The 57671-nt window shown below is 63.9% G+C and carries 46 protein-coding genes (2 of these 46 running past the window's edge); 16 read left to right on the top strand and 30 right to left on the bottom strand.

All coding sequences use genetic code 11. The annotated features are described in order from the left end of the window. The 4 genes in view from ACGHX3_RS09930 to ACGHX3_RS09915 are tightly spaced (each overlapping or abutting the next) and all read right to left on the bottom strand, a layout consistent with a single transcriptional unit that may run on beyond the window. Positions 1-774 carry the 5' portion of a response regulator gene (locus ACGHX3_RS09930; protein WP_394694839.1) on the bottom strand. Its footprint begins 342 nt before the window's first position, so only the first 774 of its 1116 coding nucleotides appear in the window; it begins with the start codon at positions 772-774; the stop codon falls past the left edge of the window. After that, positions 771-1361 carry a chemotaxis protein CheB gene (locus tag ACGHX3_RS09925; RefSeq protein ID WP_185896167.1) on the bottom strand — a complete coding sequence of 197 codons (591 nt, stop codon included), beginning with the start codon at positions 1359-1361 and terminating at the stop codon, positions 771-773. Before ACGHX3_RS09925 ends, ACGHX3_RS09930 begins: the two co-directional genes overlap by 4 nt. Further along, positions 1358-2182 (bottom strand): CheR family methyltransferase, encoded by an 825-nt coding sequence (locus ACGHX3_RS09920; RefSeq protein WP_394694838.1) that lies wholly within the window; start codon positions 2180-2182, stop codon positions 1358-1360. Before ACGHX3_RS09920 ends, ACGHX3_RS09925 begins: the two co-directional genes overlap by 4 nt. Further along, positions 2179-5298 (bottom strand): response regulator, encoded by a 3120-nt coding sequence (locus ACGHX3_RS09915; protein ID WP_185896165.1) that lies wholly within the window; start codon positions 5296-5298, stop codon positions 2179-2181. The genes ACGHX3_RS09920 and ACGHX3_RS09915 overlap by 4 nt, the downstream gene beginning before the upstream one ends. Positions 5299-5434: 136 nt before the next feature. On the opposite strand from ACGHX3_RS09915, the gene ACGHX3_RS09910 reads away from it, so the two are divergent. Further along, positions 5435-5824, top strand: coding sequence for a response regulator (locus tag ACGHX3_RS09910; protein WP_185896992.1), 390 nt, complete (start codon positions 5435-5437; stop codon positions 5822-5824). A 60-nt stretch (positions 5825-5884) separates the two neighbouring features. On the opposite strand, the gene ACGHX3_RS09905 is transcribed toward ACGHX3_RS09910, so the two are convergent. The 8 genes from ACGHX3_RS09905 to ACGHX3_RS09870 all read right to left on the bottom strand — a co-directional run bounded on the left by ACGHX3_RS09905 (position 5885) and on the right by ACGHX3_RS09870 (position 13205). Next, positions 5885-8179: a xanthine dehydrogenase family protein molybdopterin-binding subunit gene (locus ACGHX3_RS09905; protein ID WP_394694837.1), complete on the bottom strand. Its 2295-nt coding sequence runs from the start codon at positions 8177-8179 to the stop codon at positions 5885-5887. Further along, positions 8172-9230, bottom strand: a complete 1059-nt coding sequence (locus ACGHX3_RS09900) for a xanthine dehydrogenase family protein subunit M (RefSeq protein WP_185896163.1) — start codon at positions 9228-9230, stop codon at positions 8172-8174. The genes ACGHX3_RS09905 and ACGHX3_RS09900 overlap by 8 nt, the downstream gene beginning before the upstream one ends. Beyond that, positions 9227-9790, bottom strand: a complete 564-nt coding sequence (locus ACGHX3_RS09895) for a (2Fe-2S)-binding protein (RefSeq protein WP_185896162.1) — start codon at positions 9788-9790, stop codon at positions 9227-9229. The genes ACGHX3_RS09900 and ACGHX3_RS09895 overlap by 4 nt, the downstream gene beginning before the upstream one ends. A 105-nt stretch (positions 9791-9895) precedes the next feature. Then, positions 9896-10291, bottom strand: coding sequence for an H-NS family nucleoid-associated regulatory protein (locus tag ACGHX3_RS09890; protein WP_185896161.1), 396 nt, complete (start codon positions 10289-10291; stop codon positions 9896-9898). Between the two features lie 92 nt (positions 10292-10383). Next, positions 10384-11046, bottom strand: coding sequence for a M23 family metallopeptidase (locus ACGHX3_RS09885; RefSeq protein ID WP_394694836.1), 663 nt, complete (start codon positions 11044-11046; stop codon positions 10384-10386). Positions 11047-11048: 2 nt separating this feature from the next. Then, on the bottom strand, positions 11049-12005 hold the full coding sequence (locus ACGHX3_RS09880) for a L,D-transpeptidase family protein (protein ID WP_394694835.1): 957 nt from the start codon (positions 12003-12005) through the stop codon (positions 11049-11051). Positions 12006-12081: 76 nt separating this feature from the next. Next, entirely contained in the window at positions 12082-12480 is a 399-nt protein-coding gene (locus ACGHX3_RS09875) for a hypothetical protein (protein ID WP_185896160.1), read from the bottom strand. Positions 12481-12485: 5 nt separating this feature from the next. After that, positions 12486-13205, bottom strand: coding sequence for a response regulator transcription factor (locus tag ACGHX3_RS09870; protein ID WP_185896159.1), 720 nt, complete (start codon positions 13203-13205; stop codon positions 12486-12488). A gap of 417 nt (positions 13206-13622) precedes the next feature. Between ACGHX3_RS09870 and ACGHX3_RS09865 the strand changes: the two genes are divergently transcribed. The 3 genes from ACGHX3_RS09865 (at position 13623) to ACGHX3_RS09855 (ending at position 17570) form a co-directional block, all read left to right on the top strand. Next, positions 13623-14954 (top strand): hypothetical protein, encoded by a 1332-nt coding sequence (locus ACGHX3_RS09865; protein WP_185896158.1) that lies wholly within the window; start codon positions 13623-13625, stop codon positions 14952-14954. A 222-nt stretch (positions 14955-15176) separates the two neighbouring features. Continuing rightward, on the top strand, positions 15177-16100 hold the full coding sequence (locus ACGHX3_RS09860; RefSeq protein WP_185896157.1) for an NAD(P)/FAD-dependent oxidoreductase: 924 nt from the start codon (positions 15177-15179) through the stop codon (positions 16098-16100). A gap of 390 nt (positions 16101-16490) precedes the next feature. Then, positions 16491-17570 carry a catalase family protein gene (locus ACGHX3_RS09855; protein WP_185896156.1) on the top strand — a complete coding sequence of 360 codons (1080 nt, stop codon included), beginning with the start codon at positions 16491-16493 and terminating at the stop codon, positions 17568-17570. 100 nt (positions 17571-17670) lie between these two features. Here the strand turns inward: ACGHX3_RS09855 and ACGHX3_RS09850 are convergent, their stop codons facing one another. Further along, positions 17671-18330: a DUF6766 family protein gene (locus tag ACGHX3_RS09850; protein WP_185896155.1), complete on the bottom strand. Its 660-nt coding sequence runs from the start codon at positions 18328-18330 to the stop codon at positions 17671-17673. A gap of 139 nt (positions 18331-18469) precedes the next feature. On the opposite strand from ACGHX3_RS09850, the gene ACGHX3_RS09845 reads away from it, so the two are divergent. Next, positions 18470-18901, top strand: coding sequence for a response regulator (locus ACGHX3_RS09845; RefSeq protein WP_185896154.1), 432 nt, complete (start codon positions 18470-18472; stop codon positions 18899-18901). Positions 18902-18997: 96 nt separating this feature from the next. On the opposite strand, the gene ACGHX3_RS09840 is transcribed toward ACGHX3_RS09845, so the two are convergent. From ACGHX3_RS09840 to ACGHX3_RS09830, 3 genes are all read right to left on the bottom strand, one after another. Beyond that, the gene (locus ACGHX3_RS09840) at positions 18998-21397 is read right to left on the bottom strand and encodes a catalase (protein ID WP_185896153.1); all 2400 of its coding nucleotides are present in this window, start codon (positions 21395-21397) and stop codon (positions 18998-19000) included. A gap of 87 nt (positions 21398-21484) precedes the next feature. Continuing rightward, the gene (locus tag ACGHX3_RS09835; protein WP_185896152.1) at positions 21485-22093 is read right to left on the bottom strand and encodes a hypothetical protein; all 609 of its coding nucleotides are present in this window, start codon (positions 22091-22093) and stop codon (positions 21485-21487) included. A 346-nt stretch (positions 22094-22439) separates the two neighbouring features. Continuing rightward, the gene (locus tag ACGHX3_RS09830; RefSeq protein ID WP_185896151.1) at positions 22440-23465 is read right to left on the bottom strand and encodes a magnesium transporter CorA family protein; all 1026 of its coding nucleotides are present in this window, start codon (positions 23463-23465) and stop codon (positions 22440-22442) included. A gap of 52 nt (positions 23466-23517) precedes the next feature. Between ACGHX3_RS09830 and ACGHX3_RS09825 the strand changes: the two genes are divergently transcribed. From ACGHX3_RS09825 to ACGHX3_RS09805, 5 genes are all read left to right on the top strand, one after another. Next, the gene (locus ACGHX3_RS09825; protein ID WP_185896150.1) at positions 23518-23787 is read left to right on the top strand and encodes a hypothetical protein; all 270 of its coding nucleotides are present in this window, start codon (positions 23518-23520) and stop codon (positions 23785-23787) included. Between the two features lie 565 nt (positions 23788-24352). Then, positions 24353-24736 carry a hypothetical protein gene (locus ACGHX3_RS09820; RefSeq protein WP_185896149.1) on the top strand — a complete coding sequence of 128 codons (384 nt, stop codon included), beginning with the start codon at positions 24353-24355 and terminating at the stop codon, positions 24734-24736. Positions 24737-24812: 76 nt separating this feature from the next. Further along, the gene (locus ACGHX3_RS09815) at positions 24813-25580 is read left to right on the top strand and encodes a histidine phosphatase family protein (protein WP_308442946.1); all 768 of its coding nucleotides are present in this window, start codon (positions 24813-24815) and stop codon (positions 25578-25580) included. Next, on the top strand, positions 25577-26455 hold the full coding sequence (locus tag ACGHX3_RS09810; RefSeq protein ID WP_185896147.1) for an NAD(P)H-hydrate dehydratase: 879 nt from the start codon (positions 25577-25579) through the stop codon (positions 26453-26455). Before ACGHX3_RS09815 ends, ACGHX3_RS09810 begins: the two co-directional genes overlap by 4 nt. 131 nt (positions 26456-26586) lie before the next feature. After that, entirely contained in the window at positions 26587-27591 is a 1005-nt protein-coding gene (locus ACGHX3_RS09805; protein ID WP_185896146.1) for an SDR family oxidoreductase, read from the top strand. 55 nt (positions 27592-27646) lie between these two features. Here the strand turns inward: ACGHX3_RS09805 and ACGHX3_RS09800 are convergent, their stop codons facing one another. Both ACGHX3_RS09800 and ACGHX3_RS09795 read right to left on the bottom strand, forming a co-directional pair. Then, a complete protein-coding gene (locus ACGHX3_RS09800) occupies positions 27647-28396 on the bottom strand; it encodes a hypothetical protein (protein WP_185896145.1) in 750 nt (249 codons plus the stop codon). A 158-nt stretch (positions 28397-28554) separates the two neighbouring features. Further along, entirely contained in the window at positions 28555-28710 is a 156-nt protein-coding gene (locus ACGHX3_RS09795) for a hypothetical protein (RefSeq protein WP_185896144.1), read from the bottom strand. A gap of 263 nt (positions 28711-28973) precedes the next feature. Between ACGHX3_RS09795 and ACGHX3_RS09790 the strand changes: the two genes are divergently transcribed. Further along, positions 28974-31757, top strand: coding sequence for a PAS domain-containing protein (locus ACGHX3_RS09790; RefSeq protein WP_249720557.1), 2784 nt, complete (start codon positions 28974-28976; stop codon positions 31755-31757). Positions 31758-32052: 295 nt separating this feature from the next. Here the strand turns inward: ACGHX3_RS09790 and ACGHX3_RS09785 are convergent, their stop codons facing one another. The 3 genes from ACGHX3_RS09785 to ACGHX3_RS09775 are packed head-to-tail and all read right to left on the bottom strand — an operon-like array spanning position 32053 to position 45877. Then, positions 32053-33054 carry an OmpA family protein gene (locus ACGHX3_RS09785; protein ID WP_394694834.1) on the bottom strand — a complete coding sequence of 334 codons (1002 nt, stop codon included), beginning with the start codon at positions 33052-33054 and terminating at the stop codon, positions 32053-32055. A gap of 11 nt (positions 33055-33065) precedes the next feature. Continuing rightward, positions 33066-36476, bottom strand: coding sequence for a hypothetical protein (locus tag ACGHX3_RS09780; protein WP_185896142.1), 3411 nt, complete (start codon positions 36474-36476; stop codon positions 33066-33068). Beyond that, entirely contained in the window at positions 36473-45877 is a 9405-nt protein-coding gene (locus ACGHX3_RS09775) for an SdrD B-like domain-containing protein (RefSeq protein WP_394694833.1), read from the bottom strand. The genes ACGHX3_RS09780 and ACGHX3_RS09775 overlap by 4 nt, the downstream gene beginning before the upstream one ends. A gap of 796 nt (positions 45878-46673) precedes the next feature. Between ACGHX3_RS09775 and ACGHX3_RS09770 the strand changes: the two genes are divergently transcribed. The 3 genes from ACGHX3_RS09770 to ACGHX3_RS09760 all read left to right on the top strand — a co-directional run bounded on the left by ACGHX3_RS09770 (position 46674) and on the right by ACGHX3_RS09760 (position 50545). Next, positions 46674-48917, top strand: a complete 2244-nt coding sequence (locus ACGHX3_RS09770; RefSeq protein ID WP_213604979.1) for a DUF11 domain-containing protein — start codon at positions 46674-46676, stop codon at positions 48915-48917. 129 nt (positions 48918-49046) lie between these two features. Beyond that, positions 49047-50195: a nitrogen regulation protein NR(II) gene (locus tag ACGHX3_RS09765; protein WP_185896139.1), complete on the top strand. Its 1149-nt coding sequence runs from the start codon at positions 49047-49049 to the stop codon at positions 50193-50195. Further along, on the top strand, positions 50192-50545 hold the full coding sequence (locus ACGHX3_RS09760) for a response regulator (protein ID WP_249720559.1): 354 nt from the start codon (positions 50192-50194) through the stop codon (positions 50543-50545). Before ACGHX3_RS09765 ends, ACGHX3_RS09760 begins: the two co-directional genes overlap by 4 nt. 18 nt (positions 50546-50563) lie before the next feature. Here the strand turns inward: ACGHX3_RS09760 and ligD are convergent, their stop codons facing one another. The 9 genes from ligD to ACGHX3_RS09715 all read right to left on the bottom strand — a co-directional run bounded on the left by ligD (position 50564) and on the right by ACGHX3_RS09715 (position 56825). Beyond that, positions 50564-53140 carry a DNA ligase D gene (gene ligD, locus ACGHX3_RS09755; RefSeq protein WP_394694832.1) on the bottom strand — a complete coding sequence of 859 codons (2577 nt, stop codon included), beginning with the start codon at positions 53138-53140 and terminating at the stop codon, positions 50564-50566. 5 nt (positions 53141-53145) lie between these two features. Beyond that, a complete protein-coding gene (locus ACGHX3_RS09750) occupies positions 53146-53322 on the bottom strand; it encodes a DUF3606 domain-containing protein (RefSeq protein WP_299347455.1) in 177 nt (58 codons plus the stop codon). Between the two features lie 24 nt (positions 53323-53346). Further along, on the bottom strand, positions 53347-54273 hold the full coding sequence (locus tag ACGHX3_RS09745; protein ID WP_299347453.1) for a Ku protein: 927 nt from the start codon (positions 54271-54273) through the stop codon (positions 53347-53349). 78 nt (positions 54274-54351) lie between these two features. Beyond that, the gene (locus ACGHX3_RS09740; RefSeq protein ID WP_312767316.1) at positions 54352-54705 is read right to left on the bottom strand and encodes a hypothetical protein; all 354 of its coding nucleotides are present in this window, start codon (positions 54703-54705) and stop codon (positions 54352-54354) included. A 7-nt stretch (positions 54706-54712) separates the two neighbouring features. Further along, positions 54713-55060, bottom strand: a complete 348-nt coding sequence (locus ACGHX3_RS09735) for a response regulator (RefSeq protein WP_299347449.1) — start codon at positions 55058-55060, stop codon at positions 54713-54715. Positions 55061-55174: 114 nt separating this feature from the next. Continuing rightward, positions 55175-55516 (bottom strand): SOS response-associated peptidase family protein, encoded by a 342-nt coding sequence (locus ACGHX3_RS09730; protein ID WP_299347447.1) that lies wholly within the window; start codon positions 55514-55516, stop codon positions 55175-55177. After that, positions 55516-56121, bottom strand: a complete 606-nt coding sequence (locus ACGHX3_RS09725; RefSeq protein WP_312767322.1) for a hypothetical protein — start codon at positions 56119-56121, stop codon at positions 55516-55518. The genes ACGHX3_RS09730 and ACGHX3_RS09725 overlap by 1 nt, the downstream gene beginning before the upstream one ends. A 39-nt stretch (positions 56122-56160) precedes the next feature. Then, positions 56161-56589, bottom strand: coding sequence for a hypothetical protein (locus ACGHX3_RS09720; protein ID WP_312767324.1), 429 nt, complete (start codon positions 56587-56589; stop codon positions 56161-56163). Positions 56590-56639: 50 nt separating this feature from the next. After that, on the bottom strand, positions 56640-56825 hold the full coding sequence (locus ACGHX3_RS09715; protein WP_299347439.1) for a hypothetical protein: 186 nt from the start codon (positions 56823-56825) through the stop codon (positions 56640-56642). A 263-nt stretch (positions 56826-57088) separates the two neighbouring features. Here ACGHX3_RS09715 and ACGHX3_RS09710 point away from each other — a divergent pair, with 263 nt between their 5' ends. Further along, positions 57089-57556 carry a translesion error-prone DNA polymerase V autoproteolytic subunit gene (locus ACGHX3_RS09710; protein WP_312767328.1) on the top strand — a complete coding sequence of 156 codons (468 nt, stop codon included), beginning with the start codon at positions 57089-57091 and terminating at the stop codon, positions 57554-57556. A 1-nt stretch (position 57557) separates the two neighbouring features. After that, on the top strand, positions 57558-57671 hold the 5' end (the start) of the coding sequence (locus ACGHX3_RS09705; protein ID WP_299347435.1) for a hypothetical protein. The gene runs 294 nt beyond the window's last position; 114 of the gene's 408 nt are visible here — the first part of the coding sequence; it begins with the start codon at positions 57558-57560; its stop codon lies off the right edge, out of view.

The following is a 57671-nucleotide window of genomic DNA, read 5'->3' as shown; positions in this document are numbered from 1 at the left end:
TCCGGCTTCAAAAGCAATGTCTGCGTTGGCATGGACGCGCTTTACTTCATCGATCGCGCCCAACAGCACCTGCGTTAGATCAATGGTCTGAGGCTCGATCTGGAAGCCGCCCGAGCGGATGCGGGAAAAATCCAGCAGTTGCTCCACCATCCGCGCCATCCGCCAACCACTGGTTTCCAGTTGGGACAGCGTCCGTTGGACGCGCTCGTCCCCGGGAAGCTGCAGTGCCAGCTTTTCTGCACACAGCAGCATGGCCGAGAGCGGTGTCCGCAGGTCGTGCGTCAACACCGCCATCATGGTCTCATTGAGCTTGAGGGCTCTCTCCAGCGATTCGGCGCGTTCTTTTAGCAGCTGCCGCTGCTGGAACAGCTGGACGAACACGTTCGTTTTGCTGAGGATGACGTGGGGCTCGATGGGCTTGTGCAAGAAGTCCACCGCACCGGCTTCATACCCCTTGAAAGCGCGCTTGGGGTCGTTCGGTGAGGCTGTCAAGAAGATGATCGGCACTTCCCGGCTACGCGCTGCACCTCGCATCAGCTCGGCCAGTGAAAAGCCGTCCATCTCCGGCATCTGCACATCAAGCAGGGCCACGGCTACCTCGTGGACGAGCAGCAGTTCCAGTGCCTGCGCGCCAGAGGCGGCGCACAGCACCTGCACCCCGTCGGCTTGCAGAAGCGCGCGCATGGCCACCAGGTTCTCGGGCACATCGTCCACGACGAGGATATTGATCGGCTCGCTACGCACCGGCTCAGGATTGGACAAGGTCAAGTTCAAGGCTGAAAGCTCCGTAAGCGGACACGCATCTGATCCAGGGTAAGTACCGCATCAGCGCCTGCATACGCCAGCGCTGAGGCGGGCATCATGGGTGAGCTGGCCTCTTCCGGTTGCTGTACCCATGCTTGTCCACCACCTGCCCGAATGGCGGCGACACCCTCGCTGCCATCGTTGGACGCACCGGTCAACAGGATCGCCAGCACGCGATCAGCAAACACGGCCGCTGCGCTTTCGAACAAGGGATCGATCGCGGGACGAGAGAACAGGACCGGCTCATCCAGGCTGAGCGACATCGTATCCCGATCTTCCACCATCAAGTGGTAGTCCGGTGGCGCGATCCAAACCGTGCTCGGCGTAAGTGGTGCCTTATCCTCTGCCTCGGCGACGGGAAGCGCGCAGTACTGTGCAAACAGTTCGGCCGCCTGACTGGGTCGATCGCGCGGCAGGTGCAGGACAATCATCACCACTGCCGGACAGTTCGCCGGCAAGGCCTCCAACAGCGCCCTCACGGCGCTCACACCTCCCGCTGAAGCGCCCACGACGATCACGTCTACGGTGTCGCAAAGGCGTGGCGCTGGAGAGCTCATGCGATCTTCCGGTAAAGCCGCTGCGCACGCGAGCTGACTTCAAAGTCCGCAGCGTGCTCACCAAACTGCAGCGATTCCTTGCTACCCAACCCCAGGAAACCGCGGTGCACCAAGGCCTCATGGAACAAGCTCACTGCCCTGTCCTGCAGGCTGCGCTTGAAGTAGATCAGTACATTGCGGCACGACACAAAGTGGACCTCGGAGAACACCGCATCGGTGGCCAAGCTGTGGTCGGCAAAGACGATGTTGCGCTTCAGGCGCCGATCGAACAGGGCGCCGTTGTAAGCGGTCGTGTAGTAGTCCGAGAGCGAGCCGCGACCGCCGGCAGCCAGGTAGCTACGGCTGAACTGAGCCATCCGATCCAATGCGAATACCCCCGCCTCGGCGCTGGCCACTGCCTCAGGATTGATGTCGGTGGCATAGAGCACCGTGCGCTCCAGCAAGCCCTCTTCATCCAGCAGGATGGCCAGCGACCACACCTCCTCCCCCGTGCTGCAACCGGCTACCCAGATCTTGCACGACGGGTAGGTCTTCAGCACTGGCACTATTTGCTCCCGCAGGACCCGAAAGTAGTCCGGATCCCGGAACATCTCAGAGACCTGGACCGTGAAGTACTGCATGGCCTGGGTAAACAGCGCCGGCTCGTGGAGCAGCCGATGTTGCAACGTGGCCACGCTATCGCACTGGAAACGATCCATGGCCTGGCGCACGCGCCTGCGTAGGGAGGAGATCGCGTATTCGCGAAAATCATAGTGGTAGCGTCGGTAAAGCGCCTCCAGCAAGACCCCCAGCTCCAGATCGAACAACTCGCTGGGGGTCATTGCCGCGCGCACCATACCCGGCACAAAGACACCAGCTTTTCCACATCGACCGGCTTTGCGATGTAGTCGTTCGCACCGGCCTCCAAGCAATGCTCGCGATCATCGGCCATGGCTTTAGCCGTCAGTGCAATGATCGGCAAATCCTGCCATTGCGGGTTGCGACGAATCTCGCGCATGGCCGTCAGTCCATCCATCTCCGGCATCATGATGTCCATGAGCACCAGATCGAAGTCCTGATTGACGAGGGTGTCCAACGCTTCACGTCCGTTGCGCGCGATTTGCAGCTTTACACCCAGCGGCTCCAATACACTGGACAAGGCGAAAATGTTGCGCACGTCGTCCTCGACCAGAAGGACATTGCGGCCGTCCAGAACCGCATCACGCCGACGGACTTCCCGCAGCATGCGCTGCTGGTCTCCGGGAAGCGTTGCCTCCACACTGTGCAGGAACAGGGTGACCTCATCCAATAGCCGTTCCGGCGAGCGTGCCCCCTTGATGATGATGCTCTTGGAATAGCGTCGTAGACGCTGCTCTTCATGGCGTGTGAGTGCTCGACCGGTATACACAATCACCGGTGGAAACGCGCCGGTGGCACTGGTCGACATCTTCTCCAGCAGGTCATAGCCGCTGCCATCGGGCAGGGCCAGATCGGTAATCATGCAGTCGAAAGTGGCGACATCAAGCTTTTCGATCGCCTCGGCAATCGTGCCGACGGCGACGATCTCCAACTGATCGCGAGCAAGCAAAAGCTGCAGGTTCTGTCGCAGTTCCTGATCATCTTCCACGATCAACAGTCGGCGCACATCGCGCGCGTGCGTCTGTTCCAGCTGTTCAATGGCACTGGCCAACCGCTCGCGGGTAGCCGGTTTGATCAGATAGCCCACCGCGCCCAGTTCCAGGGCCACCTGGGTGCGCTCCAGCGCGGACACCACATGCACAGGCACGTGACGGGTGACTGGATCGCGCTTCAGCCGCTCCAGCACGCTCAAGCCCGATACATCCGGCAAGCCAATATCCAACAGGATGCCATTGGGCCGCAGCTCAGCGGCCAATCGCAGCCCTTCCTCGGCGGTGGAGGCCACTACACAGTCAAACCTGAGTTCTTGGGCCAGGGCGACCAGAGCCTGGCCAAATTCGACGTCATCCTCAATCGCCAGGATCAGGCGGTCTGGATAGCGTCGCGTGATGGGACTGGCGGCCACCGGTGCGCTGGCGGGGGCCTGTGCGGTAGACGTCGTGGCGGGTACTGCGATCGGGCCGGTGGCCTGATTCGCCGGACTGATGGTCCGCGGTGCCGAGGGTGCAGCCTGCGAATCCTGATCGGCGGCAGGTGCTCCATCGGTGGGGATGACCAAGGTAAAGCAACTGCCGCGGCCGGGTTCGCTCTCCACGGTGAGTGCCCCGCCCATGCGGGCGGCCAAATCACGCGAGATCGCCAAACCGAGCCCCGTGCCGCCGAAGCGACGGCTGGTGCTGCCATCGGCCTGCCGAAACGCCTCGAAGATCACTTCAGTCTGCTCGCGGGCGATGCCGATACCGGTATCGCACACAACAAATCCGACGCGATTCTGGGCGTCATGCTTGACGTGCATCGTGACCGAGCCGCGCTCTGTGAACTTGATGGCGTTGGCCAGCAGGTTCTTCAGGATCTGCTGCAGGCGCTGTCCGTCGGCCACGAACTGGGACGGAGCGTCGGACGCAATCTCCAGCGCCAGGTCCAGCCCCTTTTGGCGCGCCAGCGGATCGAACGTCTCACGTAGGCGCTGCACCACGCTTTCGGTGCTGAGGGTGTCATCCTGCAGTTCAACGTGCCCTGCCTCGATCTTCGACAAGTCGAGAATGTCGTTGATCAGCGCCAGCAGGTCATTGTTGGACGAATGAATCGCTTGGGCGTATTTGACCTGGTCCGCAGTGAGCGTGCTTTCCTTATTGTCGGCCAGCAGTTTGGCCAGGATCAGCGAGCTGTTCAGCGGCGTGCGCAGTTCATGCGACATGTTGGCCAAGAACTCGGATTTGTAGCGCGAGGCGGCCAGCAGGTCTTCCCGACTGCGCATCAGGTTGTCCTGTGCCGACAGCAGCTGCTGTCGCTGCCCTTCGAGTTCGTGGGTCCGCTCTTCAAGCTGCACATTGGTCTGTTCCAACTCAGCCTGCTGCTGCTCCAAGTTGACCTGGGATTGCTGCAGGGTGCGGCTTTGTTCCTCCAGTTCCTCGTTGGCCACCCGCAGTTCTTCCTGCTGGGCCTGCAGTTCCTCGCCTTGGCGCTGGGTTTCTTCCAGCAGCTCAATCAGTTCACTGCGCAGCATGGCGGTTCTGAGGGCAATACCAATGGTATCGGCGCACCGCTGCAGCAGCTCCATGGCCGTGGACTCATCGACCGGGGACTCAATCAGGCCCAGCTCCAAGGCCCCACTGGCAGCGCCATCGGCGGTGAGCGGTGCCACGAGCAATTTGACTGCCGCGCTTCGACCTAGCGCCGACTCAACACCGACATGGGAAGCCTCAATGCCACGAACTACCCGGGCGCTTTGTTTGGCGATGGCTTCCCACAACTGGCCAGAGCCGGCGGCAATCCGGGTGGGAACCTCGCGCGCCAGGGCAACGCCGCCTACCAGGACCAGTTCCTGGCCGTTCAAACGGTACAGCACGCCGGTATGGGCACCCAGATGATCGCACAGCACCCGCAGCGCCCCCTCGGCCAAGCTGTGAGGGGTCTGCTCGCCTTGCAGCACGCCGGCAACCTCGTTTTCCACCTCCTGCAGCCACAGCGCTCGCTCGGCCTGCAAGCGAGCACGAATGGCCTGCATCACGATCAGCGCCGTGGTAAGGAAGCAAACCCCGCCCACCGTTCGATTCACTACGGAGAAGGCTGAATTGTGACTGGGGGGAGCCAAATTAAAACCGACCACCAGCAACGCGCACGCCAATGCGGCGATCGCCACCGGCACCCACGGCCGGCGCTGGTACACCGTCACGCCAATGGCCAGGAAGTACAACAGCCAAACGGCATAGCCCAACGGGATGACAGCCTCCAGCCCGATGGTGGTGGCCGCCAAACCCAACGAGATGATGGAAATGATGGTGTCGCGGTGACGCTTCCCCTGTTCCTGCTGGCTCATCGCCTGCCCTTGCCCCGAGTGCAAAACGCCATGCTACCTTCATTTACGTTTACAACTTCTTCACGCTCTTATCTCAATCCTTTTCCAACTTTTTTCAGGGGAGCGCGTGGCAGTGGACGACACCAACAGCAGGCAGATGGGTGCTTCGGACAGTCCTTCCTCGGATCTGACACCGGCGGGAGGCTCGATTCGGGTGCTGTTGGTCGAGGATCAGGTGGAGCTGCGCGCTCTGCTGTCCGATGTCCTTCAAGACGCGGGCATGGAAGTTCGCATTGCCGAGGATGCGCATAGCGCCAAGGTGATCCTGGAAGACTTCCCGTGCGATGTCCTGGTCAGCGATGTGCACATGCCAGGTTCGGAAAACGGCATTGATTTGGCCGAGCACCTGAAGCGCTCACGGCCGCAGGCGCGGGTGATTCTGGCCTCAGGCCATCCCCCACGGCAGCTCCCCAGCCTGCCCGGGTATGCGCACTTCCTGCAAAAGCCGTTTCGGCTCAATCAGCTGATGCAATTGCTGGCTGCGTAAGCTAAGCCAGGGAGTCCGACGTCGGGCGTTCTAGCTACAGTAGATCGACACACGCTTTCGCTAGATCGCCCCACTGTGTGCAAGTCCGGCCATGACCTTGTCTGGAGTGATGGGCGTGTCGTAGATCCTCACGCCCACGGCATGACGGATGGCATTGGCGATGGCCGCCGATACCCCTACAAGACCGATCTCACCCACCCCTTTGGCCCCCAGCCGGCTGACCACCCGATCGTCTTCATCGGCAAAGAGCACGTCAATCTCGTGGATGTCGGCATTCACGGCCACGTGGTACTCAGCGAAATCGTGGTTCATGAAACGCCCCAGCCGAGGATCATCATGGGTTCCCTCATGCAGCGCATGGCTGATCCCCCATACCACGCCCCCCAGGATCTGACTGCGCGCCGCCATGGGGTTGATGATGCGGCCGGCGGCAATGGCGCTGACAACCCGCGTGACCCGTATCGTGCCCAATGCTTCGTCAACACGCACTTCGCAGAACACGGCCGAATGCGTGGCCCGCGCATATTTTGACTGCTCACGCTGGTTTGGCAGGAGCAGATGGCTGGCCCGGAGTTTTCCGTCCTTGGCCAACGCCATCAGCTCAATAATCGGAACGCTGGCCCCACCGGCCTTGCGCCGCAAACCCCCTTCGACACACTCGACATCGTCATCCTTGCAGCCAGAAAACAGCTCGCCGTGATGGCGTTTGGCAAGCTTGAGCAGGCCGGCGCGCAACTTATCGCAGACCCCTTCAATGGCCGATCCAATCGTGGCCACATGGGCAGAACCCCCCTGCACCGGTGCCACGGGCAGGGTCGAGTCACCCAGTTCAAAGGTGACGTGTTCCAGCGGCAAGCCCATGGCGTCAGCGGCGATTTGGGCCATCACGGTGTAGGTGCCCGTGCCGATGTCCGAGGCCGCGCTACTGACGCGAAGCCGGCCCTGCGCATCCAGGACTGCTTTGGCACGGGCAAACATCTGCAGGGCATCCCAGGTCCCGGTGGACATCCCCCACCCCACATACTCGGTACCGATCTTGGTGGCACGAGGTGCTGGGGGGCGTTGTGACCAGTTAAATCGCTCGGCCCCCAAAGCAAAGCACTCCCGCAACGCTTTGGAGGAGAACGGCTTGTCCTCAATGGGATGCACCTCGGCGTAATTGACCAGCCGAAACGCCAGCGGATCCATGCCGACCTCGCAGGCCATGGCATCGATAGCCACCTCCAAGGCATGGACGCCGTGGGCCGCGCCTGGTGCACGCATATCCATCGGCGTGAACCGGTCCAAGTCGACCAGCTTGTGCGATAGACGAATGTTCTCGCACGCATACAACTGGCCCGACCAGTTGGCCACGACCTCGGTGTAGTCCTCCGCGCGTGAGGTTTCCGTCAGCACATCATGCTCGATAGACTGGAGCTGGCCTTGGGCGTTCGCTGAAAGCCGGATCTGCTGCCACGTCTCGGGCCGATGCCCGAAGGTGAACATCTGCTGGCGTGTCAGTACGACACGAACCGAGCGGTCCAGATACTCGGAGGCCATCACTGCCAGCAGCAGGGCGTAGTTGGGCCGCAGCCCCGAGCCAAAGGCACCCCCCACGAAGGCGTTGCGCACGCTCAGTCGGGACTTCGGGATCCCCAGGGCATGGGAGGCGTACCAACGGCTGTTCTGGGAGCCTTGGGTCTTGTCGTGTACGACCATGCAACCTTGGGCATCCCGCACGACGGTGGTGGCAAACAGCTCCATCGGATTGTGGTGCTGGGCCTCGGCATAGAAGGTTGCCTGCATCCGGAACGGGGCGTTGTGCCACGCGGCTGAGGCATCACCCTTTTCTTTGGGAGGCGGCTTGTAGCCGAACTTGATGCCTTTTGGGCTGTGGCCTTTGTCCAGGTTCGCACGCAGTGAGGTCTCGTGGGGCTCGGGCGCCACCTCCACTCGCACCAACATCGCGGCCCGGCGCGCCGCCTCAAAACTGGTAGCGACCACCAACGCCACCGGCTGTCCGCTGTAGACCACATGCTCGTCGTAAAGCGGTCGGAACGGCTTGCCGCCAGGCGCGATCAAGTCTTTATGGAATACGCGCCCTGCCCGCATCCTGGGCCGCCGCTGGTGCGTGAGCACCTCCAATACTCCTTCCACGGCCAGGGCGGCATCCAGATCGATCGCAACAATCGTGCCCCTGGCCACGGCAGTGTTGACGACGACGCCGTAAGCCAGATCGGGGGCCGGGAATTCGGCGGCATAGCGGGCCTGACCCTGTACTTTGGCCGGTCCATCGATCCGGGTAAGCGGTTGCCCCTTGCGAACATGTCCGGTGCCTGGTGCGGCCACAGGCACGCGAGGATCGACCTCACTCATGGGCCTGCTCCCCAGATGATTCTTTGAGGGCCGTGTCATTGGTGACGGTGCCGTGGGCGGCCACGGTAATCCCGCGCACCACCAAGCGCCGGGCCAATTCGATCTTGAAGTCGTTGTCGCCCTGCCCGATGGCACCCTGCAGCAGCCGATCAGCCACGCGCGCGGCCGCCTCGGCAGTGGGAGGCTTGCCCACCAGCAGGGCTTCCGCCTCCTCCAGCCGCCACGGTTTATGGGCCACTCCACCGAGAGCCACGCGCGCCGACACCACGGCTCCCTTATCGGAGAGCTCCAACCCGACCGCCACCGAGACCAAAGCAAACGCATAAGAGGCGCGGTCGCGGATTTTCAGATACACCGAATGAGCCGCATAGGGATTGGGTGGAATCACCAGCGCCGTGATCAAGGCATCGGACGGCAAGTGCGTATCGTGTTCCGGGTGATCGCCGGGCAGGCGATGAAAATCGGAGAACGCGATCAGTTCGCGTCCTTGACCTCGCTCCACCTCGACATGTGCCTCCAAGGCGGCCAGGGCAACGCACATGTCGGAGGGGTGAGTGGCAATACAGGCCTCACTTGCGCCCAGGATGGCATGCTGACGGGTCACGCCCCCGATGGCGCTGCAGCCACTGCCTGGCGCACGTTTGTTGCACGGCAGCGCCACATCGTAGAAGTACATGCAGCGCGTGCGCTGGAGCAGATTGCCCCCGTTGGTGGCAGCATTGCGTATCTGGGGCGAGGCGCCGGCAAGAATCGCCGAAGCCAGCAGGGGGGCGTGCTCGCTGACCAAGGGGTGATAGGCCGTATCGGCGTTATGGGCGGTGGCGCCCAGCCGCAAGCCGTCCTCGGGCGACCATTCGATGCCATCCAGCCCCAGGCCGCTGATGTCGACCAGGCGACTGGGCTGGGTCACGCCGGCCTTCATCAGGTCCAGCACATTGGTGCCACCGGCGATGAACTGAGGACGGGTAATACGCGGCTGCTGCGCCACATGACCCAACGCCTGTCGGGCGCCACGAGAATCGCAGGCCGATACCAACGTAAACGGGTTCATGCCGGCACGCTCCCCACAATAGTGGGGCACTGGGGATCGCGTGCCTGCTCAATCCCCGCGACCTCGCACACCGCGGAGGTGATTTGGGTATAGGCGCCGCATCGGCACAGATTGCCGCTCATCAGTTCCCGCACGTCATCACGCGTGCGGGCGCGGCCTTCGTTGATCAAACCCACGGCCGAGCACAGTTGGCCGGGCGTGCAGTAGCCGCACTGGAATGCATCGTGCTGCAGGAAGGCTTCTTGCAGTGGATGAAGGGCTTGGCCATCGGACAAGCCTTCCACCGTGGTGATGGCTTTGCCCGCCTGAAGCGCGGCCAGCGTCAGGCAGCTATTGATCCTGCGCCCATCGATCAACACGGTACAAGCACCACACTGGCCGTGATCGCACCCTTTCTTGGTGCCGGTCAGAGCGAGCTGCTCACGCAGCACATCCAGCAGTGAGGACCAAGCCTGAACCTCAAGGGCGTGATCGTTGCCGTTGACTTGCAGGGTGACGGAGTGACGACTGGGTGTATCGGCGGTTTGGGGCGTTTGCTCTGCCACAGTATCGCGTGTCATGGCGGGCCTCCTTCTCGATCCGAGACTGAGGTCAACACAGTGAAGATGACGAGAACCCTCCCCTACCGTCACACCGCCTTGACCTCACACAGACCGATACGGCCGCTAGCCTGGGAACTTCGGGAACTTCTCGTTGGGGTGGCGTGCCTTCCATTCCTTGTAGGCGGCCGTGCCTTCCCAGGCAGCAAAGGCACGAGGCGCACGGCCTCGACCTGACCAGGTTTCACCGCTGTGTGGCAACCAGTACTTGGGGGCTACCTCTTTATTGCTCGATGCCTTCTTGCGCGGTGCGCGCTCACCACTGCCCAGCGCCGTCACCAGCTCGGCTTTCTGCTTGGCAGAGAAGTGGGCACCAAACTGGGTCAGAAGTTGCATCACATTGGCGTAGGCGTCCGAGGCCTGCTGCTGACGTAGCTGCTCTTCTTGCTTATCCAGATCGCGCAATTCTTCTTCCAGTCGAGCTCGCGTGGTCGCAATGGCGTCCAAGGTGGTCTTAGTCATTCAAGGATTCTTGTGGTCGGCTAGGCGCGGGGTGAATAGCCGATTCTATAGCAGCACCTGCGCCGCGAACCCAGGCAACGGCAGGAGTTACGTTATTGGCTTTGAGTCAGCGCTGGATACGGGTTGATCGCTGTGCCCTCCCACCAACGCTTCTCCGGGCCAAGTTCGAAGATGGCAAAATGCAGATGCGGTGCGTCAGGACTGGCGTTGCCGGTGGATCCTACATAGCCGAGCAGTTGGCCGCGGGTGATCTGCTGTTGCTCTGCCAGCCCCGGTGCATACCCTTGCAGATGCGCGTAGTAGTAGGCCAGTCGCCCAGCGGGGTCGAATTGGTAGATCGTCAGTCCGCCTCGCTCGCTGGTGAACAGTTTTTCGATGTGGCCATCGGCCACGGCCAGTACGGGAGTGCCGGCAGGAGCCATGATGTCGATCGCATCATGGCTTCGGCCCTGGCTTCTGGCATCGGTAAACGTGTCGACCAACGCGGTTGCCTGTACCCCTTGCACCGGTATCAGCAGAATGCCCGACGGATCCGTGCGTGCTGCCGGTGCAGGTAACGCAGGATCTGATGGAAGCTGCGTCATTGGCGCGTCCGGGCTCGCGACGACGGCCGGCTTAGCTGCGCCGACGTCAGTCGGGGTGGCCGATGCGCTGGGGGTAGCGTCAGGTGGGGAAGTCGGCGAAATCTCGACGCCGGTCCACAGCAAGGCGGCCAGCGTGCAGACCACGACAATCAGCGCAAGCAGGTATCTCACCCCTACTCCTGCATGGTCACTGACAGCGCCGGCGACACGGCACGCGCCACGCGCTCAACATCCCAGTTGGTAAGTCGCACACAGCCGTGTGACTGGGCTTTGCCGATGGCGCTGGGTTCTGGGGTGCCGTGCAGGCCGTAGTGCTTCTTGGACAGGTCGATCCAACGCGTGCCCACGGGATTGTTAGGCCCAGCGGCGATTTTGGCTTCCGCGTGCGCCGGGTCAGCGTCCCAGAACAGTTTGGGGTTGTAGTGGAAGGTCGGATTCTCTGCGACCCCGACGATCTTCCAATGTCCTACAGGAAGCGGATCCTTCTCGCTCCCTGAGGACACCGGAAACTGTGCAATAAGGGCACCGTTGGCATCCAGAAGTCCCAATGTGGAATCGGACTTGTCGATCACCACACTGGCCGCTTTCGGCAGCGCCGTGAGGCTGGCCACGTTTGGCACCTGCAACGGCGTACCGGCCTTTGAAAAGTCCGCGTTCGGATTCAGCGCCTTCAGCAATGCGGGTGAGATATGGAAGCGCTCGCCCAAGGCCTCTTCGATCGACTCAAAGGCCAACGAGGACAACGTGGCCTGCGCCATCATGTCCTCGGGTATGGAAGCCACGGGTTGTCCCACATCGTCGGCCGTCAGCGTGTAGGTCACCAAGGCAGGCGCTGCGTCTTGATTCAATGAGGTCCATGTCGCCTCATCCAGTTCTCCGGTGACCTTCAACTTCCGCGCCTGCTGATACCCGCGAACCGCACGCCGCTGATTCGAGCCGGCGCGCCCATCGATTTCCCCGGGTGAGAAATGGGCACGATCCAGCAACACTTGTGCTCGCACGAGGGCGGCCATGCCCTGGCGGGTTGCGGGATCATTGGCTTGGGCGGCCAGGGTGTTGTCGGGTGTGGCGGCATACCCCGGCAGCGTGAGCAGCAACACCATCCCCGCAAACAGACATTTCGAACGCATAGGCCTCTCCAAGTCAGTTATCCCTGATCTTGGTGGCCGTCATGTCATGGCCGTGTAAAGCAACCTCCCGTACAGGCTAGTGCATCAGACCGGTGGGATCGCTCTCGTCATGGCTAGCGCCTGGACCAGGCTCCTGCGCGGGTGGATTACTCAACCATGCCCACGTTGCCAGCACCAGCGGCCGCGCTTGCGCCCATACCTGCGTGGAATCGCCGCCAAGCTCATCCCACAGCACTTCCAGATATTCCTCATCCTGTGGCAGCACACAGCTGCCGTAGGTGATGAGCCCCAAGGCATAGGCAGGGCAAGCATCGCCCCACTCCATCTCTGCCCTGGCCGCATCCTGCCTGGCGAAGGCATCGAACCCGTCTGGAATCGGCGTCATGCCGGGATACGGCAGACAGTGCGCAACGCCTTCCTGTGCGGACAGGCGCTGCACCAGGTTCTCAAAAGCGTGGGAATCAATCCGGCCCATGCTACTCAGGCCGCCTGAGCATCCTGAGCATGGGACGCCTGACCGATGTTCGCCGCCAGGCGGTAGCCGGCGCTCTGCACCGTGTGCAGCATGGGCGTAGCGAAGCCCTTGTCGATGGCTTTGCGCAGGTTGTACATGTGACTGCGCAGGGCATCAGAATCGGGCAGATCATCCCCCCACAGCTCACGTTCGATTTCCCGGCGCGAGACCACGCGCGGGGATTCGCGCATCAAGATGGTCAACAGCCGCATTCCCGCGGGCGTAAGCTCCAAGCGACGTCCATCCCGTTGCACGATCTGCGAGGCAGGATCCAACGTGAGATCGCCCACCTGCAACACGGCTCTGGCGACTTCCTTACGATTGCGGCGGATGATGGCCTTCAAGCGCGCTTCCAGTTCCTGGGTCGCAAAGGGCTTGGTCAGGAAATCGTCCACGCCCGCCTCTAGGCCGACCAGCTTGTCCTCCAGGGTATCGCGCGCGGTCACCATGATGATGGGCGTCGCCACCCGCGCCTCCGTGCGCAGCTGTTTGACTACCTGCAGGCCATCCATGCGGGGGAGGTTGCCGTCCAGAATGATGGCGTCGTATCGATTTTCACTGGCCAGCCGATACCCTTCGGCGCCGTCGACCGCGTAGTCCACTTCCAGGCCCTTGGCTTCCAGGAAATAGCCCACGGTTTCAGCCAAACTGCGGTTGTCTTCAATGATCAGAACGACGGCAGACATCAACACGGCTCCTGTAGTTCAGTTTGGTGAAAAATAGCCTGATGACCTGTCGAGGCGGCGTGAAAACCGCCGTTGCAAGACCCAAGGCTATCTTGAGCCGTCGCCCCACTTCTGAGGCCATCATCAACTTGGATCAAGGCGTGCAAGTTGGCAGTAATGACAGAGGTGGTTTCTGGCGTGAACATGACCTGGAAGTCAGCATGAGCCCGCGCGCCGACTGCTAGGACAACATAATGGCTGCCGTGCCGGTTTGCCGGACACCCAATATTGCTCCATATATCCAACCGCGTGAGTCAGCGATCTGTGAGCCGGCGCATCGGCTCTCGACTGCATTGCCGTACCCCTCACCGCAGAGAGTCGGTGTAGTCTTCCCGCTGACCGGCAGGATCCGGCACTAGGGGGGTAGAGATGGGGACTATGGGCCGGCTGGCATTGGTCATTCTGTGCTTTTCAATTTTGGGCTTCCAAGCACTCGCATCCGAATCATCGGGCTGGCAAGCCGTCTCCTTCGCAGGCTTACAACGCGACGAAACTGTTCCCACAACCGATCATGCGGCCACGTGGGGCGTGCTTTCTTTATTGGCCGACACCAGCTGGGCCAAAAGCAGTGACCCCACCAGCATAGGCACCTTGCATGTCATCGACACTTTTACGTGGATCGAGAACCGAAAGGCCCTGAGGATCGAAAGCAACTCGTTCGGCATCATAGACGTCTGGACCGTCCGTCCCGGAAAGGTTCGCGGCGAACTGCAGGCCGAAGCTGTTTCACCCGTGGGCACACGTTACAAGACCACTATGCGCCACTTGGACAACCGCACGGTCGTTTCTGACTGGTACAAGGTTATCGGCAAGGTGTACTCGCGGCTCGTGTTCACACTCAACGGCAGTGCTGATCGCTTGATGCGTATCGAAACAGTGTCGCAAGACGGCTCCAGGCCGCCTTGGCAGGCCGTGACCGAAGATGAATTCGTCCAATTGGGCTGGCGGCAGACATCGGGCCCTGACACAGCCGCGCTGGTGCAGCAAGCCAACGCTACCTGGCAGGCCCAGTTGGCAAAGGCAGAAGCAGAGCGCAAGGCGGAGGACGCACGCAAGGCAGCCGATCGTCGCGAGCAGCGTGCCGCACTGCTTGGGGCGATTGTTTCGGGTACGACGCGTGCGCTTTCGGAGTCCGCCGAGGAGTATCGACAAGCGCGAGCGCATCAGGAGATATTCCTGGGCAGCACCGCGGCGCAGGTGGCCACCGTTGCCGCGCAGGCGGGGGACTTGCAGAAACAGGGAACAGCGGGGGACGTGCAAGACTTCGTGAGACCAGGTGCTTCACACCGACCCGCCGATCCGGCGCCGCCGCCTTCGCATCTTTCTAATCAAGCCGCCGCAACCCCAGCACGAGGACGCAATGGAGCCCTTCCTACGGCGGGAAAACCGCTGCGCTTCGTGATGATGATCTCCATGCGTAATCTCCCTGACGACAGTTCCAATTCAACATGCTTCTCAAATGTCGTATCTCGTCCTGGTCCGCCAGGCTGGGGTTCGGCTGGGTTCTTGCCACCTGGCTCTGGCGCACAAGCGACCGCGGACATTGAGAGCCTGAAGGCAAATTTCATCTCAAAATGCCGGGCCGCGAGCGGTCGAGAGATAACCAGCGAAGCTAACTTCACATATGTTTGGAATCAGTCGTCCGATGACGAGGCGCGAGTTGATGGCGCCGGTCCGCGTGTCCGTGAAGACGTCGCTGTGTCGCTCTGAGCCAAGGCGTCGGCTCAGCGACCCAATGGACGGGCGCGGAAGCGGGGCCCACCCCTCCTACGGCCGTGCGAGCGCCCATTCGATCTCCGCTTGATCGTCCGGCTTTAGATCGACTTCTATGCCGCTAGTCGGCTATACGATTTAGGTAGTCATTGATATTCCACGGTGCTTACAGGCATGGCTAGTCAAACCTCAGCACGCATAATGCGATCCCGAATGCCCATGAAGTCCTCCGCACCAACGAAGATTTGGGATTGCCTCATCGTCGGAGGCGGGCCGGCCGGTCTGACGGCGGCCACGTACTTGCGTCGTTTTCATCGCTCCGTGGCGCTCATCGATAACGGGCAGAGTCGGGCGAAATGGATTCCCAAGACCCACAACTGCCCCGGATTTCCGGCAGGCGTGGCGGGGAGCGCTCTGTTGGCCCGATTGGGCGAGCAAGCTGGCCAATACGGGGTCACGTGCATCAAGGCCGTGGCCTCCCGCATCGAAGTGGGGCTGGACGTTTTTACGATCACCCTGCCCCGACGGAGCCTGCAGGCTTACACGGTGATCCTGGCCACCGGCGTGGAAGACACGCTGCCCACCCTGAAGGTGCTGAGCCCCAAGACGGCCATTGAGCGCGGCTTGCTGCGCCTGTGTGCGATCTGCGATGGGTATGAAGCCACCGATGCGTCCATTGGCGTCCTGGGCCCACCGGAATCGGCCTTGCGCCACGCCTGTTTCCTGCGCGGGTTTTCCGCCAGGGTGAGCGCCCTGACGCTCAAAGACGGGTCGCGGGCCTCACAGCGATCCTTGCAGCAGGCCCGCGAGCTAAATATTGGCGTGTTCGAGTGCGAGCCCACGGTGCGTATGACGGGCAACCAGTGTCGGATCGTGGATCTCCAAGGCAGGGTCCATCGGTTCGACACGGTCTACGCTGCGTTGGGCACTACCTCTCGTTGCGAACTGGCCACGGCCGCCGGTGCCCGTCAAACGGCTTCCGGGGAACTGTTTACCGATGCCCACATGCAAACCTCCATCCCGGGTTTGTACGCCGTCGGCGATGTCAGCAGTGCGATCAATCAGATTTCCGTGGCCTTCGGTCAGGCAGCCATCGCCGCCACCGCCATCCATCGCCAACTGGCCACCGTTGCGCGTAGTTAGGATTCACCGACCTTACACGCACGGTTTGACAGCTTGCCTCGGGACCCCCTGCGCGCCATGACCTATGCCCCATTCGGATAAGCCTGCCTTACCGCCGGACTTTCAATGGGTAGAGGGCGCCGGAAAAGACACCGTGTGCATGGCCTCCATCCCGGTGGTGGATGTGCTTGGCGAGGGCCAGGCATGGTTGGCCGTGGTGGTGTTTGCCTCGCCCGAGGTGGTCCCCCAGCGGATGGCCTGCAGGAACAAGCAGGCGGCACTGCGCTGGGCGAGCCGATGGGTGCACCAACGTATCAACTTGCTCACGCGAGCGGCCGCCCGCATGCATCTGAACCCAGCTTCGGCTCCCGACAGGGGCTAGGAAAAACCGACCGTGACGAAAGTGACCCCGTGACCAAGTTTGCTTTGCCGGTTCTTTTCCGACCTTCCGTCGAATTCATCGGAGCGGAGGAGAACGACGCGATCCTCGAGCTGGAAACGCTCTTCTTGAGCATGGCCCACCGGGTGGCCCAGCAGGAAGGCGTGGCCCATCGTGCCGTGCATGCCAAAGGGCACGCACTGGTGCGGGGCACCTTTCAGGTCCATGGCGACCTGCCACCGGAATTGGCCCACGGCCTGTTTGCCAAAGCGCGGTGTTTCGAAGCATTGGTGCGCTTTTCCTCGCCTCCTGCCGAGCAATTGCCAGATACGGTCTCCACGCCACGGGCACTGGCGCTCAAGGTGCTACATGTGGAGGGCGAGCGTGCGGCCGGCAGTCTGCCGGGGCACTCCCAGGATTTCCTGATGGTCAATGGACCGGCCTTCACTGCGCCCACGCCTGCCGGTTTTGTCGGTCCAGCCAAGTTGCTGGCCGCCACCACCGAAAAGATGCCGCGCACCAAGACCGTCATCTCCGCCACGCTGCGAGGCGCCGAGGCGGCGTTGGAGGCGGTCGGCCTGCAGAGCGGTAAGCTCAAGGGCTTGGGCGGGGAGCCGCAGCGACATCCTTTGGGAGAAACCTACTTCACCCAGGTCCCATTCCTGTATGGACCGTACATGGCCAAGTTCTCGTTGGCCCCGCTATCGCCTGCACTGCAAGCGCTCGCTGGCACCGCCATCCCCAATGAAGGTGATGCCCAACGCCAAGCGATCCAGAGCGCGTTGGCCAGTGAGGAAGCGCTGTGGGCCTTTAACGTCCAACTGTGTCGAGACCTGGAGCGCATGCCGATCGAAGATGCCTCCATCGCCTGGCCTGAAGAGGTCAGCCCATGGATCACCGTGGCGACTTTGGCGCTGCCGCCCCAACGCTCCTGGTCGGGCCTGTCCGAGCAGACGGAAAAATCGCTGGCGTTCTCTCCCTGGAATGCGCTGGCGGCCCATCGCCCCCTGGGCGCCGTCAATCGAGCGCGCAAGCGCGTGATGGCTGTATCACGTCAGTTCCGCAGCAATTTCAATCGGTGCCCGATCACGGAGCCGGACGGCTCGAATTGAAGCGCTGCAGCCGCTAGCTCTTTCGCTGGCGCGACATCGGCCCCTCGATGCCCGCCTGTTGGGACCGACACGCTCCAACGACAGACGCCTTGCCCTGCGATCACGTCCCGGTTTGTCCATGCGGCGCGGCAAGGGCCTTGGACTCGGGTGATTTGTCCTGTCGCAGGAAGATGCTCAACACGACAATGGACAACACCGCTAAGAACTCGCTCTGCCAGTTCTGCATGGACTCAAACCAGAACTGCGCACCGCCCAGATGCGTGCTCCAGGGGATGGCGGCCAAACCCTGCGCGATGCGCTGCTCGTTCTCATGCAGCCAGCTTCCATAGGCATGCCCTATGAAGGCGCCCAGGAACAGTACGCCGAAGGCCACGCTCAAGGAATTGGCGTAGATCCACTTCCATACCCCCCCTTTCGTCACCGGCGTCGGGGTTGGACCGGGGTCGACCCGTTCTTGTTCCTGCGCCGGATCCAGCTCACGGGACTCTGCCGATCCGCGTTGCCGCAGCCACACCGTCAGCAGTACGTACATACCCATCTGCAGGAATTCGCTCTCCCAGTTCTCAAACGTCGCTGACAGGAAGTGACCTCCCTGCAGGTAGGTCGTCAGTGGCTGCGCCGGTTGTCCCTGCTGCACCCGTTCCTGGTTGTCTGCCCGCCAACCGGTCAACGTCTGGGCGGCAAAGAAGACCAAAAACATGCCCAGCAATACCAGCGACAGGCCATTGCGATACCAAAACGAGGTGCGTTGGGACGTCATAACCGGGCTCCTGTCGGGGACGGCAAGCTTGGGGGGATCAATCTCGAAGAACGAATGAAGTACGCCCTATTCATGTATGTGAGTTGGTATAGTGAACCGGTCTCATCCGCATGAAGAACCGATCATGTTGCCTCCTGTAATGCCGACCATCCTGTTGGCCGAAGACAGCGATAATGATGCCGAGATGGTGCTCGATGCATTTCGCGAGGCGCATCTGGCCAACCCTATCGTGCGCGTGTTCGATGGCGTGGAGGTGTTGGAGTACCTGCGTGGCGAAGGCAAGTTCTCTGAGCGGCCCGTTGACCGCCCAACTGTCTTGTTGCTGGACCTCGAGATGCCGCGACTGGGTGGTATCGAGACGTTGACGCAGATCCGCGCCGATCCCGCGCTGGCGCACCTGCCGGTGGTGATTCTTACCTCATCCCGACAGGAGTCCGATGCGATTGCCTCGTGGAATCTGGGCGTCAACGCATTCGTGCTCAAACCCGTGGAACCGGCTCAATTCGTGTCGGCACTGAAGGTGTTGGGGAAATTCTGGGCGGTCTTCAACCAGACCCCGCCGGCACCCTGACGATAGGATCTCGGCGCCGTGGGACACGCGTTGGGTGTCCCACACAGTGGATCTGCAATCAACGGCCAGATTCACCGTCCCCAGCCGCCAGCGGTTCTACAGCAGCGGCGGATCGGTTTCCCGCTCAAAGTGCTTATGTTTGGCCAAGGCCTCCAAGAAGCTAGCGATGGCACCCTTGGGCGGGTCGCTATGAAGCAGCAGACCGGCATCCTCCTCATCGCGCAAGACCCCTGCACCTTCCACGAAGGCCACCGCCTCGCCCAAGGCCAGAATCGTTTTCAGATGGCGGAACTGGTCTTTAACGAACTCGCCCGCCCGCCCATCGCGCGCCCACGCTTTCGCCGTTCCCTCGCCATCGGGAAGGATGACGCCGTCAAACAGGACGGACGGCTCGTTTTCGAAGGACGCATCGGCATCGATCTGGCTGCCGTCTGCCGCGCTAAAGGCGCCCACTCGGGGTCCGATTAGTCGACCCACAGCGCCGGCCTTGACCAGTGCCTTCTGTGCCGCCGCCACCTGCTCCCCATCCACGCCATCGCCGACGAAGATGGCGACCTTGCGCGTAGCCACCCCAACCTGACCGGGTAGCGCGAACATGGAGAGCGCCTCGGAGGAGGTCACTTCCGCCTTAGGCGGTTTTGGCAAGGCACGCGGCATGGGCTCGGGCAAGGTCATGCCTAACCCGTCTGCCACCTGGGCGGCCAGGTCCTCGGAGGCATTACGCAGCATGGAGACCACGCGCTGACGGATGGCCGGCACGGTGAGCTTGGACAGCTCGAAGCGGAACGCGGCGACGATGTGCGCCTGCTCTACCGGCCTCTGGCTGTTGAAGAACAACGCGGCCTGGTTGAAGTGCTCAGCGAATTTTTCCGGTTTACCGCGCACCTCGTCCTGCTCTACAGGCTCGGGAAAGGATACGAATCCGGCTGCTCCGGCCTGAAACGGACATCCGCCGCCGAGCGAGTTGGGCTCGTAGGCCACCTTGCCACGGTGAATGGCTTGGCGGTGCAGACCATCGCGCTGATTGTTGTGTACCGGGGCGATCGGTGCGTTGATGGGAATCTCATGGAAGTTGGGACCGCCCAGTCGAGAGAGCTGGGTATCGACGTAGGAGTGGATGCGACCGGCCAAGAGCGGATCGTTGGTGAAATCGATGCCAGGAATGACATGGGCCGTGCAAAAGGCGACCTGTTCGGTTTCGGCAAAGAAGTTGTCCGGATTGCGGTTGAGCACCATCCGTCCCAAGGGAGTGATAGGCACCAGTTCTTCGGGCACGATCTTGGTGGCATCCAGGATGTCGAAGGAGAAGCGCTCGGCGTCCTGCTCGGAGAACACCTGCACGCCCAGCTCCCACTCCGGGTAGGCGCCGGCCTCAATGGCTTCCCACAAGTCGCGCCGGTGGTAGTCCGGATCGCACCCGGAGATCTTGACCGCCTCGTCCCACAGCAGCGCATGGGTGCCCTGCAGCGGCGTCCAGTGAAACTTGACGAAGCAGGACTGGCCCTGGTCGTTGACGAAGCGGAACGTGTGCACGCCAAACCCCTGCATCATCCGGTAACTACGTGGAATGGCCCGGTCTGACATCAGCCACATCAGCATGTGGGTCGACTCGGGCATCAACGAGACGAAATCCCAGAACGTATCGTGGGCCGAGGCCGCCTGCGGCATGGCGTGATGGGGCTCAGGCTTGACCGCATGCACCAGGTCGGGAAACTTCATCGCATCCTGGATGAAGAACACCGGCATGTTATTGCCCACCAGGTCCCAGTTGCCTTCATCGGTATAGAACTTCACCGCAAAGCCGCGCACATCCCGAGCCGTGTCCTTGCTGCCACGCTCGCCGGCGACGGTGGAGAAGCGGACGAATACCGGCGTGATCTTTCCGGCTTCCTGAAACGGCGCGGCGCGGGTCAGTTTGGTGTGCTTCTTGTAGGACTCGAAATAGCCATGCGCCGCAGAACCGCGTGCATGCACGATGCGCTCGGGAATGCGCTCATGGTCGAAGTGGGTGATTTTTTCCCGCAGTATGAAATCCTTCAACAGCGCAGGCCCGCGCAACCCCGCCTTGAGCGAGTTCTGATTGTCGGCCACCGGCACGCCCTGATTGGTCGTCAGGCGCTGCCCGCTGCCATCTACCCTCACCCGATCCAGCGAACCCACGGTGGGGTTGGCCCCGGCGTCTGCACGCGTGCCCACTTTGGCTGATTCATTGCTTTCCGCCAGCGTACTGGCGCTCACCAACGGCGAGGGCGGAATGATCTCGGTGCCTTCCGGCGGCATGGTGGCCTGCTGCCGCCCATGCTCAGCAGCCTTGTTCTCATTGAAGGGCAAGGCCGCCACGGTGGCCTCGACGTCAGCGGCCTGCTTGGCAAGTAGATCACCCGTCCCCCGCCTCGGCGCCTTGGCAGCGGCACTGTCGGAGTTGCGAGCCGATGATTGTCCGCTCACGTTCTTTTTGGGAGCGGTCTTGGATCCGGGTTTACGCGAAGTTGCCATGTCGGTGTCTGCTTCAAAAGGTGCGCGCCTGAAGGCGCGGAACAAAGGTGGATGACAACAAACCCGCCGGTGGGCGGGTTTGTTGGGTTAGAGCATGTCCTCGCGGGCTTGCTCGGCGCGTGCGGCGCCGATGGCCGTTTCCACTTTCTTGACTTCTTCCGGCGGCGGTAGCACCGCGGGCATGCCCAGCGCCTGGATCCACAGTTCCCGGCACCAGCCCTTGGTGTGGTAGAGGTGATGGTCTTCATCCTCCTCCACTTCCTCGTAAGCGGCCTTCAGGATCTTGGCGAGCTTATCGGTGGAGGACTCGGCGACCTTGCCGATCAGCTCCCAGTTCGTATGGTCCTTGGTCTCTGCCAAGACCACACACTCACAGGCCACCAACTCTGCTGCAGCGGCATCGGCATTGGCGCGCGCCATTTCAATGGCGGCCACCAAGGAGGCGCCGTTATGCGCCACCACCTCTCTGCCCGGACTCATCTCTTCGGTGTCCAATCCCAGTTCTTCAAAAACCTGGGTCAGCACCTGCTCGTGATGCTTGGTCTCATCCAGGTATTCCTGCCACTCCTTGTGCAGGTCCTCATTCACTGCTGCGGCGATGGCGGCGGTGTAAATCTTGATGCCGCCGCGCTCGGTTTCCAACGCCTGCAGGAGAAGTTCTTTCACTTGTTTCGGATCATAGCCCTTGCTTGCCATTACTGACTCCATTAGCTGGGGATAAGCCATTGATATAGCGCCGGCCTCGCCAAGGGTTTGTGAAAGCAGGTTCACCCGACACACACCTCGGAGCTCTCAATCTCCCCTTCCCTGCCGGCTTGCCGCGATGGCCGGTTCGCCCCCCCCCACTCTCTTGTAGGAGATCGCAATGCGAGACCGTAAAGATCCTCCCAGCCCCGACGCGCCCCAGGCGCCGTCGGAGTCGCCTACCCAGCGCCGGGAGCGCAAGGCCCATGAGAGTGACAATCAGGATCAGGCGCTGGAGGAAACCTTTCCGGCCAGTGATCCGGTGTCGCCCTTTGTACCGGCCAAAGCGCCCGAGTAACTAGAACCAGCCCCTGCGCTTGCCCCAAAAGATGGAGGTAGCGGCCAGCACGAGCATCAGCACCACAGCCACGGTAAACCCGATGACCCCGGTCTTGAAGAATGGGGCCTCGAAATTCATCCCCAGGATGCCGCCCACGACGGCCAAGGCGCCCACCACCACCGTCACGAAGGTCAACACCTTCATCGTCTGGTTGGCCGACAACGCCGTTTGACTGCTGAACAGCTCGAAGCTGCCCACGACCAGATCGCGCGCGCTTTCCACCATGTCCATCGCACGCTCATAGTGGGTATCCAAGACCCGGAAGTGGCGTGCGGTGACCTCGTCCTCTTCGGGGCGGAAGTCAGGTCGTGACAGTGCAGTAAAGACGATGCGGTGCGGGGCCAGCATGCGCCGTAGACGAGAAGCCCCTTTGCGCAGATCCCGCAGTTCCTGCAGGCAGTTCCGGGGGTTGGAGGAGAGCACCTCCACCTCCAGTCGTTCCACCGCCCCTTCAAATCGGGCCACGGCCTCGAAGTAGGTGCCCAGATGCCACTCCAACAAGGCCGCCACGAAGCTGCCCGATCCCAAGGTGCCCACCGCACTTCTGGACGCGCGTCCCTCTCGGAACGTGTTCAAAAAGGGCACGGGCGCGTGATGAAGCGTGACCACCAGGTTCTTCCCTGCGATGAGGGTAAGCACGGTCCCGGTGAAGTTGGGGCTCGCCGATTCGGCCACGCCCACCACCCGCATCCAAAAACAGGGGCCACAGGTTTCCAAGGTGGGGTTGGTGTCCGAGCCCAGGAAGCCGGTGATCGCCGCGGCCGGCAAGGACAGCGCTTGAGCCAGGTGCGCGAGTTCTGACTGGCTCGGGGATTGAAGGTCGATCCATAGCAGCTGGTCGGCGTTAGGGTCGATCGCCAGCGCCTGGTCAACGTGCGCGATTTCACGGGAGTCTTGTCCGGTATGAAATAGCATCGCGTTGAAAGCACGGTCTTCAGCCTCCGGCATCGCGCTATCCGCGCCGGGCGTTCGGGTCTCATCCATGCGGTTCACTCATGTCACCTGCGGGATCTAAATCGACGATGGAGCGTGTTGTATGTCGCCTGATGTGATCGGCTGGTTAGCCTCGGCCATTCTGCTGGCCACCTTGGTTCGGCAGATCCAGAAGCAAGCGAGCACGCCCGAGAGTGAGGGGGTGTCCACCTGGCTGTTCCTGGGCCAAATGGCCGCCTCGCTGGGCTTCGTGCTCTACAGCTGGCTGGTGGAGAACTGGGTGTTCATCGTGACCAACAGTCTGATTTTGCTGACCGCGGTCGTGGGCCAGATCGTGATGTGGAAGAAAAAGCGCGCCAGTAAACCATCGTGAGCTAGAAGACCCGAGCCATGGCTGTGGATCTGCCGACGCCAAGCCATCGGTTCACCCCGCCTTACACCCAGGCCCCTATGCTGCGCCGCATCAGGAGTGTCTCATGCGCCGAAACACGACCCGTCAGGTTGCACGCCAACTCACCGATTTGAGCGTCGTGGCACCAGAGGTGATCTCCCATCGCGTGGTACGGCTAGCCAGCGGCGGCCTGCGCTCCGCTGCCGATCGCAGAGAGCTTTCCCGCATGTCCCTTGAGAAATGGGAAGCGGCCTGGCTGGCATGGGTGGCCATGGGTACTGCCGGGGCGGCCTTTTGGATGCGAATGGCCACCTCCTTTTCGCCCTGGACGGTAACGACGCCTCCGATGCCCTCTCACCAGACGTTTGAGCGGCTGCTGGGTCAAGTCACGACGGCGGGTTTGGCGCCCTATGTGCGCATGGCTAAGGCCAATCGCCGACGTCTGGGGCGTAACCTTCCCTCGTCATCGCGATAAGCCCGCGCCCCGCTTTCCTGGCTCTGTGCGCGAGACCGACATGATGCTTTCTAAGACCCACGTTGACTGCTAATGAGCTCAAGTGCGCCCCTATCCCAGCTTCAACATACCGTCGACGGACGCGCGCTCAAGACCGGTGACGGTGAGCGCGGGATTGCGGTACGCGTGGGCTCGTGCATAACGCTGCAGGTCAACCTCGCGCCGGGACAGCTAGCCGGATTTGCCGCAGGGACCGATTCAGTGGCGCTATCGGAGTGGAACGACACCGGTGCATTTGAGTTCCACGTACCCGAGCATTTCCAGGGTGAGGTCCTGCAGATCTACGTGGCGGTGCGCGCTAAAGCCTCCACCGGCGCTCAGACAAATCCATGGCTGGGTCCGGTCGATGCGCAGCGTGTGCTCACCTATCAGGTCCATCCAGGAGACGGGGACGCCACCACGCTGCCCTGCGCTTGAAGGCTAACATCAACGCAACTTCACCACGACACGACACGCGGGTTTCTAGCCTGACCCCTTTCTGGGAGCGATGCGTATGCCGCGGCTGTTACACACAGACTGGCCCGCCCATCTCTGGATCGTGCGTCATGGGCAAAGCGCCGGCAATGTGGCCCGTGATGCGGCCGAGTTGGCCGGCGATCGTCTGATCGAGCTGGAGCATCGCGACGCCGATACGCCTTTGTCGAGGTTGGGCGAGCAGCAAGCCGTGGCACTGGCCCAGTGGTTTTCAGAGCAACCGGCCTCGGCGCGTCCTACGGTGTTCTTCAGCTCGCCGTTCGTGCGCGCTTACCAGACGTGTCTGGCCACCGCGAAGGCTTTGGGACATGGAGCATCGGATATCGCCATCGATGAGCGCCTTCGCGAGAAAGAATTCGGCATCCTGGACCGCTACACAGTGCCCGGCATCAAGGCCACCTTTCCCGAGCTTGCCGAGCAGCGGGCACTGGTTGGCAAGTTCTACTTCCGTCCGCCTGGCGGTGAGAGCTGGTGCGATGTGATCCTGAGGCTGCGCAGCGTGCTGGAGGTTCTCAGGCGTGATCACGTGGGCGAGCATGTCCTCATCGTGGCCCATCAGGTGATCGTGAATTGCTTTCGGTATCTGCTCGAATGCCTGGATGAACACCAGATTCTGGACATCGACCGAGAGGCGGACGTGCCCAATTGCGGCATCACCCACTACCAGCTCACCGGTACCGGCGAAGGTGCCCGGTTTGAACTGGAAAGCGCCAACCTGATCGTTCCGCACATTGCGCAGTTGGCTGAGGTTACCAAGGCGCCCGACACGCCGGCAGGTCCCAAATGAGCCAGCCGCGGGATCACGTGCTGGATGAGACATGGTTGGCCGCCCACCCACTGCCGGCGGCACAGGGGGCCCATAGCAAGGAAGACCGTGGCCGGGTCATAGTGATCGGCGGATCGGTCGATATCCCAGGCGCGATCCTGTTGGCCGCGCAGGCCGCCCTGCGGGCGGGCGCGGGCAAGCTGCAAATGGCCGTTCCCGGCCCCTCAGCGTTCTTCCTAGCCCCGCATATGCCCGAGGCGCGCGTGCTGGGTCAGCCCAGTGACGAGCAGGGCCAAATTTCTGGAATGTGTCCTGCCTGCCGTCAGGAAGCCGAACGCGCCGATGCCATCGTCGTCGGACCTGGCATGTGCGACAGCCCCGCGTTGGCCAGTTTGCTGGGCGAGCTGCCAAACCACCCTACCCTCGTGCTGGATGCCGGCGCCATTACCTGTTTCAAGCAGGCTCACGTGCGCTCGCAGGCCGCGATCTTGACGCCGCACGCCGGCGAAATGGCCAAATTGCTGGGGTGCGAGGTGGACCAGATCTCCGGCGACGAACCCGCGTTGGCTCTACAAGCGGCCAAAGATCTGCATGTGGTCCTGGTACTCAAGGGCCCAAGCACGTGGGTTGCAAGCCCGACGGGCGAATTGGTGCGTTACGAAGGCGGCGGCGTGGGCCTGGCCACTTCCGGTTCGGGAGATGTGCTGGCGGGGGTGATTGGGGGATTGGCGGCACGCGGCGCCGAGCCCCTTATTGCCGCAGCCTGGGGGGTGTTCTTGCATGGACAGGCAGGCCGACATCTTGCTGAGCGCATGGGTGCATTGGGTTTTCTGGCGCGCGAAATCAGCCCCTGCATCCCTGAGATCATGCACGCGCTGAGCCCGCCGGCGCGCTGATTCACCTGCGAACGAACTACGGTTTTGGCCTGCGTTCGTCACTCTCAAGATACGCGGTCGGTGCCGTGGCATCACATGGCCGCCACACTGGCTGACGCGATGATGCGGTGTTTCCTTCGGAGGACTCCATCATGGCCAGCAAGAAAAAAACGGCTGCCACACGCCCCGCCACCACCTCAGCTGACACCACGGCGGCACGTCAGCGCAAACTACAGGCGCAGATCGATCGCAAGGATGCCCGCGGCAAGAAAAAGCCCACCAAGCAGGCCACCCAGGCCGGCACGCGCAAGCAGCCGGTGCGCATGCCTGCCCAACACCTGCCCAAGCCCGGTACCGAAGCCGATCTGATGTTGGCACCGGCCTTTGAAGCCCCCGACTACCGCGGCAGCGGAAAGCTCGAAGGGATGACCGCCGTGATTACGGGTGCGGATTCAGGGATCGGTCGCGCGGTGGCGGTACTGTTTGCCCGCGAAGGCGCAGATGTTGCGGTGCTGTATCTGAACGAGCACAAGGATGCCAAGGAAACGGCAAAGTGGATCGAAAAGGAAGGTCGTACCGCGCTACTGATTCCGGGTGACGTGCGCGATTCGAACTTCTGCAAGAAAGCCGCAGACAAGGTGGCCAAGCGCTTTGGCCGTATCGATGTGCTGGTGAACAATGCCGGCTTTCAGCTCCATGCCGAACGGCTGGAAGACCTGACCGATGAGCACCTGCAGGAGACGCTGCAGACGAATGTGGCCGGCTACATCCACATGGCACGTGCCTGCCTGCCGCATATGCAGCGTGGCGCGTCCATCGTCAATTGCGGCTCGGTCACCGGGCTGTTCGGCAGCCCCAAGCTGATCGATTATTCCGCCACCAAGGGCGCCATCCACGCCTTTACCAAAGCTTTGGCCTCCAACCTGCTCGAGCGCGGCATTCGGGTCAATGCGGTCGCCCCCGGTCCTGTGTGGACACCGTTCAATCCTGCTGACAAGCCGGCCGATGAAGTAGCCGAGTTTGGCAAAGACAGCGCGATGAAGCGGCCGGCGCAGCCGGAAGAGCTCTCACCGGCCTTCGTGTTCCTTGCCTCGCCGGTGATGTCGTCTTACGTCAATGGCATCGTGCTGCCGGTGATGGGCGGACCGACGGGGTAAAGGCAAGCCAAAAAAATGCCGCCTCCACTCCCGGAGGCGGCACAGGGGTTGCGTCTTAGTTCCGACGACGGTCGTCAGAGGTGAACGCATCGGCCACGGCATGCTTGGCCCGCTCCCAGGTCAGGCGCGAGGTGCCCTTGAAGCGCTCCCAACCGCGTTCCAGGTCGGAGGCAAGGCCATCGTCCCAGTCGCGGTCGGCGTACTGACCACGCGCGTAGGTGCCGTATCGGTAGGCCGGGCGATAGTCGTCGTACTCATCACCGTCCTGGCGATAGGCCGCGCTTTCGAAGCGCTTGGCGTAGGTGTCGTCGCTCCAGGCGTAGGCGTTGTAGGTGCGATCAGCGCGATCCCACGCATCCTTGGCAGCCGGACGTGCGCGGTCCCAATCCAGCGTGGACGTGCCGCGATCGGCCTCCCAGGTGGACTGAAGGCGACGCTCGGCATCGTCCCAGGACTCATTGGGGTATTCGCCGCGGGCCACGGCACCGGCCTGGTAGACGCCGGCATAGTCACGCTGGAAGTCATGCTCGCCGGAGTAATAGTCGCGCGTGGGCGCTTCGTTGCGCCAATAGTCGACTTCTGCGGTGGGATCGATGCGCTCGGCAACGCCCTTGCCCGCGGCGGCACCGGCCACCGTACCCACGGCCGCACCAATCAAGGTGCCGATCGGACCAAAAACGGTACCGGCCAACGCGCCGGCCGCCACGCCCCCGGCGACGCCGCCAACGCCCACCCCTACCGGATGTGAGCCCGGCGCGCCGGTGATGGGATCCCTGTTTGCATCGGGCTGAGTGTCACGTGTCATGGGTGTGTCCTTTCATGGTGTTGGCACGGGGTGCCAAGAAGTGGGGGATGTCGTTGAGGGGGAATGAAACGTTGCTGCTACGTCGAGAGGTCGATGCAGGCAAGCGATAGGCCAGGGAGCGAGAAAGGCAGCTGCCCTCCTCGCTCGGCCGTGCGGCATTACATCTGGTCGCGGTCTTTGCGCGACTTCTGCTGGGTGTCCTGCTTCTGACCCTGCTGATCGTTCTTGCCGCGGTTTTGCTGCGTGTTCTGGTTACCCTGATCCTGATTCCGACCGGGGCTCTGCTGCTTGTCTTTGGGGGTCTGGTTCGGCATAACCAAGTACCTGCGATACGCGACCGGGGTGGCCGCGCAGGTAATGTGCGCGCACCGATGTGAGCGACAAATGCACGTGGAGTTAATGAAGATCGACTTCACTGAACGATTTGGTTCCGAGGCCGAGCCGCCCCTTTCTGGGAGGCTCGCCACGCCTGGTAGCCAACCGGCAGCCGGGCTCGGATAGACTGCGTTGCAGCGCTTGTGGCCTGAGGGCCTGCCGCCGTTTGTCCCCGTTGAATAGCCCCACAGGTGACACCTCCATGCCCCACCGTTCAGATGCACCGTCGGACATGCTGGACCATGAGCGAGGTCGCGTTGCACTGGCCTCCGGTGCCGTTATCGGAACCTGGATTTGGGATATCACCACTGACAAGGTCAGGGTGGATGCCGCTCTGGAGCGTGCCTTCGGCATGGGGCCGATGACCAAACCGTGGGCACTGGCCGATCTCATCGGAGCGGTCCATCCGGACGACCAGTTTGATCTTCGCAGTGCCATCGCGGACGCCGTAGCACGGGGCGGACAGTACGTTCACCGCTACCGTATTCAAGGGCTGGACGATCAATGGCGCTGGGTGGAGGGCCGAGGGTGGGTCAATCGCGACGCTGCAGGCGTGCCCATCAGCTTGCCTGGTGTATTGATCGACATCAGCCAAACGCGCCGCGTCGAAGAGGCGCGGGACCGTGCCGAAGCGCTGCTGAATACGTTTGTCGAAGCGGTGCCCGGAGTGGTCTACGCAAAGGACCGGCAAGGTCGCCTGCTGATAGGTAATCGCGGTACCAACGAGCTGTTGGGCAGGACGCCAGAGGAGTATCTGGGGCGTACTGATGCCGAACTGCTGGAGGACCCCGTACAGGCAAAGGCGGTCATGGACGCTGATGCACGTATCATGGCCTCCGGCCAGCTTGAGCAGCTTGAGGAAGAAATCAATTTCCCCGACGGCAGGCGCGCGATTTGGCTGTCCACCAAGGCGCCGTTGCGGGATGCGCAAGGTCAGGTCATCGGTTTGATCGGTGCATCGCTGGATATCACCGATCGCAAGGCCGTGGAAGCTAGTCACCGTGAGATCGAGGAGCGCTACCGGCTCGCCGCCTTGGCCACGCGGGACGCCATTTGGGATTGGCGCATGTCCGATGGCGATGTGGTGTGGAATGAAGCCCTGACCACCCTCTTTGGCTATGACCAGCTGCAGAGCAGTGCACAGTGGTGGCTGGAGCATATCCACCCCGATGATCGCCAGCGCATTGACCACAGCATTCATGCGGTGATCGAGGACGGCGGCCACGCGTGGTCGGCCGAGTACCGCTTCCTTCGCGCCGATGGTCAGTACGCTGATGTGCTGGATCGTGGGACGGTGTTAAGAGGGCCTGCCGGCGAGCCGATCCGCATGATTGGCGCCATGTTGGACCTGACCGAACGCAAGGCCGCCCAGGCCGCGTTGGCCGAGAGCGAGGAGCGTCTTCGTCTGGCCACCGAGGCCTCGGACATCGGGTTTTGGGATGTTGATCTGGTCAACGATCTGCTGATCTGGCCAGCACGCACCAAAGCCATGTTCGGCATTTCGGCGCATGTGTCGTGCTCGATGGCCGATTTCTACGCCGGCCTGCACCCGGAGGATCGACAAAGGACCAGTGAGGCCTTTGCCGCGGCCGCCGACCCTGCACGGCGTGCGCTCTACGATGTGGAATATCGGACGATCGGCAAAGAAGATGGCGTTACTCGCTGGGTAGCGGCCACCGGGCGTGGACTGTTTGAAAGTGATCGCTGCATGCGCGTGGTTGGCGTGGCCATCGACGTCACAGCGAGGAATCTGGTTCAACGCCAGCTCAAGGAACTCAACGAGCAGTTGGAGAGCCGTATTCAGGCGGAAGTAGCCGAACGCATCCGCATCGAGGATGCGCTGCGGCAGAGTCAGAAAATGGAAGCGGTCGGCCAGTTGACCGGGGGCATTGCCCATGACTTCAACAACATGCTGGCCGCCATCGTCGGTCCGCTGGACCTGCTGGTCGGACGGCTGGATCCGGGCGATGAGCGCGCGCGACGCTATGTGGACATTGCCATGGAAGCGGCTAAGCGCGCTGCCCAGTTGACCCAACGCCTGCTGGCCTTCTCCCGCCAGCAACCGCTTCAACCCGAAGCCCTGGATGCGAACAAGCTGGTGGCTGGCATGTCGGAGCTGCTGGCGCACTCCTTGGGCGGAAACGTCCAGCTAGAGACGGTGTTGGCTGGCGGCCTCTGGCGTACCCATGCCGATCCCAACCAGCTCGAGAATGTGATCCTGAATCTGGCGGTCAACGCACGTGATGCGATGGCTGAAGGCGGTCGGGTCACGATCGAGACGGCCAACTGCCATCTCGATCACGGGTATACCGACGCCCACCCGGGAATCGCACCGGGCCAGTACGTCCTGATCGCCGTCTCAGACACCGGACAGGGCATGCCCGCAGAGGTCATTAACAAGGCCTTCGATCCGTTTTTTACTACCAAGGAAGTGGGTCGCGGTACGGGTCTGGGGCTCTCCCAGGTGTATGGCTTCGTCAAGCAGTCCGGCGGGCATGTGAAGATCTACTCGGAGGTGGGCAGTGGCACCACCGTGAAGGTTTATCTGCCCCGCCTGCAAGGCGCTGCGGCCGAGAGTGCAGCCTCCGCCCTCGTTCGTCCCCTGCCGCGTGGCGAGGCGCAGGAAGTCATTCTTGTGGTGGAGGACGAGCCGGCCGTGCGCCAAGTGTCGGTGGATGCATTGACTGAGCTGGGTTATCGCGTCCTGGAAGCCGACGGGGCCGCGGCCGCCTTGAAGATGCTGGAAATAGAGCCGGGCATCACCCTGTTGTTTACCGATGTGGTCATGCCGGAAATCAACGGACGCAAGCTCGCCGATCAAGCCCTCGCCCGCTGGCCGCACCTGAAAGTGCTCTTCACGACCGGCTATAGCCGCAACGCGATCATCCACAACGGTGTGCTGGACGCTGGCGTGCATCTGATCGTTAAGCCGTTCACCCTGCAAGAACTGGCTGTTCGAGTTCGGGCGGTTCTGGAGGAACCCTAGCTGCGCCGAGATCGGGGCGTGTTTGACGCAACCGTTTCTAATAACTAGTGAACGCTAAACCCGCTGTATCGAAATTTGGGAGTTCGCCATGAAGCGCCCGCTCGAACGTTGGATCTACTAACTCAACCAGCCCCGGTACTTGTCCCCCTCTGTCTGCTACAGTTGACCAGCTAATATTTGAGATTGCAGCTTGTAGCAATCTGGTACTTGCCAAACACCTACAAAGTTTTACCGCACCGTATTAAGCAGCGTCCACTGAGGCCACTGGTCGCTGCCAATCGAGTAACTAAGATTTTCAACGAGCGACGTGCAGGCGGACTTCGACGCGGCGGTTCGGGATCAGGCACTCGCGCAGCGCCGCCTGCGGCGTCACGCCGGCGCACTGCTGCACCTGCTCGCCATCGCCCTTGAAGCTGTAGCTCACCTTGGCCGCGTCGATGCCGCGCTCGACCAGCAAGGCACGCACGGTCTGCGCGCGACGCTCGGACAGCGCCTGGTTGTAGTCGTGGCCGCGGCCCTGCAGGCGATCGGCATGGCCCACCAGTTCGATGCCGGCCAGGGTCAGGCCTTCCTCGCGCACGCGGGCCAGTTCGCGGTCCAGGCTCTGCAACGAATAAGCGCGGATGTCGGCGCGACCGGAGCGATCGAACTCGAACAGCACGTTCGCGGTCAGCACCGTGTCCGCCGGCAGCCCAACGGGCGCGGCCGGCGTCGCGCCGCATTGGCGCGACAGCGCTTCGGCATCGCTCACCCAGTCTTCGGCGATCTGGATGTACGGCTTGGCGTGGCGCCACTGCTGCTGGTTGAACTCATTGCCGGCGTGCACCAGATCCACTTCACCGCACGCGACCGCCTGCTGCGCGCAGGTGAACCCGGGCGTGCCATGGATCGCGCCCAGGCGTTTCCACAGGTCCTCGCGCACGCGCGCCGCTCCGTTGACCAGCGGCGTATCGGTCGGCAGCGGCGAGACGCCCTGCTCCATGCCCACGATCAGCTTTTCCGCCTCGGTCAGCGCTTCCTGCGGGAAGGCGCTGCGGTCGTTGCGCGAATACTCGTGGAAGGAGACGTCCAGCCAGCACTGCGCTTTCGACAGGTGGTAGTCGCGGACCGGACGGCCGCCGTCGTTCAAGGCCTGGATGCGGCCCTGGGTATGCTCGTAGCCCGACAGGTCGGCATGGATCGCCTCGTCGGTGATGCGGTCGCGCGCCGGCGTCAGCTGCGTCTGCTGCGCATGGGCGGTCGAAACGAGGCCGGCCAGCACGGCGGCGCACAGGAACGTGGTCTTGGTGTGGGTCATGTCGGTAATCCTCAGCGCACCGGATCGCGGTAGCGGGCGTCTTCCCTGCGGAAGAGGTCTTCGTCGAACTTGAAGCGCAGGCGGATGAACGCGCCCTGCTGCGTGTACTCGTAACCGGTCAGGTCGTCGTCGCCGCGGAAGCCGGTGGCGTTGTAGCCCACCGACAGCCACAGGTTCTGCCGCAACAAGCGACCCACTTCCATGCCGAACGCATACTGGTTGGCGCCGTCCTGGCCGCGGAACGTCGAGCCCAGCACGCCGATATCCCAGTTCTCGGTGATGTCGTAGACGATGCGGCCGGACAGCAGCACGGCATTGAAGTCGTCGTCGACGCGACCGGTGTCGGCGTAGAAGAAGCTGTCCTGCTGCCACTTCGCCGCCACGCGGCCGGTCAGCCACCACGGCCGCGACGGATGCCAGTCGGCATGTGCCGACACGATGTGCGCGCTGCTGCGGATGTCCTGGCCGGTATCCGAACCGAAGCCGGTGCCGTCCATGCCGCTTTCGTCCTTCTCCAGCTTGTACTCGTAGCGGGCCAGCGCGTTGACACGGTTGGTGTCGGTGTCGCGGTATGCCGCACCGATCTGGAAGCGGTCCTGCAACACATCACCACGCGCGTCGTACTCGGTGCGCAACAGGTAGTTGCGCGCCAGCAGCGTCCAGTCGCGGCTCAGCTTGCGCGCGGCCAGGAACTGCAGCAGCGTGGTGTTGTAGCCCTCGTTGGTCGGCGTGCCGGCGACGTCGTCGGAGATGCGGTGTTCCAGCCGCACGTTGCCGCGCCACAGTGGATTGGCGCTGTAATCCAGCGCGAAGCCGATGCCGGTGGAATCGCCGATGTTCCCCGAGATGACGTTGGTGTGTTCCAGCGTCGTATCCAGGCGCAGGCCTTCGCGCAGGTCCCAGCGGTTGCGCATGCCAGATGCCGCCTGGATGTCGCGGCCGGCGATGGCATCGCGCAGGCGGTACTCGGAGAACAGCTGCGTGTCCTTGATGAAGCTGGTGTCCACGCCCAGCGCCACCGTGTCCGCCTCGCGCCCGTCCTGGGTCAGGCCGTTCACGCCGCTGACGCCGGTCTGCTTCTCGTAGCGGCCATAGATCCGGCTGCGCTCGCGCAGCTGGTAATCCATGCCCAGCGCCACGCGGTTGCGGTCTTCGCCGTGGATGTCCTGCTCGATCTCGCCGCCGATGCTGAAGCGGTCGCTGGCGCGGTAGCCGGCGCCGATGCGCAGCATGTCCGACGACAGTTCGGTGCCCACCGGCAGGCCGCTGGCCACGTCGTTGGGATTGCCGCTGCTGATGATCGGCAGGCCGGTCAACGGATCCAGCGGCTGCTGGCCGTAGCCGAGCGCGCCGCCGCCGGAACCGGTGGCGTAACCGCCCGACAGCCCGCCGATGTTGCCGTAGCCGCTGCCGGTGGCCCACGTGTAGTACGCGCCGACGGTTTCGCGGATGGCGCGGTAGCCGAAGTCGAGCGTCAGCTTGTCGGTGACCTTCACCCGAGTGCCCGCGCTGGCGGCCTCGCGCTCGCCCCCATCGGGGTTCCGGTCCTCGCTGCGCAGGCCTTCCGCGTACAACTCGAAGCGGTCGGTCAGGCGCCACCGCGTGGTCACACTGTACTCGCCACGGCCGCCGTAAAGCGGCGACGCCGGATTATTGAACGCGGGATCGGACTGGCCGGCGAACAGCTTCAGGTCCAGCGCCTTGCCGGCGTGGCCGAGCTCGACGCGCCAGGCATCGCCTTCCACCAGCCCGCTCAGGCCCTGCAGGCCGGGCGTGCCGTACTGGTTGACGCTGTTGGTGTTGACCTCGCTGCGCGTGCGCGCGGCTTCGGCGACCAGCCAGGTGTTGGCACCGAATCGGTAGCCGACGTTGGCGCTGCCCATCTCGAACGCGGCGAAGGGATTGCGGTCGTCGACATAGGAGCCTCCGATCTCGCCGTTCTTGCCGACGCGCAACTGCGCGTCCGCACCGACTACCAGGAACGTCTCGGTGCCCTGGTCCAGTTCGTAGGTGATGCGCAGCGACACCGGGTTGAGATCGCTGTCGAACGAAGGCAGGAAGCTGTTGAGCAGGATGCGGCCGGAGAATGGCTCGAAGCTGTAGTCGACCAGGCGGCCCAGCGGGCGCACGGAGACGATGCGCGAGGGCTGGTTGCGGTCGCGCACGACCACCTCCACGCGTTCGCTGCCTTCCAGCACGGCGTTGTTGCGCAGGCCGTACGGGCCGCTGCCGGCGGCCGGCAGTTCCTCGATCACCTGGCGCAGCGAATCCTCGATGGCGAAGACGTTGCCGCGCACGCGCGCGTTCTCGAAATGCCAGCCCAGGCCGGTGGCGGTGCGGTTGTAGGTGCCCAGCACGCGCTGGCCGGCCTGCGCTCCGACATCCATGCCGGTCTGCGTGGCGATGTTGTCGCCGGTCTGGAAATCGCCGTACAGCAGGTAGCTGCGGCCCTTGTCCACGCGCACGTACAGGCGCTCGGCCGAACGCGCGTCGAAACCGCGCAGCGATGCGTCGCCGTACACCGGATAGAACTCTTCCGGCTGGATGTCGCGCAACAGGCGTGCCCGCACCTCCTTGTCGGAGTCGTAGGCAGCGGTAAGCAGGTACTCGCCCTTGATCGTGCCCTTGACGAAGAACGCCGCGCGCGCGGCACCGTTCGCCTTGCCGCTGTTGAACTGCTTCTCCCAGCGGCGGATCTCGCGCTCGAAGCCATCCCCGCGCTGCGTGCCATTGACCAGGTTGTCGCCCTTGCGGCGGAAGTTGATGACGCCTTCGATCAGGCCGGTGGCGATCAGCTCGCGCATCTCCGGCACGAAACCGACGACGCCTTCGGCGCTGTGGCTGCCCGAGGTCACCCGCAGCAGCACGTCCTGCGGATCGTGCGGCGCCAGCAGTTCGAACTCGGCGCGGCCATCGCGCACGGCCAGCTGGATGCCGGGCGTGACTTCATCGGCATCGAGGCGGCCCGGACCGAATTCGTCCGTGCGGCCGTCGGCCAGCTTGATGCGGCCACCGCTGTGCTCGATGGTGGCGAAGGACTCGCCCGCCATCGGCTTGCCATCGGCGCCGTACAGCTGCACGACCACCTTGACCGGCGACTGGCCATCGGCCGGCACGCCGTCGCGGTCGACCTCGACCACGACGCGGTCCACGCCGACGTTGATGCTGTAGTCGACGTTGCCGGGCTGCGCATACAACGGTTGTGGCGCAGTGCGCTGCGATTCCGGCGATTGCGGATACAGCGGCGTGGCCTGGCCGATCGCCGGCGTGAAGCGCTGGTCGCCGGACACGGCCTGCGCCTGCACCAGCGCCGGCGTCACCGCCAGGGCGAGCGCCAACGCGAGGGGGTGGAACGAAGGACGTGAAGCTCGCATGGCACGGGATTCCAGGGACGTCGACGGACGCGGGGTGAAGCGGCTCATGGCTGCACCTCCCCGTTGCGGACTTCATCCGGCGCCGTCGGCCTCGGTTCGACGATCGGCCGCTGGTTGGCCGAGTCGGTACCCTGCTGCGGCGCGCGCGCAGGCTTGCTCTCGAAGCGCAGCGGTTGCTGGTTGCGCTCGGTTTCCGGTGCGCGGATCTCGCCCTGCGTGCGGCGCGCCTTCACCTGTTCGATCACCGGGTTGGAGCAGCTGCCCTCGATGAAGTCGGCGCGGTGCAGCTCGCCGTTCTTGAGGTCGATGAACAGGCTGTCCGCATCGCCCAGGTTGCGGTTGCTGCTGGTGGTCAGGCGCGAACCGACGGGCAGGGTCGACGGATCGATCTTCAGCGTGTGGCTCTTCGGCGGCAGGCCGCAGTAGCTGTACTTGCCCTCCGAGTCGCTGACCATCCAGGTGCCGTCCTCGAAGTACATGCGCACGCCGGGGATGCCCAGCTCTTCCCGGTCCTGCACGTGGTTGACGTTGCAGTCCACGAAGATCTTGCCCAGCACGCAGCCTTCGTCGGCGAACACGCCGCCGCTGACGATCACGCGGTACTCCGCCGGGTTGGACGGCACCACGCCGCCATTCGGATACGGCGTCAGCGTGGTCGGATCCACGCAGCCGCCGTCGATCGAACAGCCCCAGGCACGCGCCCGGTTGATGCCGTCGCCCTGCTGGCTGCCGACGCCCACGCGCACGCGGTAGGTCAGCACCTTCTGCTGGCCGACTGCGAGCGGGCCGACGTCGAACACCAGCGTCGGGCCGGGCTTGCCCAGCGGATTGGCGATGCCGGCGCTGTCGACGCGCGCGGTGCCATCGATGAAGGTGAAGCCGTGCGGCAGGCGGTCGATCACGTTGACCGTGCCCATCGACGCACCCGCCGTCTGGCGGATGGTGATGGTGTAGACCAGGCTGTCGCCCACTTCCACCGTCTTGCGGTCGCCGGTCTTGGTGATGACCAGGCCCGGCGCGATCTGCGGATCCAGCGGGATGTGGTTGTGCACCGGCACGGCGACGCCCGAACCCAGCGTCAGCTCCAGGTAGTACGTCGTCGATGTACCGACCGGACCGGTCGGTGCGGTCGCGTTCGTCTGCACCGGATAGCCTTCGCCCGGCGTGGACGGCGGCGTCAGCGGCGAGGTCTCGGCCGGAATCATGCCGGACTCGAACGTGTAGCCGGCCGGCGGCGTCACCGCCAGCTGGAAGCGGCACGACGCCGGTGCGTCCGGACCCAGCAGGAACTGGTAGAAGCCTTCCGCACCCACCGTCATCGATACCGATGTGCCCTGCACGGTGTAACCGCCCAGCGCGGCGTTCAGCACGTGCTGCTCGGGCGAGTAGCCCGCGCAGGTGCCGACCGGCGTCAGGGTGACGCGCGAACCCGGAACCGGCGTACGCGTCGTCGCGTCGTAGACCACACCGCCCGGGTTCAGCGGCAGGCTCTGCTGCGGCAGGTTCGCGCCCGGCGCCAGCACCACCGACAGGTGCGTGCTTCCGCCATCGCTGCTGCGGCACGAACTTGCGGTGCCATTGGCGATCGCGGCGGCGGCATCGCACGGCACCGGCGGACCGGCAATCGTGTCGCCGCTGACCGGCAGGCCCCACACCACGCCCGTCGCCGGATCGCGGAAGCGGATGTTCAGCGGAATGCCCGGCACCTGGTCGGCGATGGAGTACGTGCCGTCGACGGCGGTGGTCGCGGTACCGACGACCTGGCCGCTGCCGTTGACCACTTCCACGACCCAGCCGGACAGACGACGGTCGCCGCTGTCGATGCGGCCGAAGTCGCTGCCCTGGTCGAACCACACCGTGCCCGACACCGAGGCCGACAACTGCACCGGCGTCGGCAGGCGGCACGCGTTCTGCGTGATCGCCGGGTCGCACACCGGCAGGTCGCCCGGGTTGCCTTCGAAGTCGGCGCGTTCGTCCGGCGTCGGCGTGCGGAACTCGTTCTCGCCACCGCCCTCGACGATCACCGCGTTGTTCACCGGCGAACCGGTGGCGGCCGTCGCGGCGACGCGCACCGAGGCGACGATGGTGTCGGCCGAGGTGGCGCCGGCGGCGATCACCGTGCTGCTCGCGCAGCGGAAGCGGGTGTCGCCCGGCGCGCCGGTGCAGGTCCAGCCCGTGCCCACCGGCGTGGCCGCCAGCGTCAGGCCGGCCGGCAGGCGGTCTTCCACCACGTACTCGCCCGCGCTGGGCTGCTGCCCGATGTTGCGCACGCGCAGCGTGTAGGTGGCGGTGTTGTTGACGGTGAAGATCGCCGGCGTGGCGGTCTTGCTGACCACCAGGTCGGGCGAATCGCCGATCTCGCCGAAATTGTTGTCGATCGACTCGCCACCCGGCGGCAGCACGATGCCGCTGATCGCAGACGGCGTGGTCGTCACCGGCGTCGCAGTACCGACGGCGGTGCCGTCGATGGTGCCGGCGCTGGTGATGCCGTTGAGCGTTTCCGGCGGCTGCGTCGGTTCGGTCACCGTGTACGTCCCCGGACGCAGGTCGTCGAAGCGGTAACGGCCGTCGGCGTCGGTGGTCACGGTGACGTTGACCGCCTGGCCCAGGTCGTCGGTGCCGGTCAGCACCACCTGCACGTTCGCGTAGCCACCCTCGCCCGTGTCGATGACGCCGTTGTTGTTGCCGTCGTTGTAGACGCGGCCGCTGATCGCACCAGCCGGCACTTCGCCGAAGTCGTTGCCGGTGACGTCCTGGCCCACGCCCAGCGTGATGCCGCTGATGACGGACGGCGTGGACGTCGGCGGCGTGGCGGTACCGCCGCTGTTGCCGGCGTTGGTGATGCCGTTGAGGGTGCCCGCCGGCTGCTCGGGCTCGGTGATGGTGTACGTGCCCGGCGGCAGCTCGATGAAGGCGTACGTGCCGTCCGGTTGCGTGGTCACTTCGCGGGTGATCGTGTTGCCGGCCAGGTCGGTGCCGGTCAGGCGCACGACGACGTTGCCGATGCCGTCTTCCGACGGATCGATGACGCCATCGTTGTCGCTGTCGCGCCACACGCGCCCACCGATGGAACTGTTGAGCGGGATCTCGCCGAAGTTGTTGCCGACCGAGCTCGCGCCCGGCGTGGTCAGGTCGATCGCGCTGATCGCGCTGGGTACAGCGGTGATAGGCGTGGCGGCGCCCGACGGCGTGCCGCCGACGGTGCCGGCCACGGTCTGGCCGTTGCTGGTGCCGGTCGGCTGGGTCGGTTCGGTCACCGTGTAGGTGCCCGGACGCAGGCCTTCGAACGCGTAATCGCCGTTGGCGTCGGTGGTGGTGCTCAGCGACACGGCTGCGCCGGTGTCGTCGGTACCGGTCAGCGTGATGGTCACGCCCTCGATGCCGGTCTCGGCCGCGCCGGACTGCACGCCGTCGTTGTCGGCGTCGAAGAACACGCGACCCGACAGCGACACGCCGAGCGTCTCGCCGAAGTTGTTGTCGATCGACGCGCCGCCCGCGGGCAGCGCGATGCCGGCGACCGCGCTGGGCACGGTCGCGACCGGCGTGGCGGTACCGCTGGCGCTGCCGCCGATCCTGCCGGCCACGGTGGTGCCGTTGATCGTGGTGACGCCACCGACCACCGGTTGCGCGAGCTGCTCGCTGACGGCATACGTACCGGCCAGCAGGTCGTCGAAGCGGTAGTTGCCGTTGGCATCGGTGACGACCGCGGCCACGGCGTTGCCCAGCGCATCCACGGTGCCCGCGGGCAGCGCGACGCTGACGCCGGCGATGCCGTTCTCGCCCGCATCACGCACGCCGTCGTTGTCGGCGTCCAGCCACACGCTGCCGCTCAACGACGCGGCGCGCTCGCCGAAGTCGTTGCCACTGGAGCCGCTCGCCGGCAGGTTGGTGACGGTGATGGTGTTGGTCGGGTTTTCCTGGCCGTTCGCCAGCCCGGTGGGCTGCGTCTCGACGATGCGGTAGTTCTGGCCGGTGGTCGCACCGCCATAGCTGTAGCCGCCGTTGGCGTCTGTGGTCAGGGTGACCGGCGGCAGGTCGTCCGACGTGCCGAACACGCCATCCGGGCCCGCGCCCTCGATCACCACGGTGACGCCGGGAATGCCCGGCTCGCCGGCATCCTGGCCACCGTCGTCGTCGCGGTCCAGGTAGACCGTGCCGCTGATGATGGCGTTGGCGAGTTCGCCGAACAGATAACCGGTCGCCGCCTGGCCTTCGCTGATCGCGATGTCGTCGATGACGTTGGGCGTGGTCGCCGTACCCGGCGTCGCCGCATTGCCCGGCGTGTGCCGGCCGTCGATATAACCGGTCGGCTGCGTCTCGGTGATCGTGTACGTGGTGCCGGCCTGCGGCGGCAGCAGGTCGCGGAACACGTACGCACCCGTCGCATTGGTCTGCACGGTGACGTTGACCGGATTGCCGGACAGGTCGGTGCCGGTCAGCGTCAGCGTGGCGTTGGCGATCGGATTCTCGCCACCGTCGAAGCTGCCGTTGTTGTTGTTGGCCGGCGTGGTCGAGAAGTCCTCGAACACCGCGCCCGCCAGCGAGCCCAGCGTTTCGCCGAAGTCGCGACCGGTCACGCCGGCCAGCGACAGCGCATTGACGTCGATGACGTTGGTCGGGTGTTCGGTGCCGTTGCCGTAACCGGCCGGCTGCGTTTCGGTGACGCGGTAGTTCTGCCCGACCACCAGGCCGGTGAACTGGTACGCGCCGTTCGCGTCGGTCTGCAGCGTCACCGGTGCCGGATCGTCGCCGTTGCCGAAGATGCCGTCCGCACCGGCGCCGGCCAGCGTGACCGTCACGCCCTGCAGGCCGCCGTTCGGGCGCGAATTGACCGCACCTGCATCGGCGGCGTCGAAGTCGCCGTTGCCGTTGCGGTCGACATAGACGCTGCCGCTGATGGCGGCCACGGCGTCTTCGCCGAAGTTGAACGCGGTACCGTCGGTGCCCGCCCCCAGGTCGATAGTGCTGATGCGGTCGGTGGTGGCGGCATCGCCGTTCACCGCCGTGCCCGGCGTACAGCCGGCGACGCAGGCCGCACCGCCGATCAGGCCCGGATTCACCGCGGTCGGACGGTTCTGGTAGTTGCCGGCCGGCAGCGCTTCGCGCAGCGTGTAGACGATCAGCGGATCGAGGTTGGTGAAGCTGTAGGCACCGCTGGCGTTCGTCGTCGCCGTGGTGATGACCGTGCCGGTGGCGGCGTTCAGCAGTTCGACCGTCGCACCGGCGATGACGCCGTCGCTGCCCTCGTGGGCGTTGCTGAAGTTGCGGTCGATGTAGACCAGGCCGGACAGCGACGGACGACGCACCTCGGGGAAGTTGTAGCGGACGCCGGTGTCGTTGGCGCCGACCGGGATCGCGGCGATCACCGAGTTCGGCGAACCCGCGCTGTACGTGCCGCCCAGCGACGGCTCGCTGCCACCGGTGGTCGGCAGCACGGACGGGCTGTTGACGTAGGCGGCCGGCTGGGTCTGCGTCAGCGTGTAGCCGGCCGCATTGGCCGGCGACAGGTTGGCGAAGCTGTAGGCGCCGCTGGCGTTCGTCGTGGTGGTGACGTTGACCGGATTGCCGTAGGCATCGGTGCCGGTCAGCGTAATGGTGACGCCGTTGATGCCCTGTTCGGTTCCCACGCCCTGATGCGTGCCGCCGTTGGCGCCCGTACGGTTGCGATCCTCGAACACCACGCCGGCCAGCGACGAGCGCGTGACGGTCAGCGGGATGGTGACCGTGTTGTTGCCGGGGATCGGATCGACCTGCTGGGTGGCGATGGTCGCGGTGTTGTTAACCGAGCCGCCGCTGGGATAGCTGTCCCAGCGCGACGGCACGATGATGCGCACGCGGCCGGTGGAGGTGACGTCGCCCAGGTTGCAGGTGACCGTGCTGCCCGCCTGCGTGCAGGTGCCGGTGCCGTCAGGCACTTCACCGCCGCCCGGATTCGGTCCCACCTTGCGCCAGGTGATCGGACCCGTGACCACCAGGCCCGCCGGCAGCGTGTCGGTGACCACCGTGCCGGTGCCGTTGAGGGGATTGGTTCCGGTGCGATCCAGCGACAGGCTGGCGCCAGGACCGTTGTTGACGCCTTCCACCACGTAGAAGAACGGCTGGCGCAGTGCGACGCTGGTGACCGTCGGCGGCAACGCGACAGCGGGGTCGCTGTCGGGAGACGCCACGACGGTCGTCTTGGTCATGCCCACGTCGGCACGTGCACGGATCGTCGTGTCCTGGTCGGCCGTGTTGTTGACCGGATTGGTGTCGGTTTCTTCCGACGTCGCCGTCACGGTGTTCAGCAGCGTATCGCCGGCGGCACCGGGCGCGGTCTCGTACTGGAATCGCACGTACAGTGTGCTGGTCTGTCCGCTGGCGACCACGCCGGGCTGATTGGGCGAGAAGCCTTGGCCCGGCATCTGGCAATCCAGCGTCATCGGCGCGCCGGTGGTGGGGTTGGCACCGGCGGTCACGCTGCATGCGCCCACCACGTAGGGACCGCCCGTCGTCGACGACGCGCCGACATAGCGCACGGTGCGGCCTGCCTGCGGCGTGATGGTGTCGGTCACGCGTACGTTGGTCGCCAGCGACGGACCGTTGTTGCGCACGGTCAGGCGATAGGTGATCACGTTCTGGCTGACGTCGTTGGCGTTGTAGCCCACCGGATCCACACCACCGGTAAAGCCCACGTCCACCTTGTTGGTGATCAGGTCTACCGCACCGCTGTTGAACGGCAGCGTGGCCGAACGCTGGTCGTCGGCGGTGTTGAGGTTGTAGTCGAAGCTGCCGTTGGCATCAGTGCCGGTGGCCGGATCCGGCGTACCGTTGTTGTCGCGGTCGAAATAGAAATCCGCCAGGTTGGTGAACGTGCGTCCCGTGTTGCCGACGTTGACGTTCGGCCGGATCACGACCGTCATGCTTTCGGTCTGTCCGTTGTTCATCGACAGCGGTTGGCAGGTCAGCGTGACCGTGGCCGTTCCGCCGGTGGGATTGGCATACGACGTACCGCCGCTGGCCGGTGTCGTCGTGACGCCCGCGCCCGCCGCCGCAGCACAAGTAGCCGTGCCGCCACCGGTGCGCGTGGCCGACACCAGTACGAAGCCGGCATCGTTCGCCGGCAGCGTGAACACGTCGCGGAACACCACGCCCGGCGCGATCGACGGGCCCTGGTTCTCGTACGACATCACATAGGTGGTGTTGACGCCGGCCTGGCCGGTGGCGCCGGAGGTGATGTTCTTCGCCGTCGTGCGCACGTTGGCGACGCGGTCGATCTGCAGCCAGTCCGAGGCGCTGTTGTTGGCGGTGTTCACCTCGCCGACCGAGCCCGCCACGTTCGCGTCGATGCCGACACCGGCGGTGTTGCAGAAGGCATTGCTGATCGGCACGCCACCACAGGTGCCGGCGCCGCTGCCCGCGCTGTCGAACAGCGCACGCTGCACGGTCAGCACGATGGTGGCGCTGGCGCCGTTGGCCAGCGGCGTGGTGCCGGAGCGGCAGATCACCGAGGCGCCGGTCGCGCAGGTCCAGCCGGCGGGAATGGTGCTGGCGGTGACGGTGGTACGGCCCGGAACGAAGCCCGGGATGTCGTCGTTGATCACCACGCCGGTGGTGCTGTCGGGGCCGTCGTTGGTGACCGTCAGCGTGTAGGTCACCGTGGTCTGGCTGGCGCTCAGTACGTTGTCCGCCGTGCCCGGGCCGTTGGTCTGCTTGGCGATGCGCAGGTCGGCGCGCTCGTTTGTGGTGCGTGTACCGGCGCCGTTGCAGTCGTTCCCGGTTTCAGGATCGGTGTTGATGCCGTTGCCGGTCAGCGGCTCCAGCGAGCCGTTCGAACCACCCGTACACGCCGTATTGTTCAGCGAACCGGCCGCACGTGCGCGGCTGACGATCTGCAGCTGCGGCGCGTTGGCGTTCACCGTCAACGGCAGCGAGCCCGCGTTGAGGTCGCAGGTGACGCGCTGGCGCGCCGGCGGCACCGCATAGGGAGTGTCGACGCTGCAGGTCCATGGGCCAGCGAAGGAAAGGAATTCCTCGCCCGCCGCCAGTTCATCCACCACCTGCACCTGGCCGGTGGCCGCGCGCGGACCGAGGTTGCGCACGACGATGGTCGAGGTCATGCGGCTGTCGGCATCGCTGCCGATGCCGTCCCACACGGCGATCAGCTCAGGCGTCTTGGCCTTGGTCAGCGACAGGTCGGCGCCGTCGGCGAGCACGGTGAACGTTGTCGTGCCGCTGTTGTTGTTGGTGCCGTTGCCGGGGCTGTTCGGATCCGGCGTAGCCGAGGTGATGGTGGCAGTGTTGGTGACGTCGCCGCTGCTGTTCGGACCCGTCGACGGCACGGTAGCCACGATGGTGATCGTCGCCACCTCGCCGACCGGCATGTCGCCGGTGCGGTTGCAGGTACGGACGCTGTTGGCCGCCTCGCTGCTGCAGCTCCACGCCGCGGGCGCGGTGCCGCCGGTGATGACAAAGCCGGCCGGCAGCGCATCGGTGATGCTCGCGTTCTGCGCGACGCTGGGACCCAGGTTGCGTGCGGTCAGCGTGAAGGTGATGGACTGTCCTGCGATGGCCGGCGCGGGCGCGGCTGACTTGCTGATCGCAAGGTCCGCACCCGGGGTGATGGCCGTGGTGACTTCGGCGTCGTTGTTGTCCGGATCCGGATCCGGCGTGCCGATGGCCTCGACCACCGCCGCGTTGGTGATGTTGCCGCTGCCGGCATTCACGCGCGCGCGGAAGCTGAAGGTCGAACTGGCGCCCACCGCCAGCGTACCGGCGTGGGTGGCGGTCATGGAGCCCTGTGCGAACGTCCAGCCGGCGCCATTGAAACTGCCGGCGACGAAGGTCGTCGCAGCGGGCAGCGTGTCGACCACGCGGAAGTTGGTCGACGGGCTGGGGCCGTCGTTGGTGACCGTCAGCGTGTAGGTCACGACGCCGCCACCGACGACCGGGTTCGGCGTGGCGCTCTTCTGCAGGCGCAGGTCGCCCGCCACGGTCAGCGTGGTGGCCTGGCTGCGGATGTTGTTGGCGGTATTGGTGTCGCCGGCGAAGAACGGATCGGCGACGGTGAGGCTGGCGATCGGCGTGGTGGCCGGCGGCGTGTTCGCGCTGAAGCCCACCGCACCGCGCATGGTGACGGTGCCGGGCGCCTGCCCGCCGGTGTTGACACCGATCTGGAAGGTGATCGGCGAGCCGCCGGCCAGCGTGCCCTGCAGCGGACCGTGGTTGCAGACGATGCGCGTCGGCGTGCCGACGGCCGCGGCGCAGAACGCCGGCAGGCTGCTGGCGGTGGTGCCGGCGGGAAGGTCGAAGATGCTGCTGGTCGCGGCCGACGTATCGCCGGCACCGTTTTCCAGGGTGATGCTGTAGACCACGTCGCTGCCCGCAGGCACCGGGTCGTAGCCGCTGTCGGACAGGTCGGTGAGCTGCAGGTCCGCCGCCAGGGCCGGCAGCGCCAGCAGGCTGCCCGCCACGAGCAGTGCCCGGGCGAGGACGCGCTTTAGCGAGCGAGCAGCGCGAGAATTGCGCGAGGTCATGGGCACATGGCCGCACACAACCGTCCCATGGTCATCGGCGACGCGCGCCAACCCGGCTTCCTGATTCACTGGCAATCCCCTGTAACAACGCTATCGCCCCACGGCGTCCCCAACAGCGCCTGAATCCCCCACTGCAGTCCCCCGACGGACTGTCAGTTGATCTAAGCGTGCTGCTCACGTCGCATCGCGACGGCGACCGAAAGGACGCACGCCACAGGATGTGACGGGGTAATGCTAATTATGCACACGTATCGCGGCCAAGTGTCATGTCACATTATTGGCCACAAGCTCACCAATAAGCCACTTGCACGGCAGCTAATGTTGGCGTGTCCGGCCGGCAATTCGCCGGTGCGCATCGTCTGGCCTGGTAGTTCGACACGAGCTGAACTGCGCCGGTAGCGCTAGGTACGCTTCTAGCGCGTTCAGCTGCTTGGTCGTCGTCGCCGGACTGAGTCGCGTTCAGCATCGATATCATCTAACGAAGAGTGCGCTGCGTGTTCAATGCGAGGTGACGCTGTGGGTCAGGATCTAACCCGTGGCGACCTTTACTTCAGCCGCTGATACTGGCTGGGCACCCTGGGGCCTCGGGGAGTGGGCTGAGTTTATGTTTGCTTGGCATGCTTGTTGCTGATGATCTGAGATCATTCGGAGCCCTGTATCCATGGTGAGAGGTCGCGTGATCTTTTCGGTAGGACGTTCCAAGCAAGATTGCGCCCAGGCATGTGCGGCGATCATGCGGGACAAGCCCACTGTCTGGCTTTTCCTGCTGGCAATCGCGCTCATCGCGCTCGCACCCTCAGCCTCGGCCCAGGTCTACCGGGCCTTTGACCAGCGTTATACCACCACGCTCAACGGCGACCTGCTGTTCCTCGCCAACACCAACCTCACCTGCAACGGCACCACCGGCAGTTGCGGCGCGACCATCAACGACGGGCTGACCATGGTGGCCACCAGGCTGCCGGCCGATGCCACCGACACCAGCATCACCAACTCCAGCAGCGCCACCCTAGCAGCGGCAGACTTGCCGGCCGGCGCGCAGATCGTGCGCGCGCAGTTGTACTGGGGTGGCCTGGTTGCTAGCGATGCCAGCAGCCAGCCCAGTCCGTCGCCAACAGCCACCTCGATCCGCTTCGGCCGACCGGGGCTTGGCTACCAGGCGCTTTCGGCGAGCGGCTGCGACGTGTCGCCGCGCTCTACCATCTGGGGCGCAGGACAACCGCACCACGTCTACACGTGCCGCGCCGACGTGACCACCGCCGTGCGTGCAAGCGGCGCGGGTACCTACCGTGTGGCCAACCTGCCGCTGCAGTCCGGCCTGGTGAACCGCTTCGGCGGCTGGACGCTGGTGCTGGTGGTGCAGAACCCCGCGCGTCCGCTTCGCAACTTCACCATCAATGATGGCCTGGCGGTGATCGCCACCACCGGCACGGCGCCGGTGAACCAGGTCTCGCTGACGGTGTCCGGCTTTCGCACGCCTTTTAGCGGGACGGTGGCTGCGCAACTGGGCTGGATGGCGATGGATGGCGACCGCGGCGCGGCCGACGGCTTCACCTTCCAAGGCCTGGGATCCTCGCTGGTCAACGTGTCAGACGCCTGCAACACCGCTGGGGATGTCTTCAACTCCACGATCTGCCGGCTCGGCAGTGTGGTCAACCAGCGCAGCCTGGCCAACAACAACCTGACCAACACGCTGGGCTTTGATGCCGACATCGTGCAGCTAGCCAACCCCGGCAACATCGCGCTGGCTAACGGCGCGACCTCCGCTACCCTCACCGCGCGCACCAGCAGCGAGGGCTATGCGATCTCGCTGCTGGCCACGGCCATTGATGTGTTCCAGCCCACCGTGGATGCGGCCACCGCCAAGACCCAGGCCAACCTGACCAATCCGGGCCTGCCCGCCGGCCAGGCGCGCGCGGGCGATCGCATCCGCTACACCATGACACTGCAGAACACTGGCCAGGACAATGCGGTCAATGTATCGATCCGCGATGCGATCCCGGCCAATACCGACTTTGAGGCCGGCAGCCTGCAGGTGAGCGCCGGTGCGAATACCGGAGCCAAGACCGATACGGTGGGCGATGACGTGGCGGAAGCGGCGTCAAACACGACCGTGTTTCGCGTGGGCACCGGCGCCGATGGCAGCCAGGGCGGATTGTTGCGCTGCCAAAGCTGCATTGGCACGCAGCCGACCTCCACCACGGTGAGCTTTGTGGTGCGCGTACGCGCCGATGCCGCCGACGGCACGGTGATCCGCAATCTGGCGCAGGTGAGCTACACCGGTGCCTCCAGCGGCGAGGTATTCACCGAGAGCACCAACACCACCGAGCTGCGCGTTCAGGCCCCGCCCCGATTGACGCTAGTGAAGACGATCGCCGGCCGCGCGGTGGCGACCGACCAGTTCACCGTGGCAATCGACAACGGCGGCCCGAGTGCGACCAGCACGGGCACGGCGAGCAGCGTGTCGACCACCGCCTTTACCGCCACCGCCGGCACGACCTACACGCTGTCCGAAAGCGGCGCGGGCACGCCGGCCGCCAACCTGGCGCTGTACGACACGCAATACAGTTGCGTAAACAGCATCGCCGGCACCACCGATGTGCCGCCAGGTCAAGGCCGCAGCTTCCAGGTCACGCCGGTGGCGGGCGACGACCTGACGTGCACTTTCGTTAACACCCCACGCACGGTGGACCTATCGGTCACCAAGACGTCCTTGGTCACGCAGGTCGTACAGGGCAATGCCATCGACTACACGGTGACCGTGACGCATGCGGCCGGAACCGTGGCCGCAGATGGGGCCATTGTCCGTGACACACCGGGTACCGGCCTGAGTGCGTGCACCGTGATCAGTTGCACGCCCAGTGGCGGGGCAAGCTGCCCTGCCACCCCGGCGGAGCTGCTGGCCGCCGGCGGTACACCCATTCCGCTGCTGCCGCCGGGCGGTCGTGTGGTCTTCGCGGTGAGTTGCATTGCCGACTAAGGCAGCGGCGGTTCACCTAAATGGCATTCGCATAGCTCTTATGTGCTGCTGTGCAACAGCCATACGTTGTCGCACATGCACGACTATTTCACCTGCGTTTCAATAGGGTCGCGGCAACGGAGATCCGGCATGCAAGCACGCCACCCAGAACGCGTTGACCTAACCGACCGCTTGCGGCAATTCGAACTGCTGCTCAACTCGGTCACCGACTATGCCATCTACATGCTTGATGCAGAGGGCTATGTCCGTTCGTGGAACGCCGGCGGAGAACGCATCAAGGGCTACCGGCAGGAGGAGATCGAAGGCACGCACTACTCAGCCTTCTACCTGCCTGAGGATGTCGCTCAGGGCATCCCGATGAAGAACCTGCATATCGCCGAGCGTGAGGGTCGCTTCGCCGGCGAGGGCTGGCGCCTGCGCAAGGATGGCTCCCGGTTCCGGGCCAGTGTGGTGATCGATCCCATCTGGGATGCCGGTGAGCTGGTGGGCTTTGCAAAGGTCACCCGCGATATCACCGAGCGGTATCTGGCCGAGCAACGCCTTGAGAAAGCGCGTCAGGACTTACTGCAATCCCAGAAAATGGAGGCCGTCGGCAAGCTCACCCTGGGTCTTGCCCACGATTTCAATAACCTGCTGACCATCATCATCAACAGCCTGGACGTGATCGATACGCGGGCCCAGAACGAGAAAGTCTCTGAGATGGTCCTTACCGCCTTGCGCGCTTCCGAGCGCGGCATCCTACTCTCGCGCCAGCTGCTGACCTTTGGCCGCGGCCAGAATTTGGTGCCAGAGCGTGTTGACCTAAATCGCCTGATCGAAAGCGGCAAGGACCTGTATCGCCGCTGCGCGGGTTCGGCCGTGTCGGTTTTTTTCGATCTGGCACCGGACCTGCCCATGATCGATGTCGATCGTGGACAGTTTGAAGCCAGCCTTCTCAATCTGGTCAGTAATGCGCGCGATGCCATGCCATCCGGTGGCGCTCTCTACCTGACCAGCTTTCACTGCGTCAAAGCCAATCCGGCCGATCCTGAGCACCGTCAACGTGAGTACGTCTGCGTGGCCGTCAAAGATACCGGTGTCGGCATTTCGGCCGAGCAGCAGGCCCAGGTGTTCGACCCGTTCTTCACGACCAAGCCAATCGGACGTGGCAGCGGACTGGGTTTGAGCCAGGTCCATGGCTTTGCCGCCCAATCTGGCGGATTTGCCGAGCTGGAAAGCGGCCTTGGCGCCGGCACCACCGTTACCCTTCATTTCCCCCTACCCGGAGCGTTTACATGAGCGAGATGTCCCTCTTGTTTGTAGAAGATGAGGACGATCTTCGCGTCATCATGCAGGATGCCCTTCAGAGCCACGGCTATCAGGTCAGTCTGGCCACCGATGGTGCCAGCGCGCTGTCCATGCTCGAGGGGGACACGGCGTACTCCCATGTCGTGACCGATGTACGTATGCCCGGGGAGGTCACCGGTCTGGAGGTGGCAACCAAGGCACTGGAACGCTCACCGCACTCACGCGTGGTGCTGGTATCGGGTTACCAGCGCGGTCAGCTGCCCCCCTTACCGGAGGGTGTGGTGTTCCTGAGCAAACCCTATCGCATCAAGCAACTGCTGCTGGCCCTGGAAGAAGGCTGACGCCTCTGGGAACCTGCCTCAGTCCTCGTCGGCCCATCGCGCCAGATTTTGCTTGATAGCTCCGATCCCTTCCCAGGGATCCTTGCGGCGTCGTTTCAACTTCGCCGGCACCTCATCGATCGTGAACGCATTGGCCTTGGTCAGTTTGGACAGATCGCTCCATGCCACGGGCATCGCCACCGGCGCCCCGGCACGGGCACGCATCGAATAGGAGGCCACGGCCGTGGCCCCTCGCCCATTGCGCAGGTAATCCACGAAGATCTTTTTGGTTCGTTTGACTTTCGTGGCCGTGGCCACGAAGCGGTCCGGTTCTGAGCGCGCTAGCGCATCGGCAAAGCCGTGGGCAAAGCGCTTGGTCAAGGACCAATCGCAGCCGGGATTGAGCGGTACCACTACGTGCAAGCCCTTACCGCCGGAGACCCGCAGGAACGACTCCAGCTCCAGCTGGGCCAGCAACTTGCGGATATCCACGGCTGCCTGCTTGATCTCGGTAAATGGGACGCCCGGCCCCGGATCCAGATCGAACACCACCCGATCGGCGCGATCAGGTGCATCGGCGTGCGAGCCCCAGGGATGGAACTCCAGCGCATTGAATTGGACCAACTCCATGAGCCCCGGCAGGTCCTCCACCACCAGATAGTCGGCATTGTTGCCAGACTCCTCCTTGAGCTTGACCGTCTCCACGCGCTCAAGGCCGGCGGTCAGGTGCTTCTGGAAAAAGCACGGCCGCTCGATGCCCGCCGGGCAGCGAATGATGGATAGCGGACGACCCGCGATCTCAGGTAGCAGGTGGTCGGCCACGGCCAGGTAGTAATCCCAGACCTGCTGCTTGGTGATACGCGAGTCCGGGAACAACACTTTGGTGGGACTGGAGAGCGTGGGCAGCGCCGTGTCGCTCGCTTTTCGTGCCGCCTTCTTGCCTGCCTTCTTCGCCGTCTTGGCTTGCGTGGCGCGCGTGGCGGAGGCCTTCGAGGATGCTCGCGCCTTTGGATTGGCTTTGATGCGATCCCCCCTGGTCAGGTCCTCGACGTCCTTGTCGGTGCGAATGGCTTTGAGGCTGGGTTGACGCAGCAACTGCTGACGTCCGATGCCCCGAAAGAACACCTCCACCACGAACCGCGGTGCAAACCAGGTAGCCGCTCGCAGGTCGGTGTCGGTGGTGCCCACATAGGCGGTGGGCTTCTTGCCCCCTGCCCCGGCCAGCTGCTGGGTGACCTGGCGCATCAGCGCATCATTGAAGCCGGTGCCTACCCGCCCTACGTAGCGCCAACCATGCTCGGGATCGGGCTTGGCTAACAGCAGCGAGCCAAACCCGGTCCGACTGCCTTTGGGGGCCGTGTAGCCGACCACGACGAACTCGTCGGAGGCCAGCTGCTTGGTCTTGCGCCAGTCCTCGCTACGCCCGCTCTGATACGGTCGGTCGGCGCGCTTGGAGATGATGCCTTCAAAGTGCCGCTGCCCCGCCAGTTGGTAGGCGCTGTGGCCATCGCCGGCGATATGGGAGGAGAAGGCCAAGTGTGCCGGTGGATCGGACAGCATTGCCTGCAGCAAGGCCTTGCGCTCAATCAGCGGCGCCGCTGAGATATCCACCCCATCCACATGTAACAGATCGAACAGGGCCAGGGCCAACGTGCCCTGTCGCTCGCCCGAGAGCGTGGACTGCAACAGGTTGAAGTCTTCCTTGGTGCCGGACCCGGCAATGAGCTCGCCATCCAGTGCGCCGGAGGTCAGCCCCAGTTGCGCGATGGCATCGCGGATGTCAGGAATCTTGTCGGTCCATTCCAACGCGTTGCGCGACCACAGGCCCACCTTACCCTTGGCAATGGTGGCCAGGATGCGGTAGCCGTCCCATTTGAGCTCGTGGATCCACTGCTCGCCTTCAGGCGGAGCATCGCCCAGCTTGGCCAACTGCGGCTCGAAGGGGCCTGAAGGTGGAGCCGCTTTCTTGGCCCCTGTCAGTTTCAGGGCCTTCTTTGCCCAGGCATTGGCGGGTGCCTTTTTCGCCGGTAACGCGGTGAGTTTTTTCTTGGCCGTCTTGCCCGAGCCTGCCCGCTTCAGATCCGCTGCCGGGGCCTGCGTCACATCGGCCAGCAGGTCATCGGCTTCCAGCGTGCCGGCATAGGCATCCTTGTCCTTGAACAACAGCCACTGCGGCTGCTTGGCCGGTTTGCCCGAGCGCACCAGATGCCAGCCGCCCTTGAGCTTGGTGCCGAACAATTCAAAGCGCAGATGCCCTTTGACCAATTGCGCTTCCGGATCGGTGTCGGTACTCCAGACGCCATGATCGAACTGCGCTACATGGCCGCCGCCGTACTCCCCCTTGGGGATGTCCCCTTCGAAGGAGGCGTAATCCAGCGGATGGTCTTCCACCTCCACCGCCATGCGCTTGACCGTGGGGTCATAGCTGGGCCCTTTTGGCACAGCCCAGCTCTTGAGCGCATCGCCGATCTGCAGGCGAAAATCGTAGTGCCGCCGGCTGGCGTGGTGAAGTTGCACCACGAAGATCGGTCGTCTGCCCTTGGGCGCAGCCTTGCCCGGCTCCGGCTCGCGCGTCTTGTCGAAGCTGCGCTTGCGACGGTAGTCGGTCAGGCTCATGGCACTTACTTACCCAAGTGCGCGCGCACGGCCTTGGCGGTATTGCCCACGGCTGCCACGACCGAGCGTAGTTGCGCTTCCGAGATTCCGAGCTCCTTGGTCCAGTACTGCACCTCGTAGTCTTCGCTCAGGTTGATGCGATCGCGATCGGGTGAACCGGTATTGCGCTTGTCATCTGCCATCATGATGCTCCTGGGCTGGGGTGATCAGGACGCCTTGCGGCTGGCCGCTTTCTTGGCGGCCTTCTTGGGTGCTGAGGTGGCCTTGGCCGCCTTGGCCGGTGCTTGCTTGCTCGTGGGGGCTTTTTTGGCCGCGGTCGCTTTCTTGGCCGGGGTGCGCTTGTTGCTCTGCAGGCTCTGCTGCAGCAAGGACATGAAATCCACCACATTGGTGGCCGCGTCCTCGCGGGGCTCGGGCTCCTCGAACTTGGTCGTGGCCCCGGCCGACTTGATGCGCTTTTTGATGATGTCCGACAGCCGTGCACGAAATTCGTCGTGGTAATCGGCCGGATTCCACTCCGAAGTCATCGAATCGATCAGCTGCTCAGCCATCTGCAACTCCTTGGGCGCCAATCGGTAATCCGCCGGCTTGCCTTCGGGCAGCTTGTACTCGTCGAAATCGACCAGCTCCTGCGGGTAGCGCAACAGGATCAGCACCAGGGCCGGGCCATCGGGCATGACCGCGCACATGTATTCACGCGTGCGGATGACCACCTTGGCAATGCCGACCTTGCCCGAGCTCTTCAGCGTCTCGCGCAGCAGGACGTAGCCCTTTTCTGCCTTCTTGCCCGGAACGAGGACATAGGGCTTTTCGAAGTAGCGCAGGTTGATGCTGGCCGCATCGACAAAGGTTTCCACATCGACCGACTCGTGGGACTCGGGCGCCGCCGCGGCGATGTCCTCTTTCTCGATCACCACATAGCTGCCCTTGTCGTACTCGAAGGCTTTGACGATGTCCTTCCACGGCACTTCTTCGCCCGTGTCGGCATTGACCCGCTCAAAGCGGATGGGCTTCTTGTCGCGCGAGTCGAGCATCCGGAAGCTCAGGTCGGTGCGCCGCTCGCCCGACATCAACGACACGGGGATGTTCAACAGGCCAAAGGAGAGGGATCCACTCCAGATCGGACGGGCCATGGCTGCCTCCAGAACGTGAGCGCCCCTTGTAGGACGGCAGGTGTGAAGCAGATGTTGAATAGGCCGTGCACGGTCGGCTTAGCCGCCAGCCTGCTCGGCGTACCAGTGGGCGTAGGGCGAGTTCTTGGCCAAGGTGCGGGTGTAGTCCGGCGCGGCATCGTCCCACCACACCGGTCCACGTTCGCCGAGCGCCGTTTTCGCAACGTGCACCGCCTGCCGGGCTGCCTTCAGGTTAGGCGCGTTACCACTGACCAGGGCGCGCTTGACCGCGCCTCGGGCCGCCATCAGCTCCTTGACCAGCGCACTGCGCTCGGACTCGGACAGACGCGGATTGCTGGTGCGCCAGAGCCGTCCTCGCACCACCAGATAACGCCCATCCGGGGTAAACAGTGGCCCGGAAGGCTGATCTGCCGCGCTGGCAGGATCTTCCATCCCAGGCCTACCGCGGGGTGAGCACGTCCAGCAGCAACGGCACGCTAAAGGGCTTGGTCATCAACAGGGTCCCGGTGGGCAGATCCGTCATCTCTTCCTTGGGATGGCCCGACACCACGCACACCGTTGCACGAGGATTGAGTACGCGCGCCTGGCGCGCCACCGCCGCCCCGGTATCGCCTGGCATGTTGTAGTCGGTGACCACACAATCGAAAGGCGACTTGTTCAGGTGATCCAGCGCCGCAGCCGCATCGGCGGCCTGCGTGACCGCGTGACCTGCGCCGGTCAGCGCCTGGGCCACCAAGTCTCGATGCTGATGATCATCGTCTACGTAGAGAATGGTCAGGCTTGTCATGCCGCGCAATGTGCGGATACCCGCGCGAGGTCAGCGTGAACGAGTGAGCTGCCTGGCCAGCGCCGGCGCCTGCGTTGGGACCGTTGCTCAACCGTCCCTTCTGCCGAGCGCCCGTCAGGCCGCTTGCTGGATCAATTCGTAGTACGGATGCCGCTTGTCATCGAAGTTGGCAAACAACGCATCCAGATGGTTCGGATCTGGATTGAGCCAAGCCTCCACGTGCTCGGGCTTGATGTTGATGATCGTACGGTCGTGGCCGGCGGCAGCGACCTCAGGTTCCGGCTCATCGGTAATGGCCGCGCAGGACCACAGATCAGGCTCCTGTCCGGTCGGATCCACCCAATGCGAATACAGGCAGGCGATGTACATCGTTTCGCCGGTACGCGGCCGGAAACGGATCTCCTTGGATCCCCCCATGCCATCGTCGACGCTCTCATAGAACGTCTCGGCCAACATCAGGCCGTGGGTGTAACCAACTGCTTGCGCCAGAACAGCGTTAGTTTGTCGCGCCGGGCGTTGTAGGTCCCGGATACCCGCCCGTCCTTGGTCCAATCGATGGAAGGGTTCATGCCGGCGGGACGGCAGTGGTAGCGCATCGGGCGCACCACTTTCTTGCCGCCTTCCGAGATAAGGATGGGCACGTACCAGTCCGGATAGATCCGGTTGTCGCTAGCCGGTTCAATGCGCGTGCGCTTGGCATCTTCAATCCAGCGCAGCAGCTGTCTGATCTTGTTGCTTGCGATGCGCTGCTCGTTCAGCGCGCCCTTGGTCGGCCTGATGAGCAGCTTGGCCTCGGCTGCCTCCAGACGGGCCTGCTGGATAGTCAGTTCCGCCTCGCTTTGCGCCAGCTTGTGGCCGTTCCACTGCGAGATCAGCTCCTGGATCTGACGCTCTTGCGCCGAGCGTGGCGGGAGGAAATTGGCATCCATGCCCTTGGGAATCTTGGGCAACCCCTTGGCCGGGGTACGCACCCGATAGGCCTCATCACGCTTGAGGTACACCTTCCAGAATTCACCAATATCGATCTCGGCCCCGAATTCCTCCACGAACTTGTCGTACAAGGTCCACGCCTCAGCCGAATAGCACATCCAACTCCCCCTTCAGGCGCTGGCGACGGGCATGTGCTGACGGACCACCTCGGCTAGCGCCTCATCGCTGATAGAGGTCCCGGCACAGTGGGTGTCGATGAAATCGTCCACGGCTTTCATGAGTGGATCGTAGGCGGCCATCCAATACGCGTTCATCGGCAAGTCCAGGAAGTAGCTCGGGCAGATCACCTCCCGGCTATCCAGGGTCATGCCGTACTCCAGCCACGCGTTATCCAGGTCCGCATCCCCATGGACGTGACTGAGCGTGCTCCAGATCTCAGGGGTCAGCCCCAACTCGGCTTGCTTGGCGGCGATGAGCTGACCGAATTCACGGTAGGTGGTGCGCTCCCGGAACGCGGTGGTCATCGGATACGTACAGACCCAGGCATTGAGCTGGTTGAGCAGGTCCGCGTAGTGCGCAAGGTTGAGGGACTGGCTCATCTGCTCTCACGGCAAGGTTCATCACCACCGGAAATTAAGCCAGCATCGCGCTAGATGCACTGCAGCCGGCCACAGATATGATCGTAATGCGCCGCAGGTGTATCTGCCAGCAGGGCGCTCATGACCGGGGCCAGTGCATCGGCGTGCTCGTCCGGCCGCAAGTCGGCCAGTTGGGCGGGCAAGCTGCCGGCCAGTTCATCCAACGCTGTATCCAGCTCGCGCAAGGTCGTGGTCATGGTCCGAACGTCCAGAACGTTGAGGTGGACCGTACTGGCCGCGCGTCAATGCGCAGCGAAGACGATGGGCGCCATGAGGCATGGCTGCGCGTGGAACCAAACGTTTGCCCCATGTCGCGGTTCCACGAAGCGCTGCAATCCTCGGCCTGACAAGCGCTTAGCGTCCTGCCGGCTCGCGCTCATTGGCAACCACGGCGGTCCGCTCTAGCCTGTCCCCCCGGCGCTGTCTCACCGGGTGATTCTGACTTGTAGAGACTCTGGCCATGCTCGACACCCTGCTGCCTCCTGGATACCTGGGCGCTGCCCCACACCATCCCCCCGCCATATACCTGCCCTTGCTGCCGGTGCGGGCCACCTGTGGCTTTCCCTCGCCGGCCGAAGATTTCTATGGCAGCCAAGACGTGCTGGATATCCATCAGCGCGTTGTGCGCAATCCGGTGGCCACGTTTTTCGTGGAGACCGACACCGGCACCTCGATGGTCGAGTTTGGCATCTTTCCCGGCGATACCCTTGTGGTGGATCGCTCCCTGCACGCCAAACACGGGGATATCGTGATGGTGAACTGGGAGGGGGGCTTTACGGTGAAGCAGCTGCGACTGCGGGCTGGCCGGTACGAGCTGCACTCGGGCAATCCGTCCCACCTGCTGCCTCCCATCGTCGTGCCGGAGGAGGTGGAACTGGATGTGTGGGGTGTGGTCACCTGGTCGTTCCGAAAACAGGTCAGGCGCTGACATGGCCGCCGTGCAAGACCGCACAGCACCTCTGGCGCCTGCGATGTCCGGTTCCCGTTGGCCGATTCGCTGTGCGCATACCTTCAGCGAGGCGGAAATGATGCGCCTGCGCGAG

Source organism: Pseudoxanthomonas japonensis (assembly GCF_043632995.1).
Taxonomy (GTDB): Bacteria; Pseudomonadota; Gammaproteobacteria; order Xanthomonadales; family Xanthomonadaceae; genus Pseudoxanthomonas_A; species Pseudoxanthomonas_A japonensis.
The sequence above is the reverse complement of the archived record's forward strand: the minus strand, read 5'-3'. Positions and strand labels throughout refer to the sequence as shown.

Coding starts and splice junctions, on each gene's coding strand:
- ACGHX3_RS09800 (WP_185896145.1), bottom strand. CDS start 28,396: ATGACACGTGACACTCAGCCCGATGCAAACAGGGATCCCATCACCGGC.
- ACGHX3_RS09740 (WP_312767316.1), bottom strand. CDS start 54,705: ATGGAAGATCCTGCCAGCGCGGCAGATCAGCCTTCCGGGCCACTGTTT.
- ACGHX3_RS09735 (WP_299347449.1), bottom strand. CDS start 55,060: ATGACAAGCCTGACCATTCTCTACGTAGACGATGATCATCAGCATCGA.
- ACGHX3_RS09805 (WP_185896146.1), top strand. CDS start 26,587: ATGGCCAGCAAGAAAAAAACGGCTGCCACACGCCCCGCCACCACCTCA.
- ACGHX3_RS09850 (WP_185896155.1), bottom strand. CDS start 18,330: ATGACGTCCCAACGCACCTCGTTTTGGTATCGCAATGGCCTGTCGCTG.
- ACGHX3_RS09825 (WP_185896150.1), top strand. CDS start 23,518: ATGTCGCCTGATGTGATCGGCTGGTTAGCCTCGGCCATTCTGCTGGCC.
- ACGHX3_RS09835 (WP_185896152.1), bottom strand. CDS start 22,093: ATGGCAAGCAAGGGCTATGATCCGAAACAAGTGAAAGAACTTCTCCTG.
- ACGHX3_RS09905 (WP_394694837.1), bottom strand. CDS start 8,179: ATGAGTGAGGTCGATCCTCGCGTGCCTGTGGCCGCACCAGGCACCGGA.
- ACGHX3_RS09820 (WP_185896149.1), top strand. CDS start 24,353: ATGAGCTCAAGTGCGCCCCTATCCCAGCTTCAACATACCGTCGACGGA.
- ACGHX3_RS09715 (WP_299347439.1), bottom strand. CDS start 56,825: ATGACCACGACCTTGCGCGAGCTGGATACAGCGTTGGATGAACTGGCC.
- ACGHX3_RS09795 (WP_185896144.1), bottom strand. CDS start 28,710: ATGCCGAACCAGACCCCCAAAGACAAGCAGCAGAGCCCCGGTCGGAAT.
- ACGHX3_RS09910 (WP_185896992.1), top strand. CDS start 5,435: ATGGGTGCTTCGGACAGTCCTTCCTCGGATCTGACACCGGCGGGAGGC.
- ACGHX3_RS09900 (WP_185896163.1), bottom strand. CDS start 9,230: ATGAACCCGTTTACGTTGGTATCGGCCTGCGATTCTCGTGGCGCCCGA.
- ACGHX3_RS09745 (WP_299347453.1), bottom strand. CDS start 54,273: ATGGCCCGTCCGATCTGGAGTGGATCCCTCTCCTTTGGCCTGTTGAAC.
- ACGHX3_RS09790 (WP_249720557.1), top strand. CDS start 28,974: ATGCCCCACCGTTCAGATGCACCGTCGGACATGCTGGACCATGAGCGA.
- ACGHX3_RS09895 (WP_185896162.1), bottom strand. CDS start 9,790: ATGACACGCGATACTGTGGCAGAGCAAACGCCCCAAACCGCCGATACA.
- ACGHX3_RS09830 (WP_185896151.1), bottom strand. CDS start 23,465: ATGGATGAGACCCGAACGCCCGGCGCGGATAGCGCGATGCCGGAGGCT.
- ACGHX3_RS09875 (WP_185896160.1), bottom strand. CDS start 12,480: ATGGGCCGGATTGATTCCCACGCTTTTGAGAACCTGGTGCAGCGCCTG.
- ACGHX3_RS09730 (WP_299347447.1), bottom strand. CDS start 55,516: ATGTTGGCCGAGACGTTCTATGAGAGCGTCGACGATGGCATGGGGGGA.
- ACGHX3_RS09770 (WP_213604979.1), top strand. CDS start 46,674: ATGCGGGACAAGCCCACTGTCTGGCTTTTCCTGCTGGCAATCGCGCTC.
- ACGHX3_RS09710 (WP_312767328.1), top strand. CDS start 57,089: ATGCTCGACACCCTGCTGCCTCCTGGATACCTGGGCGCTGCCCCACAC.
- ACGHX3_RS09815 (WP_308442946.1), top strand. CDS start 24,813: ATGCCGCGGCTGTTACACACAGACTGGCCCGCCCATCTCTGGATCGTG.
- ACGHX3_RS09760 (WP_249720559.1), top strand. CDS start 50,192: ATGAGCGAGATGTCCCTCTTGTTTGTAGAAGATGAGGACGATCTTCGC.
- ACGHX3_RS09915 (WP_185896165.1), bottom strand. CDS start 5,298: ATGAGCCAGCAGGAACAGGGGAAGCGTCACCGCGACACCATCATTTCC.
- ACGHX3_RS09860 (WP_185896157.1), top strand. CDS start 15,177: ATGAAGTCCTCCGCACCAACGAAGATTTGGGATTGCCTCATCGTCGGA.
- ACGHX3_RS09845 (WP_185896154.1), top strand. CDS start 18,470: ATGCCGACCATCCTGTTGGCCGAAGACAGCGATAATGATGCCGAGATG.
- ACGHX3_RS09810 (WP_185896147.1), top strand. CDS start 25,577: ATGAGCCAGCCGCGGGATCACGTGCTGGATGAGACATGGTTGGCCGCC.
- ACGHX3_RS09750 (WP_299347455.1), bottom strand. CDS start 53,322: ATGGCAGATGACAAGCGCAATACCGGTTCACCCGATCGCGATCGCATC.
- ACGHX3_RS09920 (WP_394694838.1), bottom strand. CDS start 2,182: ATGACCCCCAGCGAGTTGTTCGATCTGGAGCTGGGGGTCTTGCTGGAG.
- ACGHX3_RS09780 (WP_185896142.1), bottom strand. CDS start 36,476: ATGAGCCGCTTCACCCCGCGTCCGTCGACGTCCCTGGAATCCCGTGCC.
- ACGHX3_RS09840 (WP_185896153.1), bottom strand. CDS start 21,397: ATGGCAACTTCGCGTAAACCCGGATCCAAGACCGCTCCCAAAAAGAAC.
- ACGHX3_RS09925 (WP_185896167.1), bottom strand. CDS start 1,361: ATGAGCTCTCCAGCGCCACGCCTTTGCGACACCGTAGACGTGATCGTC.
- ACGHX3_RS09890 (WP_185896161.1), bottom strand. CDS start 10,291: ATGACTAAGACCACCTTGGACGCCATTGCGACCACGCGAGCTCGACTG.
- ACGHX3_RS09865 (WP_185896158.1), top strand. CDS start 13,623: ATGGGCCGGCTGGCATTGGTCATTCTGTGCTTTTCAATTTTGGGCTTC.
- ACGHX3_RS09720 (WP_312767324.1), bottom strand. CDS start 56,589: ATGAGCCAGTCCCTCAACCTTGCGCACTACGCGGACCTGCTCAACCAG.
- ACGHX3_RS09880 (WP_394694835.1), bottom strand. CDS start 12,005: ATGCGTTCGAAATGTCTGTTTGCGGGGATGGTGTTGCTGCTCACGCTG.
- ACGHX3_RS09870 (WP_185896159.1), bottom strand. CDS start 13,205: ATGTCTGCCGTCGTTCTGATCATTGAAGACAACCGCAGTTTGGCTGAA.
- ligD (WP_394694832.1), bottom strand. CDS start 53,140: ATGAGCCTGACCGACTACCGTCGCAAGCGCAGCTTCGACAAGACGCGC.
- ACGHX3_RS09785 (WP_394694834.1), bottom strand. CDS start 33,054: ATGACCCACACCAAGACCACGTTCCTGTGCGCCGCCGTGCTGGCCGGC.
- ACGHX3_RS09765 (WP_185896139.1), top strand. CDS start 49,047: ATGCAAGCACGCCACCCAGAACGCGTTGACCTAACCGACCGCTTGCGG.